The 55,777-nt window shown below is 69.4% G+C and carries 56 protein-coding genes and 2 pseudogenes; 32 read left to right on the top strand and 26 right to left on the bottom strand.

Going from position 1 to position 55,777, the window contains the following annotated elements; translation table 11 throughout:
• The first annotated feature begins 20 nt into the window (after positions 1–20).
• The 3 genes from ACIRL2_RS41480 to ACIRL2_RS41470 all read left to right on the top strand — a co-directional run bounded on the left by ACIRL2_RS41480 (position 21) and on the right by ACIRL2_RS41470 (position 2,317).
• Entirely contained in the window at positions 21–404 is a 384-nt protein-coding gene (locus ACIRL2_RS41480) for a DUF6009 family protein (protein WP_402239423.1), read from the top strand.
• 566 nt (positions 405–970) lie between these two features.
• A complete protein-coding gene (locus tag ACIRL2_RS41475; protein ID WP_402239420.1) occupies positions 971–1,648 on the top strand; it encodes a flavoprotein in 678 nt (225 codons plus the stop codon).
• Between the two features lie 75 nt (positions 1,649–1,723).
• Positions 1,724–2,317 (top strand): uridine kinase, encoded by a 594-nt coding sequence (locus ACIRL2_RS41470; protein WP_402239417.1) that lies wholly within the window; start codon positions 1,724–1,726, stop codon positions 2,315–2,317.
• A gap of 66 nt (positions 2,318–2,383) precedes the next feature.
• Here ACIRL2_RS41470 and ACIRL2_RS41465 read toward each other — a convergent pair whose 3' ends face one another.
• Complete coding sequence (locus ACIRL2_RS41465; RefSeq protein WP_402239416.1) at positions 2,384–2,518, bottom strand: hypothetical protein; 135 nt, start codon at positions 2,516–2,518, stop codon at positions 2,384–2,386.
• A gap of 327 nt (positions 2,519–2,845) precedes the next feature.
• Complete coding sequence (locus tag ACIRL2_RS41460) at positions 2,846–3,919, bottom strand: hypothetical protein (protein WP_402239413.1); 1,074 nt, start codon at positions 3,917–3,919, stop codon at positions 2,846–2,848.
• A gap of 360 nt (positions 3,920–4,279) precedes the next feature.
• Here ACIRL2_RS41460 and ACIRL2_RS41455 point away from each other — a divergent pair, with 360 nt between their 5' ends.
• Complete coding sequence (locus ACIRL2_RS41455) at positions 4,280–5,821, top strand: UvrD-helicase domain-containing protein (RefSeq protein WP_402239410.1); 1,542 nt, start codon at positions 4,280–4,282, stop codon at positions 5,819–5,821.
• Positions 5,822–5,978: 157 nt separating this feature from the next.
• Here ACIRL2_RS41455 and ACIRL2_RS41450 read toward each other — a convergent pair whose 3' ends face one another.
• On the bottom strand, positions 5,979–6,101 hold the full coding sequence (locus tag ACIRL2_RS41450; RefSeq protein ID WP_402239409.1) for a hypothetical protein: 123 nt from the start codon (positions 6,099–6,101) through the stop codon (positions 5,979–5,981).
• A gap of 198 nt (positions 6,102–6,299) precedes the next feature.
• Between ACIRL2_RS41450 and ACIRL2_RS41445 the strand changes: the two genes are divergently transcribed.
• On the top strand, positions 6,300–6,983 hold the full coding sequence (locus ACIRL2_RS41445; RefSeq protein WP_402239406.1) for a hypothetical protein: 684 nt from the start codon (positions 6,300–6,302) through the stop codon (positions 6,981–6,983).
• Between the two features lie 130 nt (positions 6,984–7,113).
• Here ACIRL2_RS41445 and ACIRL2_RS41440 read toward each other — a convergent pair whose 3' ends face one another.
• Entirely contained in the window at positions 7,114–7,932 is an 819-nt protein-coding gene (locus tag ACIRL2_RS41440; RefSeq protein ID WP_402239404.1) for a hypothetical protein, read from the bottom strand.
• A gap of 558 nt (positions 7,933–8,490) precedes the next feature.
• On the opposite strand from ACIRL2_RS41440, the gene ACIRL2_RS41435 reads away from it, so the two are divergent.
• The 3 genes from ACIRL2_RS41435 to ACIRL2_RS41425 all read left to right on the top strand — a co-directional run bounded on the left by ACIRL2_RS41435 (position 8,491) and on the right by ACIRL2_RS41425 (position 11,079).
• Complete coding sequence (locus tag ACIRL2_RS41435) at positions 8,491–8,709, top strand: hypothetical protein (protein WP_402239402.1); 219 nt, start codon at positions 8,491–8,493, stop codon at positions 8,707–8,709.
• A gap of 15 nt (positions 8,710–8,724) precedes the next feature.
• On the top strand, positions 8,725–9,735 hold the full coding sequence (locus ACIRL2_RS41430; protein WP_402239400.1) for a helix-turn-helix domain-containing protein: 1,011 nt from the start codon (positions 8,725–8,727) through the stop codon (positions 9,733–9,735).
• 153 nt (positions 9,736–9,888) lie between these two features.
• Entirely contained in the window at positions 9,889–11,079 is a 1,191-nt protein-coding gene (locus ACIRL2_RS41425; RefSeq protein ID WP_402239398.1) for a tyrosine-type recombinase/integrase, read from the top strand.
• Here ACIRL2_RS41425 and ACIRL2_RS41420 read toward each other — a convergent pair.
• From ACIRL2_RS41420 to ACIRL2_RS41410, 3 genes are all read right to left on the bottom strand, one after another.
• Positions 11,022–11,969 carry a PIN domain-containing protein gene (locus ACIRL2_RS41420; RefSeq protein WP_402239395.1) on the bottom strand — a complete coding sequence of 316 codons (948 nt, stop codon included), beginning with the start codon at positions 11,967–11,969 and terminating at the stop codon, positions 11,022–11,024. The genes ACIRL2_RS41425 and ACIRL2_RS41420 overlap by 58 nt on opposite strands.
• Positions 11,970–12,082: 113 nt before the next feature.
• Positions 12,083–12,430: a hypothetical protein gene (locus ACIRL2_RS41415; RefSeq protein ID WP_402239394.1), complete on the bottom strand. Its 348-nt coding sequence runs from the start codon at positions 12,428–12,430 to the stop codon at positions 12,083–12,085.
• 640 nt (positions 12,431–13,070) lie between these two features.
• A complete protein-coding gene (locus ACIRL2_RS41410; RefSeq protein ID WP_402239392.1) occupies positions 13,071–13,412 on the bottom strand; it encodes a hypothetical protein in 342 nt (113 codons plus the stop codon).
• A gap of 330 nt (positions 13,413–13,742) precedes the next feature.
• Between ACIRL2_RS41410 and ACIRL2_RS41405 the strand changes: the two genes are divergently transcribed.
• Both ACIRL2_RS41405 and ACIRL2_RS41400 read left to right on the top strand, forming a co-directional pair.
• The gene (locus ACIRL2_RS41405) at positions 13,743–14,864 is read left to right on the top strand and encodes a PP2C family protein-serine/threonine phosphatase (RefSeq protein WP_402239389.1); all 1,122 of its coding nucleotides are present in this window, start codon (positions 13,743–13,745) and stop codon (positions 14,862–14,864) included.
• Between the two features lie 555 nt (positions 14,865–15,419).
• Positions 15,420–15,617, top strand: coding sequence for a hypothetical protein (locus ACIRL2_RS41400; RefSeq protein ID WP_402239386.1), 198 nt, complete (start codon positions 15,420–15,422; stop codon positions 15,615–15,617).
• Between the two features lie 265 nt (positions 15,618–15,882).
• Here the strand turns inward: ACIRL2_RS41400 and ACIRL2_RS41395 are convergent, their stop codons facing one another.
• On the bottom strand, positions 15,883–16,812 hold the full coding sequence (locus tag ACIRL2_RS41395) for a hypothetical protein (RefSeq protein WP_402239383.1): 930 nt from the start codon (positions 16,810–16,812) through the stop codon (positions 15,883–15,885).
• A gap of 228 nt (positions 16,813–17,040) precedes the next feature.
• Between ACIRL2_RS41395 and ACIRL2_RS41390 the strand changes: the two genes are divergently transcribed.
• The 3 genes from ACIRL2_RS41390 to ACIRL2_RS41380 all read left to right on the top strand — a co-directional run bounded on the left by ACIRL2_RS41390 (position 17,041) and on the right by ACIRL2_RS41380 (position 18,397).
• Positions 17,041–17,199 (top strand): hypothetical protein, encoded by a 159-nt coding sequence (locus ACIRL2_RS41390; protein ID WP_402239381.1) that lies wholly within the window; start codon positions 17,041–17,043, stop codon positions 17,197–17,199.
• Positions 17,200–17,295: 96 nt separating this feature from the next.
• On the top strand, positions 17,296–17,481 hold the full coding sequence (locus tag ACIRL2_RS41385; RefSeq protein WP_402239379.1) for a hypothetical protein: 186 nt from the start codon (positions 17,296–17,298) through the stop codon (positions 17,479–17,481).
• A 718-nt stretch (positions 17,482–18,199) separates the two neighbouring features.
• Entirely contained in the window at positions 18,200–18,397 is a 198-nt protein-coding gene (locus ACIRL2_RS41380) for a hypothetical protein (RefSeq protein WP_402239377.1), read from the top strand.
• Positions 18,398–18,713: 316 nt separating this feature from the next.
• Here the strand turns inward: ACIRL2_RS41380 and ACIRL2_RS41375 are convergent, their stop codons facing one another.
• Both ACIRL2_RS41375 and ACIRL2_RS41370 read right to left on the bottom strand, forming a co-directional pair.
• A complete protein-coding gene (locus ACIRL2_RS41375; RefSeq protein WP_402239376.1) occupies positions 18,714–18,956 on the bottom strand; it encodes a hypothetical protein in 243 nt (80 codons plus the stop codon).
• Between the two features lie 7 nt (positions 18,957–18,963).
• Positions 18,964–19,239: a hypothetical protein gene (locus ACIRL2_RS41370; RefSeq protein ID WP_402239374.1), complete on the bottom strand. Its 276-nt coding sequence runs from the start codon at positions 19,237–19,239 to the stop codon at positions 18,964–18,966.
• 387 nt (positions 19,240–19,626) lie between these two features.
• Between ACIRL2_RS41370 and ACIRL2_RS41365 the strand changes: the two genes are divergently transcribed.
• Complete coding sequence (locus ACIRL2_RS41365; protein WP_402239372.1) at positions 19,627–19,941, top strand: hypothetical protein; 315 nt, start codon at positions 19,627–19,629, stop codon at positions 19,939–19,941.
• Between the two features lie 541 nt (positions 19,942–20,482).
• Entirely contained in the window at positions 20,483–20,677 is a 195-nt protein-coding gene (locus tag ACIRL2_RS41360) for a hypothetical protein (RefSeq protein WP_402239369.1), read from the top strand.
• 723 nt (positions 20,678–21,400) lie between these two features.
• Here the strand turns inward: ACIRL2_RS41360 and ACIRL2_RS41355 are convergent.
• Both ACIRL2_RS41355 and mobF read right to left on the bottom strand, forming a co-directional pair.
• Complete coding sequence (locus tag ACIRL2_RS41355; RefSeq protein WP_402239516.1) at positions 21,401–22,927, bottom strand: AAA family ATPase; 1,527 nt, start codon at positions 22,925–22,927, stop codon at positions 21,401–21,403.
• 408 nt (positions 22,928–23,335) lie between these two features.
• Positions 23,336–24,508, bottom strand: a pseudogene (gene mobF / locus ACIRL2_RS41350) (MobF family relaxase); the annotation flags it as partial.
• 348 nt (positions 24,509–24,856) lie between these two features.
• On the opposite strand from mobF, the gene ACIRL2_RS41345 reads away from it, so the two are divergent.
• From ACIRL2_RS41345 to ACIRL2_RS41330, 4 genes are all read left to right on the top strand, one after another.
• Positions 24,857–26,425, top strand: a complete 1,569-nt coding sequence (locus ACIRL2_RS41345; RefSeq protein ID WP_402239367.1) for a pentapeptide repeat-containing protein — start codon at positions 24,857–24,859, stop codon at positions 26,423–26,425.
• A 339-nt stretch (positions 26,426–26,764) separates the two neighbouring features.
• Positions 26,765–27,568 carry a hypothetical protein gene (locus ACIRL2_RS41340; protein WP_402239364.1) on the top strand — a complete coding sequence of 268 codons (804 nt, stop codon included), beginning with the start codon at positions 26,765–26,767 and terminating at the stop codon, positions 27,566–27,568.
• 507 nt (positions 27,569–28,075) lie between these two features.
• On the top strand, positions 28,076–28,777 hold the full coding sequence (locus ACIRL2_RS41335; protein WP_402239362.1) for a pentapeptide repeat-containing protein: 702 nt from the start codon (positions 28,076–28,078) through the stop codon (positions 28,775–28,777).
• 581 nt (positions 28,778–29,358) lie between these two features.
• Positions 29,359–29,646 (top strand): hypothetical protein, encoded by a 288-nt coding sequence (locus tag ACIRL2_RS41330; RefSeq protein WP_402239360.1) that lies wholly within the window; start codon positions 29,359–29,361, stop codon positions 29,644–29,646.
• 79 nt (positions 29,647–29,725) lie between these two features.
• Here ACIRL2_RS41330 and ACIRL2_RS41325 read toward each other — a convergent pair whose 3' ends face one another.
• The 6 genes from ACIRL2_RS41325 to ACIRL2_RS41300 all read right to left on the bottom strand — a co-directional run bounded on the left by ACIRL2_RS41325 (position 29,726) and on the right by ACIRL2_RS41300 (position 36,742).
• Positions 29,726–30,118: a hypothetical protein gene (locus ACIRL2_RS41325; protein ID WP_402239359.1), complete on the bottom strand. Its 393-nt coding sequence runs from the start codon at positions 30,116–30,118 to the stop codon at positions 29,726–29,728.
• Positions 30,115–30,639 carry a MarR family transcriptional regulator gene (locus ACIRL2_RS41320; RefSeq protein WP_402239357.1) on the bottom strand — a complete coding sequence of 175 codons (525 nt, stop codon included), beginning with the start codon at positions 30,637–30,639 and terminating at the stop codon, positions 30,115–30,117. The genes ACIRL2_RS41325 and ACIRL2_RS41320 overlap by 4 nt, the downstream gene beginning before the upstream one ends.
• Before the next feature lie 850 nt (positions 30,640–31,489).
• Positions 31,490–31,894 (bottom strand): ankyrin repeat domain-containing protein, encoded by a 405-nt coding sequence (locus ACIRL2_RS41315; RefSeq protein ID WP_402239355.1) that lies wholly within the window; start codon positions 31,892–31,894, stop codon positions 31,490–31,492.
• A gap of 227 nt (positions 31,895–32,121) precedes the next feature.
• On the bottom strand, positions 32,122–32,673 hold the full coding sequence (locus tag ACIRL2_RS41310; protein WP_402239353.1) for a hypothetical protein: 552 nt from the start codon (positions 32,671–32,673) through the stop codon (positions 32,122–32,124).
• A gap of 153 nt (positions 32,674–32,826) precedes the next feature.
• Entirely contained in the window at positions 32,827–35,910 is a 3,084-nt protein-coding gene (locus ACIRL2_RS41305) for a Tn3 family transposase (RefSeq protein ID WP_402239350.1), read from the bottom strand.
• 637 nt (positions 35,911–36,547) lie between these two features.
• The gene (locus ACIRL2_RS41300) at positions 36,548–36,742 is read right to left on the bottom strand and encodes a hypothetical protein (protein ID WP_402239347.1); all 195 of its coding nucleotides are present in this window, start codon (positions 36,740–36,742) and stop codon (positions 36,548–36,550) included.
• Between the two features lie 9 nt (positions 36,743–36,751).
• Here ACIRL2_RS41300 and ACIRL2_RS41295 point away from each other — a divergent pair, with 9 nt between their 5' ends.
• Positions 36,752–36,976 carry a hypothetical protein gene (locus tag ACIRL2_RS41295; protein WP_402239344.1) on the top strand — a complete coding sequence of 75 codons (225 nt, stop codon included), beginning with the start codon at positions 36,752–36,754 and terminating at the stop codon, positions 36,974–36,976.
• A gap of 63 nt (positions 36,977–37,039) precedes the next feature.
• Here the strand turns inward: ACIRL2_RS41295 and ACIRL2_RS41290 are convergent, their stop codons facing one another.
• Together ACIRL2_RS41290 and ACIRL2_RS41285 are read right to left on the bottom strand one after the other, a co-directional pair.
• On the bottom strand, positions 37,040–37,249 hold the full coding sequence (locus ACIRL2_RS41290; protein ID WP_402239342.1) for a hypothetical protein: 210 nt from the start codon (positions 37,247–37,249) through the stop codon (positions 37,040–37,042).
• 116 nt (positions 37,250–37,365) lie between these two features.
• Positions 37,366–38,127 carry a hypothetical protein gene (locus tag ACIRL2_RS41285; RefSeq protein ID WP_402239339.1) on the bottom strand — a complete coding sequence of 254 codons (762 nt, stop codon included), beginning with the start codon at positions 38,125–38,127 and terminating at the stop codon, positions 37,366–37,368.
• A 186-nt stretch (positions 38,128–38,313) separates the two neighbouring features.
• On the opposite strand from ACIRL2_RS41285, the gene ACIRL2_RS41280 reads away from it, so the two are divergent.
• The gene (locus tag ACIRL2_RS41280) at positions 38,314–38,535 is read left to right on the top strand and encodes a hypothetical protein (RefSeq protein WP_402239336.1); all 222 of its coding nucleotides are present in this window, start codon (positions 38,314–38,316) and stop codon (positions 38,533–38,535) included.
• A gap of 82 nt (positions 38,536–38,617) precedes the next feature.
• Here the strand turns inward: ACIRL2_RS41280 and ACIRL2_RS41275 are convergent, their stop codons facing one another.
• Positions 38,618–38,887 carry a hypothetical protein gene (locus tag ACIRL2_RS41275; protein ID WP_402239334.1) on the bottom strand — a complete coding sequence of 90 codons (270 nt, stop codon included), beginning with the start codon at positions 38,885–38,887 and terminating at the stop codon, positions 38,618–38,620.
• Positions 38,888–39,584: 697 nt separating this feature from the next.
• Here ACIRL2_RS41275 and ACIRL2_RS41270 point away from each other — a divergent pair.
• The 3 genes from ACIRL2_RS41270 to ACIRL2_RS41260 all read left to right on the top strand — a co-directional run bounded on the left by ACIRL2_RS41270 (position 39,585) and on the right by ACIRL2_RS41260 (position 41,604).
• Positions 39,585–40,469 carry an RNA polymerase sigma factor gene (locus ACIRL2_RS41270; RefSeq protein ID WP_402239333.1) on the top strand — a complete coding sequence of 295 codons (885 nt, stop codon included), beginning with the start codon at positions 39,585–39,587 and terminating at the stop codon, positions 40,467–40,469.
• Positions 40,466–41,173, top strand: a complete 708-nt coding sequence (locus ACIRL2_RS41265) for a hypothetical protein (protein WP_402239330.1) — start codon at positions 40,466–40,468, stop codon at positions 41,171–41,173. The genes ACIRL2_RS41270 and ACIRL2_RS41265 overlap by 4 nt, the downstream gene beginning before the upstream one ends.
• Before the next feature lie 143 nt (positions 41,174–41,316).
• Positions 41,317–41,604 (top strand): STAS domain-containing protein, encoded by a 288-nt coding sequence (locus tag ACIRL2_RS41260; RefSeq protein WP_402239328.1) that lies wholly within the window; start codon positions 41,317–41,319, stop codon positions 41,602–41,604.
• A 1,937-nt stretch (positions 41,605–43,541) separates the two neighbouring features.
• Here ACIRL2_RS41260 and ACIRL2_RS41255 read toward each other — a convergent pair.
• Together ACIRL2_RS41255 and ACIRL2_RS41250 are read right to left on the bottom strand one after the other, a co-directional pair.
• Positions 43,542–43,985 carry a hypothetical protein gene (locus ACIRL2_RS41255; RefSeq protein WP_402239327.1) on the bottom strand — a complete coding sequence of 148 codons (444 nt, stop codon included), beginning with the start codon at positions 43,983–43,985 and terminating at the stop codon, positions 43,542–43,544.
• A complete protein-coding gene (locus tag ACIRL2_RS41250) occupies positions 43,982–44,875 on the bottom strand; it encodes a DUF6192 family protein (RefSeq protein WP_402239324.1) in 894 nt (297 codons plus the stop codon). Before ACIRL2_RS41250 ends, ACIRL2_RS41255 begins: the two co-directional genes overlap by 4 nt.
• Positions 44,876–45,263: 388 nt before the next feature.
• On the opposite strand from ACIRL2_RS41250, the gene ACIRL2_RS41245 reads away from it, so the two are divergent.
• A complete protein-coding gene (locus ACIRL2_RS41245) occupies positions 45,264–45,881 on the top strand; it encodes a hypothetical protein (protein WP_402239322.1) in 618 nt (205 codons plus the stop codon).
• Positions 45,882–45,962: 81 nt separating this feature from the next.
• Positions 45,963–46,841, top strand: coding sequence for a hypothetical protein (locus ACIRL2_RS41240; RefSeq protein ID WP_402239320.1), 879 nt, complete (start codon positions 45,963–45,965; stop codon positions 46,839–46,841).
• A 911-nt stretch (positions 46,842–47,752) separates the two neighbouring features.
• Here the strand turns inward: ACIRL2_RS41240 and ACIRL2_RS41235 are convergent.
• Positions 47,753–48,088 carry a hypothetical protein gene (locus ACIRL2_RS41235; protein WP_402239319.1) on the bottom strand — a complete coding sequence of 112 codons (336 nt, stop codon included), beginning with the start codon at positions 48,086–48,088 and terminating at the stop codon, positions 47,753–47,755.
• Here ACIRL2_RS41235 and ACIRL2_RS41230 point away from each other — a divergent pair.
• From ACIRL2_RS41230 to ACIRL2_RS41220, 3 genes are all read left to right on the top strand, one after another.
• Entirely contained in the window at positions 48,087–49,217 is a 1,131-nt protein-coding gene (locus ACIRL2_RS41230; protein WP_402239316.1) for a hypothetical protein, read from the top strand. The genes ACIRL2_RS41235 and ACIRL2_RS41230 overlap by 2 nt on opposite strands.
• 14 nt (positions 49,218–49,231) lie before the next feature.
• Positions 49,232–49,870, top strand: coding sequence for a hypothetical protein (locus tag ACIRL2_RS41225; protein ID WP_402239315.1), 639 nt, complete (start codon positions 49,232–49,234; stop codon positions 49,868–49,870).
• 964 nt (positions 49,871–50,834) lie between these two features.
• Entirely contained in the window at positions 50,835–52,214 is a 1,380-nt protein-coding gene (locus tag ACIRL2_RS41220; RefSeq protein WP_402239313.1) for a hypothetical protein, read from the top strand.
• Between the two features lie 96 nt (positions 52,215–52,310).
• On the opposite strand, the gene ACIRL2_RS41215 is transcribed toward ACIRL2_RS41220, so the two are convergent.
• The gene (locus tag ACIRL2_RS41215) at positions 52,311–52,817 is read right to left on the bottom strand and encodes a hypothetical protein (protein WP_402239312.1); all 507 of its coding nucleotides are present in this window, start codon (positions 52,815–52,817) and stop codon (positions 52,311–52,313) included.
• Positions 52,818–53,498: 681 nt separating this feature from the next.
• Between ACIRL2_RS41215 and ACIRL2_RS41210 the strand changes: the two genes are divergently transcribed.
• Positions 53,499–54,071, top strand: coding sequence for an RNA polymerase sigma factor (locus ACIRL2_RS41210; RefSeq protein ID WP_402239310.1), 573 nt, complete (start codon positions 53,499–53,501; stop codon positions 54,069–54,071).
• Positions 54,072–54,077: 6 nt separating this feature from the next.
• Entirely contained in the window at positions 54,078–54,794 is a 717-nt protein-coding gene (locus ACIRL2_RS41205; protein WP_402239308.1) for a hypothetical protein, read from the top strand.
• Between the two features lie 213 nt (positions 54,795–55,007).
• Here the strand turns inward: ACIRL2_RS41205 and ACIRL2_RS41200 are convergent, their stop codons facing one another.
• Positions 55,008–55,613, bottom strand: a complete 606-nt coding sequence (locus ACIRL2_RS41200; protein ID WP_402239305.1) for a prenyltransferase/squalene oxidase repeat-containing protein — start codon at positions 55,611–55,613, stop codon at positions 55,008–55,010.
• A 69-nt stretch (positions 55,614–55,682) separates the two neighbouring features.
• On the opposite strand from ACIRL2_RS41200, the pseudogene ACIRL2_RS41195 reads away from it, so the two are divergent.
• Positions 55,683–55,777 (top strand): annotated as a pseudogene (locus ACIRL2_RS41195) (IS5/IS1182 family transposase); the annotation flags it as partial.

Here is a 55,777-nt window from a genome sequence, read left to right as displayed (position 1 = left end):
TCAAGAAAGTGGGGCCGGCCATGAGTTCGCTACTGAACGAGGGCGATCTCCTCCACGAGGACTCCGTGGTGTGGCTGGAAAGTCCCGACCGCCTCGACTACGTGCGCCAGGCCCTCGACAAGACGATGCGCCGCCGCGGGAAGCCCCGCTACGAACGCGACGGCCGCCTGGTCGGGTACACCGAACTCGACAAGACCGCAGAAGCCGACCCCGACAGCGGCCTGCAACTGCGCAGGGTCTTCTTCCTCCTCCCGCACGACCGGGACAGCGAGCCAGAGGGCCCCTACCAGGCGGGCGCGCCCGGCGAGGCGGTCGACCCGCGCACCATCGCCCCCAGGCGCGTCGGCGAGAAGACCCCCCGCTCCCAGCGCGGCTCCGCCGCGATAACGCCGGCCAGCCGCTGAATCCCGAACCATATGCCGCGGGAAGGCACCGGCGGCAGAGGTTCGTTCGACGAGATCGCGACGGCGGCGGCTGGTCCCGGCGCGGAAGGCAACTGTGTCCATGACGAGTTCGGCTGCCCTGCTTGCACGCATTGGCCTTGCTGGACGAACCCTGCTGGGCCATGGGCCTGGAATTCCGCGACGACGGCCCCACCCCGCTCTCGAACCCCACACAAGGCCCCGCCGGGCCGCGAGCCGCCCAGTGATGGCGGGTCGCCTTCCGGCGCAACGACCGGGAGTGAGTGTGCGGTCCATTCGCAAGCAGGCTCTTCCGACTCGGATAAGACCCTCCGAGGGAGTTACGGGCTCGGACGATCATCGTTCCGGTCCGGGAGGGGAAACCGCCGATGCCCACCACGCAACACGAGCACCTGCGCGCGGCGATCACCCGCGCCCGGGACGCGTCCCAACGCACCGACGGCGCTGGCCCTGGTCGCGTTGATCGTGGCCGCCGAGCCGTTCGCCAACCTCACCCAGGCCGTGCCGCCCCCGGACCGGCGCCCCGCGCAGCCCCTGGCCGAGCTCCGGTGAACCGGGCGAGCGGCGCCGCGTACAACACGTCGACGCCGAGGATCGACCCCAAGCGCGCGGTCGCCGAACCGGTCGTCGTGGCCGAGCTGGTGCCGCTCGACGCGTCGGTGCCCGGCCCGGTCGCGATGCCGGACCCGGCCGGCGCCGCGGTGCTCGCCGCGCTGGACGAGGCCGCCTACGCGCAGCTGGACGACGTCCCCCTCGAGGACGCCCTGCGGTACGCGGACACCGTGTCCGTCGTCGCCACCCCCACGGCCGTCGCCCTCTTCCTCCCCGCGCTGCGCGTCCCGGTCCACACCGACGACGACTGGACACGGGACCGAGCACGTCCCCTGCACGTGGAACTGTTGGCGGACACGGACCTGTTGCTCGTCGCCCCGGCAACCGCCACCACGATGGCCAAGGCAGCCCAGGGACTCGCCGACACCCTGCTGACCGCGCTCGTCCTCGCCCACGGGCCCGGCGTCTACTTCCGGCCCTCCATGAACCACCGCATGTGGGAGAGCCCCGCCGTCCGGCGCAACACCGCCACACTCCGCGCCGACGGGCACCACGTCCTGGCCCCCGAACCCACCTCATCCCTCACCGACGACACGCCCGGCGCCGCCGTGGGCCCCATCCCCGGCGACACCCTGGCCGAGGTGGCCGCGCACGCCACCCGCCGCACCGGCTGACCGGGGCTTCCCCGAGCCACGGGGCCGCGCGCATAGACTCGTGGCCCCGGCACCGCGGTGGATCGAGGTTGGCGCGTGGCACGTGAGTCGACACCCGTGCTCGCCCTGGCCGGCGGCGCCGGCTCCGGCAAGACGACCATCGCCCGCGAACTCGCCCGGGCGATTCCCGGATCCGTCGCGGTCCACCTCGACCTCTGCTACCACTGCGACCCCGCGATCGCCCCGACGGTGCCAGCGTTCGACGGCACCGGCCCCATCGTTGACTTTGGCAATCCGCGCTCCATCGACATAGGTCGCGTCGACACCGAGATCAGCCGCCACCACGGGGCCGCGCTGGTGATCGTCGAGGGCACGTTCGCCCTCGCCCTGCCCCGCATCCGGGACATCGCCCGCTGGAGCGCGTACGTCGACGCGCCCGCCGACATCCGCCTCGCCCGTAAGACCCTCCGCAAGATCGAGGCCGGCAAGGACCCCAGCACCACCCTGCGCGGCTACCTCGAACGAGGCCGCGCCGCCCACGAGCACCACGTGGCCCCCACCCGCGACCTCGCGGACCTGGTCCTCGACGGAACCCGCCCCGTCGACACCCTCGTGCGACACCTCCTGGACCTCGTTGCCCCCGATCAACTCCCCGGCATCGAACGCCCCGCGCGACGGGCCTGCATATAGCCGTCGCCCGCTTGGCAGAGGGGCGGCAGCGCGCGACACCGTCCGCGTTCGCAGCAGGCTGCCGGGTCAACCCAGCAACGTGGCGATCAGCGCGACGACGGCAACGACCAGAAGGCTTCCGACGACGTTCACTGCGACGTCGCGCGCGAACCCGCGCCAGTGGTGGCGGTGTTGCGGACTCTCGGGGGCAGCATCGTTCACGGCGGCTCTCTCGGGTCGGCGACGAGTCAGGTGCGAAGGCGAATCGGCCCGTGTGGGCTTGGCACTTGATCCTGCGCGACCGGAGGCCGGGAAACCATACACAGGCTGTATACATGCCGCGCGTGGCTGCGCAGCCCGCAGCTCCGATCCAGCGGGCGGCGGCCGCCCGGACGGGCCATCAAAGGCGTTGCGTGAATGCGGCCGGGGTAGCGGGCCGACACGTCCGGGTCGCGGCGAGGCCTTCGCGCGCACGCCGCCCATCACGCGCGCGAGCGGGTGGCCCACCCCGACCCGAACCTCTCGATCCCGCCGCGACCTGACGGCGCATCATCCCCGTGAGCCACGGCCGAGCCGCAGGTCACGGCGCTGACCGTTCACCACCGCGATCCGCTGCCCGGGGGCCGCATGGCCGGCCAGGACGTCGACGTCCTTGTCCGCCGGCACGTAGAGCACGACCGACGCCAGCCGATCCAGCACTGCGGGGACCGCAGCGGGATCCGGGCAGATCACCGCCCGCACCCGACCACCGATGGAGACTGGCACGCCCCCCGCCCACCGTGCGTGCGGACGGTCGAACACCGCAGGCTCCCCGGTCTGCCGAGGCGCCTCCTCGGCAACCAGTTGCGCGATCGCCGCCTGATGGAGTCGGCGGCGCCGCACCTCCGGTGGAGGAGGCACCGGGGGAAGATTGCGCCGGTACGCCGCAAGCGCCGCGACATGCGCGGCCTCGGCCGCCTCCGTCGCCGCCACCTGTTCGGCCTCCAGCGCGGCGTACGCGGCGGTCGTCCACCGCACCGCCTGGTCTCGCTCCCGCCACGCGTGGTGGACACCGCTGCGCAGGCGTAGAGGCCGGGTCGCGTCGTCGCGTATCGCGGCCGCGAAGCGCACCAGCGGCAACGGCTCCACCGGCTCCCAATGCCCGTGCCCCGGACACGGGCCGACCGCGGCCAGGCGGCTGCACTTGTGCCGCTTCGGACACCAGCTCGGCACGAACCGGGCCAGCCCGTCGACGACCATCAAGGCGCCGTCGTCCGCCCGTTCGACGCGGACCGACGGGGCCTGACCCAGCCACGGCGGGCTGCGGTCGGTCACCCAGCACACCTCGACGCCGTCCGCACGCATTCGGCGGCTGCGCTCCTCGACATCCTCGATGGTGATCGCCGCCAACTGTGCCTCCCACGCCAGCGCGCGCCCCTCCGTGGGGTGGGTGGAGAGTACGTCGGCCCGCCAGCGGTTGCCGGCGACCTCCAGCGCGCACACCCATCCCGCCTCGCGGGCGGCGCCGGCGAGTTCGGCCTTGAGCAGGTGGTGGGCCAGGCTCTCGCCGTTGTGCGGGCAGTCGGGCGTGACCGCGTCGTGGGCGAAGAACCGCAGGCCCTTGGGCGACCGCTTCGCGCGCACCGGCCCCGAACACCCCGGGCACGTCAGCGGAGCCCGCGGCCGCACCCGGTGGACGTCCTCCCACCGCGCGCCGCACCCCAAGTCCCCCAATGTCGCGTCCACCGGCCCCAGATCGGCGTGCACCGCCGTCAACGGCATGGACCGCCCACCTCCCTCTACACGGCAGGACACCCGCCTGGATTCTCGCCCGGACTCCGCACGCGTCAACCCACCGACCGGAAGATGCCGCCCCACCACCACGTCCGGACCGGCCCGTTCCGAACCGGACCGAGTGCCGGAAACCCGAGACGTGCCGCGCCCATGACTGCAACCGTTCGGGTGCGCCTTCGAGGCGCACCCACCCCAGCGAGGAGTGTGATCATGCCGAGGCCCACGGTCGAACAAGCAGCCGCCGTCGACGCGTTCCGCACCCGGGACGACCTCGTCTTACAGGCCGGCGCCGGAACCGGGAAGACGACCACGCTCGCCATGCTCGCCGCCGGCGACCAGCGGACCGGCAAGTACCTGGCGTTCAACCGGTCGATCGCGCACGCGGCCAAGCGCGTCTTCCCACGACAGGTCGACTGCCGCACCGCGCACTCCCTGGCGTTCGCCGGAGTCGGCCGCCGCTTCGCCCACCGCCTCGGCGGTGCCCGCGTCCCGAGCTGGAAGATCGGCGAAAGGCTCGGCATGCGGCCGATGAGCATCGCCATGGGTGCCCGCAAGGTGACCCACAAGGCGGTCTCCTACACCGCGCTGCAGACCGTCATCCGGTTCTGCCAGTCCAGCGCCGACGAGATCGGGCGCCACCACGTCCCCCACCTGCGCGGCCTCGACCCCGACTGGCACCAACACCTCGTCGACCTCGCCCTGCCGTACGCGCACCGGGCCTGGGCCGACGTCCAGAACCCCGACAGCGACATCGTGAAGTTCACCCACGACCACTACCTGAAGATCTGGGCCCTGACCCGCCCGCACATCACCGGCGATTTCCTCCTCCTGGACGAGGCCCAGGACACCAACCCCGTCGTCGAACGCGTCTTTCTCGAACAACGCGACCACGCCCAACTCGTCATGGTCGGCGACTCCGCCCAGGCCATCTACGGCTGGCGCGGCGCCCGCGACGTCATGACCGACTTCGACGGCAACCAGCTCACCCTGTCCCGGTCCTTCCGTTTCGGGCCGGCCCTCGCCGCCGAGGCCAACCGCTGGCTGCGGATCGTCGACGCGCCACTGCGGCTGACCGGCACCACCACGCTCAATACCGAACTCGGCCGTGTGGAACAGCCCGACGCCATTCTGTGCCGGACCAACGCGGGCTCCATCCTTGAGATCATGCGGCTGCTCGAACAGGGCAGGCGGGTCGGGCTCGTCGGCGGCGGCGGGCCGCTCAAGTCCCTCGCCCTCGCCGCCCAGGACCTCAAGGCCGGCCGACGCACCAGCCACCACGAGCTGTTCCTGTTCGAGTCCTGGGGCGAGGTCCAGGAGTACGCCGAGGAAGACCCCGGCGGCCGGGACCTCAAACCCTTCGTCGACCTCATCGACGACGTGGGTCCCGAAGCCGTTCTCGCCGCCGTCGACGCGCTCACCGACGAACAGTGGGCCGAGATCCTCGTGTCCACGGCCCACAAAGCCAAGGGCCGCGAATGGGACACCGTCCGCATCGGGGACGACTTCGCCGACTGCGAACCCGACGACGTCGAAGGCGACGACGGCCGGGTCTACGCCGGCTACATCCCCGACACCGAGGCCCGCCTCGCGTACGTCGCCGTCACCCGCGCCCGCCACCGCCTCGACATCGGCGGCCTGAACTGGATCAACGAACACCCCAACGGCCAACCCGACGACAGCGAATCCGGCCCCGGCCACCAACCGCCGAAGGAAGCATCTCCCTGGGACTCCCTCGGACATCCACCCGCCTGATCGGCCGACCCAGGGAAGCTGCGTCGCCGGGGCCGAAACACGCGGCCGACCGAGCAATGCGGCCGCCGGGCCCCGCGACTCAGTCATGTGACAGGTCGTAATCGATGACTACGGATTGCTACATAGGACTTCGCCGTTGCTATACGAGCAGGGGCCGTCACCGGTGGATGTGGGCGAGGAACCAGTCCAGCGCGGTGCGGACCAGAGCCGAGACGAACCCGGACACGATGGCGCGATGCCAGCTCTGGCGTTCGACGATCGGAGTTTCGGTGCGGCGCATGGCGTTGTCCTTCGGGGAAGTGGGGTTGCGGTACATCCACCACCCTGGGCGGGCGCCGCGTGTGCCGGTCGTGCCTCGGGAAGCTCGCGCACGAAGCAAGGCGAGGTCGGTACGTGCATCGGCCTGCGCCCGGACGTGCGGCACACGAGACTGGGCGGCACCTGGCCCGAACGGGCCGTGTGTGAAGGGGGATTCGCGATGGCCATTCCGATGCCCGACGAACAGGCGTTACCGCCCGGCCCGCGCCGGGACCTGGTCGATGGGTTCCACGTGCTCTACCGCAACGCCGGTCGGCCGGGAACGCGGAAGATGGCCGACGCCATCCGCCGTGACGGCAGTCTGCCCTCGACGGTGGCGCACGAGACGCTGGCCGGCCTGCTGCACGGCCGGTCGGTCCCGGACTGGCCCCGGCTGGAGAGCGCGGTGCGCTACCTGGCGTCCGTCTCCGTCCGCGGTCACGACCCTGAGGACATCGACGTCGCCGTGATCGCCTTCCACGTGTTGTGGAACGCCGAGCGCGACGCGGCACCCGCACCGCAGGCCGCCGACACCATGACCGCCGCCGAGTGGTTCGAGATCGCGCTGGCGGATCGGCGGTACGACGAGTTCGGCGACGCGACCAGCCCGGCCGTCCTGGAGCAGGCCGGCCTCGACCCCGACGAGCCCCTGACGTTGCGGACGGCGTTGTTGATGCTCGCCCATCTCGAACGACACAGAAACGCGCCGGCCCACCGCCCATCCCCGTGGGAATCAGTGCGCCGGGTGTCGGGCGGCACCCCACGACCGCAAAGCGATCACGGGACGGGACGCCTGCGGTCCGAGTTCTTCAACGACATCGTGAACGGGCCCGTCGTCGGGCCGGACGCTTTCGATCCCGACTGACCGACCTCCGATCCCGAGAACGTCGAGCACCCTCTCGCTCGGGATCGCCGGACTCGGTTTCGGTGGCCCGTCGTTCCGCGTCCGCGTTCTGACCTCGGATAAGACCCGGATATCCGAGGCCAGAGGCGAGCTACGGCAGACGCGTGATCGCGCCGGAGACGAACCACTGCACGAGGGTGGCGGCTGTGTGGACTGCGACGCGGGCCTCGTTCAGGGTCTCAGGGCGGGTGGGGGTCTGCTTGCCGTGGCGGGAGGTCTGGCCGTCCCACAGCAGTTGCATCATCGCCCGCGGTACGGCGATCTGGTCGGGTCCGGTCGCGACGGTGAACGCGAACTTGTGCGGCACGCTCTTGAGTTCGCCGAGCATAGTGCCGAGCGTGGCCTTCGTGTGGTTGGGCTGGACGACGGCGTGGGCCGCGCACTCCACGGCCTTGATGGAGTTGCTGTACGACACGGACGGGTCGGGGTCGAGGCCGTAGACGGCCGTCCATGCCGCGGTGAGGTGTTCGGCGGCGGAGCCGGCGGTGGTGGTGTTCGCGGCCTCGGTGACCGTCTCGCGCACGGCGGAGGTGACCGTCGGGTCCACCCGCATCTCCAGCCCGTCTCGCATCGCGTTGATGTGGTAAGCGGATCCGGCGACTTCGAGGTACGTGTCGAGGGCTTGGCGTGCGTAGTGATCGACGGTATGGGGCTCGGACAGAGCCGCGTCGATGACGTCCAGGAGTGCGAAGTCGTTCAGGGACGTCAGGACGTACAAGTCGTTCATCTGGGGGTGGGCGGGGATCCGCAGCCGCATGCGGATGATTTCGGCGCGGGCGGCGTTGACGGTGTCGTGCACCCACCTCTCCAGGACGTCCCGGAGGTGGTCGGGGACGCCCTCGTACAGCGTGTCGTCGAAGTCGGCGTGTCCGAGGCGGACGGACAGCGGGTGCCAGGGGGTGCTCGTCATGGCTCGGGACGCTACTCGTGATCTTCCTGTGTCCGGAGGGGTTTTCGGCGGTGCGGCTTCCGCTGCGGGTGTTCTGACCTCGGATAACACCCTGGCTGTTCGGGTCGGGAACTGACGAGACCCTGCCCGGAGGGCAGGGTCTCGATCTCTACCGTGCCCTCGCAAGGCGAGGGCGTGGGCGTCTCGCGGCAACGAGATAAGCCCGAACTACCCCTAAATGATTCTGACGCATCGAAATGAGGGGACTCGTCGGAACGAGGTGTCCCTAGGTTCGCTCGAAGAACCTGTCACGACAAGCGGAGCCCGGACGACGGCGGACGAAAATGCACCAAGGTGTTCGCGCGACGGTCTTGACCTGTGGCTTCGTCGGTTGCATTGAACATCGGTCTTTTGGGCGTGCTTTGGTTGGTGCCGGACGAACGCGCACCAACCAGTTCGCCTATTTCGAGGTCTGGGCGGAGCCGGAGAAAATGTGTGCGGCCCTTGGTTCGAGCGCGACGGCAATCGCGTTCGGATCGCGCCGGGCCAAAACGACGCATCGAATCGAAGGGTATAGACATGCGGAATACGAGCACGCGGCCGCCGTACGGGGGCCTTCCCCCTGGCCCGGCCGTCGTCGTCGTGGTGGTTGTCGTGGTGATCGCGGGGGCTCTCGCCGCGGGCGGGTACCCGATCGCGACGATCGGCGGCGTCCTGGCGACCGCCGGCCTGATCGCAGTGGAGATCGTGGGGCGGCTCAACACCGCCGGCACCTTCTCCCGCCGCCCTCGCGGCTAGCCGCAGGAGCCCGCGATGGGACGCACCGAGCGATCCCTCGAATCGGCGGGCAGCCCGATCACGACGCTTGCGCAGCAGCTCCGGCTGCTGCGCAAGCAGGCCGGGTTGACCTTCCGCGAGATGGCCGAGAACTCGACGATCGGATACACGCACACCACCTTCAGTCGCGTGGGGGGCGGGAAGCTCCTCACCGAGAAAGCGGTCCGTGAGTTCACCGAAATCTGCGGCGGCGACTACCGCCGCATTGCCCCACTTCTTAGGCAGGCCCGGAAACACAAGCACGTCGCCGGTCGCTCGGGAACGCCAAGGGCAGGGCGCACCGCCATGCACCCGCCGAACGTCAGCGATGAACACGACCTCCTGCTGGCCATGAAGACGATCAGGTTGGCCGCCGGCCAACCCTCGCTCCGAGAGATCGAATACATGGCCGAGGATCTGCCGGGCGGTACTCGACTTGCGCGAAGCACCGTGGGAGAGGTTCTGCAGGGCAAGCAGTTCCCGACCAGGGCCTTCGTCGAGACGTTCGCCACGGTCTGTGGCGCATCGCGGTCCGATATCCGAGCGTGGAAGCGGGCTTGGACCATAGCCAAGGCTGTTCGTGACGACCTGCCGAGACCCGATTCGAAGCTCGCCACGTCCAGGCTCGAGAAGTCCAACATCGAGGAGTTGTTCAACTCGGTCTTGCAGATCAAGATCTTCGAAGGCGAGTGGATGCCCAGTGAGAGGGAGCGAAAGGTCGCCGTTGCGGACCTGTTCGGGCGGGATGCCTTCGGCGATGGCGTCGGAGCGAGCAGTGCCCAGACGTTGATGCAAACCAGCGGATTCGCTCCCATCGTGAAATTTCCGGGGCGCAACCGTCCGTGGAAGAGCAAGTGCCTTCGCTGCGACAGCATCGTGCACCCTCGACTCCTCGATGTGGTGCAACGGCGGTTCGCCTGCGAGCACTGCGTCCAACTGGCGGTTCGTCACCCGCGGAGGAAGAACACCGAGATGCGGGTGGTCCTCGGCGAGACCGTGGCGGGCTAGGGGCGAACACGCTGCCGCCCGCCTCCCGTTGCCGGTGTTCTCGCCTCCTTCCGGAGGCGCATGGTTCCGTTTCCTGCTAACCGCCTCGGATAATGTGCCATATCCGAGCCGGTTAGCAGGGGTGGACGATCTTGTCCGCCGGACGGGGGACACGTGAACGACACGACCGCGGCGATCGAGACGGGCCGCGGGTACAGCACCTCGACGTCTCGCCTCGACCCCAAGCGTGTGAGCGAGTTCCGGGCCGCCCACGGCGCCGACCCGCCCGAGGTGGTCAATGCCGAAATCGTGCCCGGGGACGGCGACCCCGCCGCACCGGTCGCCGTGCCGGACGCGTCCGCGGCCGTGCTCGCCGCGTTGGACGAGGCCGCCTATGAGCACCTGGACGACGTTCGCCCGGCCAAGACCGTCACCGGCTACGCGCGCGACTGGGCGCTGTGGACCCAGTACCACGGCTGGCTGGCCGAACGCACCGGCCACACCCTGCCGTTGACGACGGTCACCCCCGGCACACTGGTCGGGTTCGTGCGCTGGCTCGACCAGGTCGCGGCGGCCGCGCCGAACTCGATCGAGCGGCGCGTCACCGGGGTGACCGTCACCGCCCGCCGGCTCGGCGCCGAGGTGCCCAAGGCCGCCACCCTGGCCGCCCGGGCCGCGCTCAAGCCGCTGCTGGTCGACCCGGTCCGCATGGCCCGGGGCCGGGGCAAGGCCGTCGCCGCCACCCCTGAGCACCTGCGCGCGATGGCCCTGGCCGACCCGGTCCTGCGGCCCGGACCCGACGCCAAGCGCCGCAAGCCGCGCGAACTCCCCGAGATCACCCGGATCCGCGACCGCGCGCTGGCCACGATGGCGTTCTCCATCGCCGGGCGCTCCTCCGAGGTCTCCGCGCTCACCGTGGAGGGCATCACCGTCGTCGCCGAGAGCCTGGAGGTCCACGTGTCCTCGGTGAAGGGCAGGCCCGCCCGCACCGTGCCGGTCCACCGCGGCGACAACCCGGAGACCTGCCCGGTTCGCTGCTGGCTCGCCTGGAAGGACGCCGCCGCGCTCGTCGACGGGCCCGCGTTCCGCCCGGTCGACCAGGTCGGCCGCGTCGGCGCCGCGCGGCTGTCCCCGGACGGCTGCCGGATCGCCATCACCCGCGCCGCCGAACGCGCCGGGCTGGACGTGCGGTTGACCGGCCACTCCGCGCGCCGCGGACTGGTCACCACCGGCCGCAAGAAGGGCAAGAAGCCGGAGAAGCTGCGCAAGCAGTCCGGGCACAGCGCGAACAGCCCGGTGCTCTGGTCCTACGTCGAGGACGGCGAGATGTGGGAGGACGCCGCCACCGAGGGCCTGGGGCTGTAGGTCTCCGCAGGAAGCGACGGGACCGGACTCTGCTTGCCGGGCTTAGGTGTCGGTTCGGGCCAGTCGAGCCTGGTCACGCCGAGGTTGGTGAGGCGCGCCCGCATGGACATGCCGATGTCGCCGGTCACCAGCGTGACGCGGTGTCCGGCCAGGTCCTGGAGGGCTAGGGCCCGGTCGATGATCTCGTCGTCGCTCCGGGACAGGGGTACGTGGCCCAGGGAATCGGGAAGCAGTTCCACCGTGAACCGGCCCCGCGGCACCGCGACTTCCTCGGAGTCGTCGGCGGGGCGGATCTCACAGATGAGATCGGGGTGCTTGAGGTAGGTGTCGAGGAGCTTGATCGTTGTGCGAGCGTTCGTCTTGGCGCGCCCCTGTCCACGGTCCTTCTGCTTGTCCAGTTCGTCCAGCACGGCCATCGGAACAGCGAGGTGGACGGGCTGTGCGCCGACCCCAAGCTCCATCGCCAGGTCCAGGGTGTCCAACCGGTTCTCGTGCTGCAGGAAGACGTTCGTGTCGGCGACGACGAACGTCGCGTCGGTGACCTGCGTCCAGCGTTCGGCGAGGGCGTCCAGTTCCTCGTAGCCAGCCTTCAGGTCGGCTGCCCGCGCGGCGAGTTCCATGTTGATCGCTTCGGCGACCGGCGCGGCGGTCGCCACCGCCACGGAGTACAACGCCCAGTACCGCGGGGTCAGGACGAGCCGGGTGACGTCAGGTGCGCTGACGACGTTCTGCAGCCTGCCAGCGGTCCGATGCGCCCAGGCGAAGTAGGCGTTCAACCGGTCGCTGCTCTGGTGCTGCGCGGTGTAGACGTTGTACGTGTCGGTGTACGCCTCGGCCAGAGCCGTGCGGACGTAGCTGCACTGCATACCCGGGAGCGGTCGGATCATCATGCGCCGAGGGTGCCACCACGCCGAACGGCACGTGCACCTTCCCAAGCCTCCACAGGCCGTGGACATCGCAGTTTCGCACGCCCGCGTTCGGCCGATCCGCCCACGATCAGGCGTCAGGGCGGCGGCGATGAGGGAGGAGCGGGCAGCGGCGACGGGCTTGGTGGTATCGCAGGCTCGGGGGCGTGCAGGATGCGCAACACCTCTGTCATCGCATCGACGCGTTCCTGTGCCCCGAGGGCACCGGCCGCAACGTCGAGCACGGCGAAGTGCCGTTCCCGCTCCGCCAGACGACGTCGATCCTGCCCCCGTGCCGACAGAGCCGAAACGATCGACGGCACGATCATGCTCGCGACCGCGCAGAAGGCCAAGCCGAGCACGGCCCAGGTGGGTGCGCCGGTCAACAGCGCACCCACCGAACCGAGTCCGAGGCCGGCGGGGGGAACAGAGACGGGAAGTTGCACGACGGGCCGCCTTTCGGGCATGGCGGCCTGGCCGCCGGAACTGGTCGGCCGGTGGTTCGGCACGGGCAGAGGGGCGGCTTCGGTTGGTGGGCCGAAGACGAAACGGCGTCGTACGGGCGGGGGTTGGGCCCTGCACGACGAAACCCGCAGGCGGTCTCCCGACTGCGGGCATGAAAAAGGCCCTCGACCTAGGAAGGGAGGGCTCGTGTTCTCAGGACGTGGACGTCCCAAGAGAAGTGCGATGCGGACCGCACCGACACGCCGCAGGACATACCTGTGGCACTAAGAAGATGTTTACATAAACGCCCAGCAATGGCGGGCGACACGCCCATTCTTCACAAAGAGGGCTGTGGATAACTCTTCCGCAGGAGGCACTTCGTCCGATGCAGCAGAGGCGACCGATGCCCGACGTGAACTTGCGAACGAGCAGGTCAGCGCGTAGAGGGCAGCAAAAAGCCCGAACCGTAGGAGAGTTCGGGCCTCATAGTTTTCGGGTACGCCAAAAGCACCGGGGACATGGTCGCAGGTGATCCATCACGGGTACAAGCCCTCGCCGCAGAGCAGTGGACACTTGATCGTGCCGAGGCTCGCCCGTCCGAATCACGCCCAAGCTTCATCCTCACCTGCATGACCGGGTGAGTCATGTCGCCCGCCGCTCAGCCCGCTTGATTCGTTGCCATCCGGCGATGCACGGGTTGGCGCGGTCGGGGGCGCGGAGCCGCGTGGCGAGCTCGGCGGCCTCCAAGTCGGCGGTGGCGTAGATCGGCGTCGGGCGTCGACCGGACCGACTGGGGCGCTCGGCGATCGGCTCGACATGGACGCGGGTGCCGTCGAGGGCGATGTAGCCACGTGTCCGCCAGGCATTGACGCGGCTGCGATGGAGGCCAGCGCGGCGGCAGAACTCGGCTGCGGTGGTGACGTCGGCGCGGCTGCGGATGCCGTGCGCGTCGAGGACTTCTTGAAGTTCGCTGACGTCGGGCACGATCCCCTCAGGATGCGAAGAACCCCCTCACGCGGAGGGGGTCGAGTCTGTAGACGCACCTATGGCACAACCTCGATGTTGCCACCTGATGTACTCGTCCTGCAATTCGACTCGCACCTGTCCGGTTTGTCGCGTCGGATAAGGGGAGCTTATCCGACGCGATGCCAACCCTGTTGGCCTTATTCACGAGGAATAAGGTCCGGCGCCGTCCAGAAGTGTCCGATGTCCGACTCCCGTACCCAAGACTCTCCTTCGACGCCACCACGACGACAGGGGGAACACGTGGGCAACCCGGGTAGGTTCGGACGCCCGAACCTTCCAGAGGGTCCATTGAAGGACCTGAACGAGGCACTGCACCATCTGCATCTGTGGGCGGGCCTGCCCTCGCTCGACCAGATGAGCGGGCTCTGCGGGTGGCGGATATCGCGCAGCACGCTCCACACCGCCTTCACCCAGGCGCGCCTGCCCAGATGGGACACGGTCGAGACGTTGGTCGAGATCCTGGGAACACGGGCTCGAAGCACCACACCGGAGCAGGAGATCCCACGGTTCCTCGAACTGTGGACCGCCGCATCCGACACAAAGCCTGGCGACAGCGCCGCCCGGGAAGAAACGCCAACCTCGTCGACGGACACGGACCATGTGTTGATCAGGTTCGTGGCCGCGGCTCAGGAACGAAACGCGCGGGAACAGGAGGATCGAGAGGCCCTCCTCCATCTGCAGTGGGCAATGCTGCACGCCGACGTGGTCGAGACTCCGGGAATCACCATCGCCACCCGCTACCGCCCCGCCATCTACTGGTGCATGGGCGGAGACTTCTACGACGTCATCCCCCTGCCCGACGGTCGAACCGGCGTCGCCGTGGGAGACGTCATGGGCAGCGGACCGAGCGCGGTCGCCCTGATGGGGCAACTGCGCGCGGGCATGCGGGCCTTCGCGTCGATGGGCCTGCCGCCCCAAGAGGTGATGGAACGCTCGAACAACCTCATGCTCGGCATCTCGGGGTCCTCGTGGATCGCGACCGGCGTGTACGGAATCGTCGACCCGGGCACCCGACGGTTCACCTTCACCTCGGCCGGGCACCCTCCGCTGCTCCTCCGCGCGCCGGGCGGCGCGAGCGGAGTCGCGTGGGGCAACACCGGCCTGGCCTTCGGAGTGGCGGACAACCCGAACTATCAGGCTACGGAAATGTCGTTGCCGCCGGACGCCATGTGTCTGCTGTACACCGACGGCCTCATCGCCCGGCGCCAGGAGAACTTCGACGCAGGACTCGCACACCTCCTGAATCGCTTCTCCGCGTCCACCGGCCCGCCCCCGGCCGTCTGCGACGCGCTACTGGCGCACCAGGCCCCCGGGTCCGACGAGGACGATCGGGTCCTCCTCGCCTTCACCCTGGACAACGCCTCCGAATCCGTCGGGATGTCGCCGAGTTCGACCACACCATCCGGGTGATCGCCTCCACCGGCGACCTGGAGAGCGTCCCCCTTCACGCCTCCGACCCGACCTCCCGGACACCCCGGCGGACAACCGGAGGACAGCGTGTCCGGACAGTGTCCGCGCAGGTCCGGGACGTCGCGGACGAGTGGACAGGACAACCGGGACAACGGTGTCCGCCCCACCCGGGACACCTTTTTGTCCGTTTTCACTTGCTCTCGTTCTCACCGCGCGAGTTTCGGAAATCTCAAGATTTTTTCGGGGCCTCCTGGGCGGAGGCCGCGGACAACTGCAGGACAACGTGTCCCCCGCTTGTCCCCCCGTGTCCGCGCAGGTCCGAAGGTGTCCCGGACACTCCGGCAGGACAGCGCGGACAAGGGTGTCCCCCGTGTCCGCACACCCTTGTCCGCGTTGTCCCCCCACCGTTCGCGCAGGTCAGAGCGTCAACAGCCTCCGTGGAACGTGGCTAGTCTGCTGTTGCCGCTCAACGGGCCGCCGCCGGAAAAACGGCGACGGCCCCCGGTGCCAGCCGGGAGCCGCCATCTCTCACATCGGTCCGAGAAGGAGACACTCATGCCCACCGACGAACCATTTCCATGCTGTCACGCCGATCCGGCACCGGCTGTTCCGGCCCCGCGCTCGCGGTGGCGGCGACGTGCGTTCACCGCGCTCGGCACCCTCGTACTCGCCGTGCTGGTGGGCGTCGGTCAGGAGACCGGACGCCATCTGGTCACCGATACCGCATCCGCCGTCGCAAGCATCACCGAGTAACACACACCCTGGGCCCGCCTCGCGTTCTCCTCGGAACGCCGGGCGGGCCCGGCCGCTCGACTAAGCGCACGTGCTTCCCCGTCGGTCACCCCGTGGTCCCTTGCGTCTCGGACGATGCCGGGGATCAGGCGCATGCGCAGGGCCAGGAGAATCAAGGCGCTCACCTGGAAGATCAAGGTGTGGTGACGCACCCACATCGGTACCCCGCTCACGGGCCACGTCCCCACCACAGCAACGGCAGTGACCAATCCCGTGGGAACGAACCTCAATCCCGCCGCGGGCTCGGCTTCGGCGCCGGGGCCGAGCCCAGCATGATGTCCTCCCACTCGCGCGATCCCCGCCGCAGGCTCGGTTCCGGCGCCGGGGCCGAGCGCAGGATGAGCTCTTCCCACTCGCGCGATCCCCGCCGCCGGACTTCCTCCCCAGGGGTGCGCGGGGCTGGATCGGGGTGTGTTGCCGGGGTGGGAACACATGCGACGGCGGGCGTCTCCGCCGGGGTGGCCTCCCGCGCGAGGGTGTGGACTTGGCCGCGCAGGACCTCGACCTCGCGGCGCAGGTGTTCGGCGATGGTGCGTTGTTCGGTGAGCTCGTGTTCGAGGTTGCGGGTGTGGGACGCGGCGGCGGCGAGCTGGCCGTCTTGCCGCTCGACGCGGGTGCGGAGCTCGTCGCGTTCGTGTTCGGTGGTGGTCTTCTCCGCCTGCAGGCGGGTGTTGTCGGCCAGCGCGCAGTCGAGGTCCTCGCGAAGTTCGGCGAGATCGAGGCCGAGGACGTTGAGGGCCCGGGTGGTCTCGCATCGTTCGCGGTCGCCGCGGTTCTGCTGTTCGCGCAGGAGCGCGGCGAGTTCGTCCTTGTCGCGGGCGAGACGTTCGGCGCGTTCGCGCCACGCCTGGGCCTGGTGGTGCGGGCGGGCACTCGCGTCCAGCGCCGCGCGTCGCAACTCGTCCAACCGTTCCGCCTCCTGCAGCGCCAGCGGCGCGCCGCGTTCGGCGAGGAACGCCGCGAGCGTATTCAGGAACGAGGCGGGTGCAACGCGCCGGCCCTGGAAGTAGCGGGTGACGACGGAGGCGTTGGTGGGGATGGACGCGGCGAACTCCCGGCGCGAGGCGCCGCACCGCTCGAAACACTCCTCCATCGCAGCCCCGTAGACCGCCGCCCCCGGCTCGACACCGTCCCGCTCGGGCGTCTCCTCGATCATGCCTGCCCCCTTCGACACCGTTCCCGTTCCCGATTCAAGCGGGACTGTAAGCCGTGCCGTGCGAGAACCCGAAGGTTTCCGCACCGGGAACACCCCGCCTGCCGAACGATGCCTTGCCAATCCACCGGGAACACCCCGTTCCCCCTGCCGCAGCACCCCACAAACGCCGGACGCTCGTCCCGTGCCCGGTGACCACCCGGCACACGACGAACGAACGGAGAACCCGACATGCCCCGACCCCGCACCTCCACCGCACGCAGCACGCGACCCTTCCTCGAACTGCGCGTCGGCGGCCTGCGCCTGACTGTCCAGCACATCCCCCACCGGATCATCGCCGTCGCCGCCGCCGTCCTCGGATCGGCAGGGACGTTCTGGCTCGGGCGGTGACCCTTCCGGAACCCGGCCCCGCAAAGCCCGCCTCCATGGGGCACAACCCGGCGACGCGAGAACGGCAGGTCGCCCACAGGGGTCCCGGCCTCCTACGTGGACGCGTTGTGGGAGGAGACCAAGGCGGCCGGGCTGAACCCCACCACCGGCCGCAAGCGCGGCAAGAAGCCGGAGAAGCTGCGCAAGCAGTCCGGACACTCGGCGAACTCGCCGGTGTTCTGGTCCTACGTCGAGGACGGCGAGATGTGGGAGGACGCCGCCACCGAGGGCCTGGGGCTGTAGACCTCGCCTCGGATTTCGGGCGCCCCGACGAACTGCCGTGTCACCCGTTTGAGTGAAGTCGCAGGGGGTCGAGGCGACGAAGATCGAACGCTCGCGGGGGCGCCTCGGTGGACGGGCGGGCGTTGTGTCGAACCGACATCGACACCTTCGACACCGTGTCCGCACCACTCGCGGACATGTCCGCAGATGTGTCCGCCCGACACCTTGCCCGTACAGGTGTCGCGACAAGGCGCGGACATGTCCGCCTTTTGTCCGCCGCGTGTCCGCGCTGGTCAGCGATGTGCCCGCTCGCCGACGGGCGTGCCCGCCTCACAACCGGGGCGGACAGTGTCCGCCCCGGTTGTCCCGACACTGTCGGCGCTGGTCAGCGGCGTGCACGACCGCCGACGAGCGTTGTCGGGCGGACAACCGGCGCGGACACGCGGACTTGTCCGCGTGTGTGTCCCGACATGTGTCCGGCAGCCTGTCCGCGCCGGTCGAAGCGGCGTGTCGGCGGTACCGGTCCGAGACCGTGTCGGGATAAATCGAAGGGATCTCCGATCGGCCGAATCAGCCGGTTCCACCGCAGGTCAGAGTCACGCGGAGGCCCCGAGCGCGCGGCTCGGTGTGCTTAGGGTTGTGCCTGTCGAGCTCACCGGGCCGCCGCCAAAAAGGGCGACGGCCCCCGGTTGCCGCCGGGAGCCGTCATCTCCAATCGGTACGACAGGAAGGCACACACATGCCCACCGACGAACCACTTCAATGCTGTCACGCCGCCCCGGAACCGACCGGGACGCCCCCGCGGTCGCGGTGGGGAAGGCGGGCGTACGCCGCGCTGGCCCTGCTCCTGCCGGCTCTGCTCAGCGGCATCGGTGAGGAGGCCGGTCATCACCTGGTGTCCGGCACCGTCTCCACCGTCGTGAGCATCACCGAGTAGTTCCTCGACACCGGGCTCGTCCCGCGTTCCCCCTCGGATCGCCGGGCGGGCCCGGCCGCGTTCGGCGGCATGGTCGACGACACCTTCGGCCCCACGACTCCGCGCGTCGGCCGACCGGCCGGGGAGGGGCGTCGTCCGGCGACCTCGGGGGATGGGTCGCCGGACGCACAGCCCCGACCACGGGGGACGGTCGGCGCACACACGCACAACGAGCCGCCGTGCGCCCGGTGACGCACGCACAGCCGTGCGTCGGGCTGTGCGCCGCACTGCGCACAGGTTGTGCGTCACGCACGGGCCGGGCGCACAACTGTGTGGCCTACGCGACGCGTTCGGGTTCGTCGTCGTTCTCGGGCGCACAGGACGGCAGGGGGCAGGTGCCCTCTTCCTCTCCGCAGCGGCCCAGGGCGTTCAGGATCTCGTGGGCGAACGCGTGTGCGTCGATCCGGCCGTTGCACGCGCCGGTCTCCGGATCGTACGTCGGCAGATAGAAGCCCTCCCGGTTGATGACGCCGGTGCCGCGAAAGACCGCGAAGAGAGTCGAGTAATCCCCACCGTGCATGTTTCGCCTACCTCTTGGTGGTGAACGGTGGAACCGAGACCGGCGGGGCCTTCTCGTGCCACTCCGGCCGCACGATCTCGAAGAGCTTGCGGGTGCCCTCCTTCGGAGCGAAGAAGGGTGACGACAGGCACGCCGCCGCATGCTCCGGGGACTGGACCGGCAGGACGATCGAACGCCCCGCCTGATCCATGTGGCACACCAACAGCCATGGGGTGTCCTGGGCCTCGGCGAGAACGGTGTCGAACGTCCGCTCGCTCGCCTTCGGGTCCGTCTTCCTCGACATCGTTGCCGAATCTCCTGGGTCGACTTGAATGCGTCGACCTCGACAACGAGCCCGCCCCTGCGGGCGGCACGCGGCCTTCCGGGTGACATCGCGGCCCGCCCGCGTCTTCCCCGGCCGCCGGCCGCACCCCTTGATCGGACCGGGCACGTGGGCCCGATCACGTGCGTGGGCTGCGGCTTGGCGAGGTCGGGCCTGTAGGGGCGTCGGCCGGGGTGAACCTACAGCCGGACCTACACGTCGAAGCGGGCCCGCCGGGCGACAACCCGACGTTGTCACCCGCCCGACGGCCTCGCGCACGTGCGCGTATGGGAACAGTCCGAACATTCCGAAGACCCCTCACCGAGAACGGGTCGCCCCGGCGGCGGGGCCGGCCGTAGCGTGCCCGGCATGACTGTCACGGGCACCAACGAGACCAAGGACTTCCCCGACGCGCAGCACGCGGCGATGGCGTTGAGCGACGCGTTCCGCGAGCGTGACCGGGCGCGCTTTCTGACGCTGACCGCCGACGAGCGCGGCGCGCAGCTGCTCGCGCGGCACGAACTGGTCACCTACGTGACCGCGTTGTGGGAGGACGCCAAAGCGGCCGGGCTGAACCCGGCGCTGAATCCCGAGTGGAAGGGCGTGGCCGGCATGCTCGACGTCCTGCAGGAGCTCGGCAGCACCGCCACGTTCCTGCTGCACGAAGGCCTCGACGACGAGTAGCGGCGCCAGCGCGAGACGAAGAAACGCACACGTCGCGACCGTCGCTTAGTCAAGTCCCGGGACTTGACTAAGCGAGTGGCCGATCGGGCGTCCGGGCTGCTCAGGGCGGGGATTCGAGGCCTCGCGCGCGTGCCCGCGCGCGAGGGTGGTCTTACAAGTCTCACAACCCGGCCGGCCCGGGGTCGCCATGGTCGGACTCCCATCGGGCCCGGGCCTGTTCGTACAGCCGCTGCAGGATCGGGTCCAAGGCGTCGGCGACCGGCTGCAGCATCTCGGCGGCCCGGCGTCGATGCCGGCCAGGACCGCCAGGAGGTCGCGCACGGCGGCGCCGGTTGTCTCGGTGACGTCCGGTCCCCAGTCCCGGTTCGGCCCGTCCGCCACCGTCTGCAGGCGCTCGACGGCCTCGCCCACCTGGCAGGCGACCGCGGGGGGCGGGGGATACGGCGCCGCGCCCCGGTTTTCGTCACAGTTCGTCACAGGCTGCGGGAGTGGCGAGCGTCCTCGCCGTGCGGAGTACGGGCCGGCGGGATGTCCTGAAGGCATGGACGAGCATCCGATCGTGACCCTGACCCACCGCGTGATGGCGGTGACCGGCCTGGACCAGGCCGCCGCCGAGCAGCTCGTGCGTCAGGTGTGGGAGGCGGGAGTCGCCGAGGGCACGCGACGGATGGCCGCCGATCTCGCGGCCGCGCACCGCGAGATCGCCGAGCTGCGCGCCGAAGCGGGCCTCGACTGAGCCGACGGTCCCACCTCGGAACCACCGTCTCGGGCACCCGCGACACCGTGACGCAGGCATACGCGCAGGTCGACGCCTCGTGTCGAGGCGTCCGTTCAGGGCGAGACACAAGATGTCGGGACCTGGCACGCGCCCGCGCGCCCGCGATGGACGGTCCCATTGGTCCCACCATCGCGACGGGGGCGGCCGTGGGCGAGCACAGTCGCAGGCCTGGACCGGCGTCGCCCGACGGTGCCCACCGACGCGGGCGAGACGGTAGGCGAGGGCCCGCCGGGGATCGGGGCCGGCGGGAGAGGCCCCGATGCCGCCGCAGGTGGCATGGCGCCGACAGGCGATACGAGACGGCGGCCGCCGCAGGCGTGCCTACCTCGGCGACGCGCCAACGTCAGGCGGCCCAGCGGGGAGGGTCATCGGCGTCGGATCCTGCGAATCGCCCGATGCCCTGATCGTCACCGGATCGGGGCGTGACGATTAGGGCGTCGCCTGCCCCGTCGCCGGGGGCCTCGCGTGGCCCGTCGTCCTTGGATACGACGCCCGGTGTCGGGCATTGCCGCAGGTGGGCGGGCTTTGTACACCCTGTCGGACGCGCAGTCTGTATATGGGATTTGTCGTGAGCAATCCCAATCCACCCACGCTGCGGCGGCCGGGCCCCAGTGGTTTCGCCATGGCGTTCTCGTCGGTCGTCGACGGTCTCCTGTTCCCGTGGCCCGGTGCCGTGCGTGCCTACATCGAGAACCCGCGGCCGCCGTGTCCGGGTCCCTGGTGGGCCGGCAGCCTCGGGCGCCGGGTCTGCTGCAGCTGTTGCTCCTGGCGGCGTTCGCGGGCGCGTTGCTCGCGGCGGTCGCGTTCGATGTCGACGCGGATCGCGTCCTCGGCGGCGAGCCGGTCCGCGGGCAGCGCGGCGCGGATGCTCGCCTCCTCGCGCAGGCCTCGGGCGCGTTCGACGCGGTCGGCGTAGGCGGTCACCGCGCGGTCCAGGCGCTCGGCGCGGTCGGCAACCGGCCCCAGGCGGATCCGGGTGGTGTCGTCCTCCAGCGCGTCCAGCGGCAGCCAGGTGTCGGTGCGCCGGCGGGCGCGGGTGATGCCGGGGTAGATGGTGTAGGCGTCGGCGCCGGCCGCGTACACCAGCGCGACGTCGCTGGTCAGTCCCTGCGCGGAGGCGATCGTCATCGCGTAGCCGTGGGTGAGCTCCCCTTCGGCGATCGCCGAAGGGCTCATCCACGCCTGCGTGAGCTCGGGCCCGTCCGGGCCCGGGGCGCGCCAGGCGATCCGGGCGCCCAGCTCGGGATCCTGCTCGGTGACGACGGCCCGGTAGCCGTTGAGGACGTCCGCGCCGGCGCCGCGCCGGGAGCGGTAGTCGTTGGCCCGCACCCGCACGACGTCGCCGACCGCGAGGGCGATCCCGGGACCGTAGTCGACGTCGTCGCCGACGAGTTCGCCGCCGGCCCGGGCCTGCGCGCGGGCACCGGCGTTGAGCATGTCCACGTCCGCGTTGCGCCCGGCGAGCAACAGCACGTCGTCGATGCGGTCGTGCGGGTCGGGGATGTCGGCGCGGGCCTGGGCCCAGGCGGTGAGCATCTGTTCGTGGGCCTGGGCGGGGCTGTCGGTGGCGTGGACGTGCCCGGCCGCCGCCAACGCGCGCAGCGCGCCCCGGCGGTCGCCGTCGCGCCAGGTCTGCAGCGCGTCGCGTTCGGCCGCGTCGACCTGGCGCCGGTTCTCGCCCAACGTGAGGCCGTGAGTGAGGCGGTGGACCTCGGCGAACATGCCGCCGACGCCGATCGCGCGCAGCTGCTCGGGGTCACCGATCGACACCACCTTGGTGCCGGTGCGGGCGGCCTCGACGACCAGGCGGGCCATCGCGCGGTCGTCGACCATCGCGGCCTCGTCCACGACCAGGACGTCCACGCCTGCGAGTCCCTGGCCGCGGTCGATGCGGGCGAGCCACGAGGCGATCGAGTGGGAGGGGATCGCCGCCTCGTTGAAGAGGTTCTCGGCCGCCACCGATGCGGTGGATGCGCTGGCGACGACCAGCTCTTGGGCTTCCCAGCCGGTGCGCGCGGCCGCCATCAACGACGTCTTGCCCGCGCCGGCGACGCCGACGACCGCCTCGATGCCGTTCCCGCCGGTCAACAGCCTTTCGAGGACGTCGAGTTGTTCGGGGCTGAACCGCCACTGCTGGGAGGTCTCGCGGATCTGGACGGCGGCGGCCGCGACCTCGATCGGGACGGCGGCGAACCTGCGGCCGCGCATGCCGTCGATCGCGTGCGCGGCGATGGTCGCCTCGGCCGCGACGATGTCGACGGTGGTGTAGCGGGCGGCGTCGGACATGTGGCGTTGGCCGCCGCCCGGCAACGCGACGACCCACTCCTGCAGTTCGAGGACCTGGTCGGCGAGTTCCTCGGCCTGGGCGATGTCGGTGACGCCCTCGCCGCACTCCTCCAGCACCGCGGCGAGGACGTCGACGCGGGTGACGACCTTGCGGTGGCTGGTCAGGCCGGTCTCGGGATCCCAGATCCGCGCGGCGACGTCGGCCGGCGAGGGCAACCGCGGCGGGCCTGCGGGTGGTGTGCCGGGGCCGGTGGGGTGGTGGCCGTCCCAGTCGGGGGCGGCCTCGGCCACGACCAGGTCGACGTCGCGGCCCGCCAGCTCGGTACCGCGCTCGCGCCACACCACCCGCGTCTCGTCCTCGCCCACCGCGAGCTTCGCCCGGCGGGTCGCGGAACCCACGCTCTTCCCGGCGCCCGGGCCCAGGCCCTGTTCGGCGACGCTCGCCCGGATCGCCGTCGAACGGCGGCTGAACCCCAGCCGCATCGACTCGGGGATGCCGACGACCTCCCACGCCCCGCCGGGCACCCGACGCTCCCACCGCACCCCGAACCGCTGGGCGGTCAGGGCGCGCATGCGGGCCTCGGTGTACGCGTCGGCGACGCGGGCGTGACGGTGCAGGTCTCGGCCGCCGGCCGCGATGGTGCGCCATTTCCCGTCGTCGGCGTGGGCCATGTTCATCACGGTCAGGTGCACGTGGAGATGCGGGTCACCGGGCGAGTGCCGGGGCGTCTCCTTGGCGGTCGCGCTCTCCTCGGCGTCCTGCCCCTCGGTCCGTACTTCGGTGGGGGCGTCGGGGACGGGGCGGGCCGCCTGGTGAAGCATCGCCCAACCCAGCAGGCCGGAGGTGTCGCGGCGTTCCGCGCGGCGGCCGCCGCCGTGGTGGCCAGCCATCGCGTACGCGCAGGCGTCCTCGAGGTAGGCGGCGCTCTCGCGGACCGCCTCCATGTACGTCTCGCGCAGCTCCGCGCCCAGCTCCGCCGGCGCCGTGCCGAACAGCACCGACAACGACTTCGGGCATTCGAGGGTGACGTCGAACCCGAGGTTGCCGACGGTCACCTTCGCCCCGGCCCACTGGTGCGCCTCGGCCACCGAGTCCGCCCCGTACACCGCGTCCAGGTCGATGCCGGCCGCCCGCGCGAGCACGCCCAGCTCCTTCACCGGCACCTTGTGCGCGTCGCCCTCGTTGACGAGTCCGCGTTCGAGTTGGGCGTATCGGCGCAGGCGTTTGGTGGGGGCGGTGCCGTGGTCGAGCAGCCCGGCCGGGGTGGTGCCGGCCGCCTCGGCGGCCGCGCGCATCGCGTCGACGAACGCCCGCGCGGGGAGTTTGCCGCGCGGGTCCAGTTCCTGTTTGCGGGCCACGAGCTGCTCGCCGGTGCGTGGGTCGCACCCGGCGGCCAGGGCCCGGGCCTTGTCCCGGTCGGCGTCGGTGAGCAGCAGCGTTCCGGGCTCGATGCCGACGTCGCGCAGGCCTTCGCCGAACCACTCAAGGGGCTGCTCGGCGGCGAGCCGGTAGTCGACCGCGCAGCCGCAGGCCGAGGAATGATCTTGGTCTTTGGCGTGTCATGGTGGGCGGTGTTGTCGTCTGCCGTGGAACTGCCAGCGGGTTTCGACAGTCGCTGTCAGCGGGTTGGCCACGCAAAATGTCAGTGAACCTGATGGACATCAGGTAACCGGAACCGGGTTCATCGCTCCGCAACCGCAGGATCACTCCGGGTCGTCCCCGGTGGCATGACGTCGCCTCCCGGTCCTTCGCCCACACCGCCGCCCTGGCCGCACTGTGCAGAGGGCACCGACCCGGTCCTCGACCCCGTCGGCTGCCGAGGCGTGCACGTCGCCGGACACACACGGTGCTTGACCCACCTCGATCCCACCGATCGGGCCGCGTATTTGGCAACCCTGACCCCCGGGTCCGACGTCGACCACCGCAGCACCACCTTCGACAGCTTTCTCCTGACCGCGCTCCTGGACGCACTTCGCGACCCCGCCACCACCCATCCCCATCTCGGCAACGCCAACTTCCGGGGCGCGACGTTCACCGCCGGCGCCTACTTCCAGGACGCGACCTTCACCGCCGACACCGAATTCCGGGACGCGACCTTCACCGCCGACGCCTACTTCCGGGGCGCGACCTTCACCGCCGACGCCTACTTCCAGGGCGCGACCTTCACCGCCGGCGCCTACTTCCGGGACGCGACCTTCACCGTCGGCGCCTACTTCCACGGCGCGATGTTCACCGCCGGCGCCTACTTCCACGGCGCGACGTTCACCGCCGACGCCTACTTCAACGGTGTCGTGGTCGGTGGCAACGCCAGCTTCACCGGTGTGAGGTTCGAGTCCCTGGCGGTGTTGGGACCATTGTGGTGCTGGGAGGAGTTGGACCTGTCAGGAGCGGTGTTCGGCGCGCCGGTGGTGATCGAGGCCGCGGCCGGGGAATTGCGGTGCGGGCGGACCCGGTGGGAGGCGACCGCGACGCTGCGGCTGTGGCACGCCGATCTCGACATGAGCGGAGCGGTCCTCAACTTCCCCTTGGCAGTGGTCTCGGCCGCCGCGGGCACCGATCCGGTACGGGTGTTGAGCGTGGACGGGGTCGACGCCGCGCACCTGGTGCTGACCGACACCGACCTCACCGTGTGCCGGTTCCTCGGCGCGTTCCACCTCGACCAACTCCGTCTGGAAGGCGACACCCGGTTCGCCCGCACACCGCCGGGAACGGATCTGCTCCGCGGCATACCCCTGCGGTGGACCGACCGCTTGGCGCTGGCCGAGGAACACCACTGGCGGGCCCTGCCCACGCATCGTCCCCGCCTGCGCGCCGGGTGGACACCCGCACCGCCATCGCCCTCCGGCTCCCCGTCCACCGTGCCCGGGCCGGCCGCGCTCGCCGCGCTGTACCGCCAACTCCGCAAAGCCTTCGAGGACGGCAAGGACGAACCCGGCGCCGCCGACTTCTACATGGGCGAGACGGAGATGCGCCGCCTCGACCGGCGCCCCGGCCGCAACCGTGCCGAGCGCGGACTCCTCACCGCCTACTGGGCCCTGTCCGGCTACGGCCTCCGCGCCTCCCGCGCCATCACCTGGCTGCTCCTCGCCATGACCGCCACGGTGCTCGCGATGATGCTCTGGGGCCTGCCCACCGACGACCCCAAACCCCAGGTCGTCGGGAAACAGGTCACTCCCGGACAGGATGTGCGACTCACCGTCGACACCCCCGACCCGGAGCTGACCGGCTCACCCCAGGAACGACTGACCGGCAAACGCGCCGAGAAGGCCACCCGAGTCGTTCTGAACTCCGTGGTCTTCCGCTCCTCCGGCCAAAACCTGACCACCACGGGCACCTACGTCGAGATGGGGTCCCGCCTCCTCGAACCCGTCCTCCTTGCCCTCGCCGTCCTCGCGATCCGAGGTCGCGTCAAACGCTGAACTCGCTGACATTTGGTCGTGGCGAGAAGCGCTGTCACTGTCGCGACGGCCGACAGGTGTTCGGTGTCGTCCGCCACGAAAGTGTCGGACGACAAGTAGATGTCAGTGCGAACGGCGGAGTCCTGTCAGTGCGTCGGCAGAGTTCGTGTCAGTAGGTGTCGGCGAGGTTCTTGCGGTCGGCACCGACGATGTATCGGGTGTCTCATCGACAAGGCGGAGGCTGTACGCGACGCCGGGCGCGAGCGTGTCGACCGTCGGGCCGCGGTCGACGAGTCGGGCCGTGGCGGCCACAACCGCCAAGAGCGCGCCCGCAGTCGGCGATTAGGACATCCTTGATGCATGCCGAACCTCTCATCCCTCGCTGTCGGGGTAGCCGCCGAACTCGCCGTGGGTGCCTTCAGCAAGCCCGATCTGAAGATCCTGTTCATGAAGGCCGGTCTGGACGGCCACATGCCGGACAACCCCTACGGCAAGGGCGAACTGGTGACGGACACCGTCGAGGCTGCGCGTCGAAAGCGCGCGCATGACGAACTGCACGAGTTCGTACGGCTCGTCGGTGAGAAGCTCGCCCCGAAGGAACCGGAGGTGATCGAGGACACCCCCTTCTGGAAGCTGCGGGAAGCGGTCCGCGCGGGTGGGTTCGACCTGGTCGCCGAGTATGCAACGGCCCCTGGTCCAGGCAGTGGGGAATCCCTCAAGAAGGTGCGTCTTCTGCCATTGGACGAACCCCACGCGCCCCTCAGTGAAGTCATCACCGCCGTGCAGGCCGACTTCAACCGGCTCAGCATGACCAATGCGGCCGAGGCATACGAGGAAGCCGTCGACTGCCTGATCAGGAAGAACTACCGCGCGGCCAACGGTCAGATGCGCGCGATGTTCGAAGCCGCCCTGACCCACTTCGCGGACTCGAAGGGATTCGGTTCCACCGCCCAGGGCGTGGGCGGGTCGTCAATCACGTACCTGATTGATCAAGGCCATCTTCCTCTGGACGATGGGGGCATGTACCTCCGGGGCCTCTGGAAGATCACGCACACCAACGGCCCGCACCCTGGCACCACGGACACGGGCGAAGCGTACTTCCGGGCCCAAGCCCTCACCAGCGCGGTGCGATACCTGATCGACCGGTTCGCCCCCGCGCCCTGACAACGAGAAGCGCCACCAACCCCGCTGACAACAACCTCACCGTCGCGCTGACATTTTCTCCGCGTCCGACAACAGTGAACTTGGCAGCGGGCTTGGCCGCTATGTGTCAGTGGGTTGGCTGTGAAAGTTGTCAGTGCGGGTTGGCAGGGGTTTCACGGTCGGGACTGTTGCCGGGTCGGGTAGCTCGTCCATGAGGCGGAGGCTGTACGCAACCCCGGGCGCGACGGTGTCCGCAGTCGGACCGCGTTGGATCAGCCAGACCTCGGCCAGCGAGTCGAGTGCGAACTGCTGCCGCACCGTCGGAGCGGGAGGGGGCGTCCGGCTCGAATAGGCCGAGGTTGCATTGGACGTCCCCGCTGCCGCAGGTCGGTACAGGACGAAACCGTTGCCTGGGGCGTGATCGTCTCCGGCGGTATGACGTCGCCGCCCGCACCGTTACCGAGACCTCCGTCGTGGCCGCACTGTGCCGAGGGGGCGAGTGCGGCCGACCCGGTGGGATGCCGGGGTGTGCACGTCGCCGGGCACACCCTGTGCCTGGCGCACCTCAACCCGGGCAGTCGTGCCGCGTACCTCGCGGCCCTGTCACCCGGCTCCGACGTGGACCACCGCGGCACTACCTTCGACGGCCTGCTGCTGACCGAACTCCTCCACGCACTCCGAGACCCGACCACCGGCCGCCCACACCTCGGCACTGCGCAGTTCAACGGCGCGACGTTCTCCGCCGACGCCCAGTTCGACAGCGCGACGTTCTCCGCCGACGCCCGGTTGAACGGCGCGACGTTCTCCGCCGACGCCCGGTTCCGCGGCGCGACGTTCTCCGCCGAGGCCCAGTTCCGCAGCGCGACGTTCTCCGCCGACGCCCGGTTGAACGGCGCGACGTTCTCCGCCGACGCCCAGTTCGACCGCGCGACGTTCTCCGCCGACGCCCGGTTGAACGGCGCGACGTTCTCCGCCGACGCCCGGTTCCGCGGCGCGACGTTCTCCGCCGACGCCCGGTTCCGCGGCGCGACGTTCTCCGCCGACGCCTGGTTCGACAGGGCGACGTTCTCCGCCAACGCCTGGTTCGACAGGGCGACGTTCTCCGCCAACGCCCGGTTCGAAAGGGCGACGGTGACGGACCCGAACGAACTGACCTACGAGGGAACCGTGTCCGGACGCGACCGCCTGCTCCGACTCGACCTGCCCCACCTCCCCCTCCCCCGGACCTGACACGCCACCCGCACCATGCGGTCGAGGTCGAAGCGCTCAGCCCTGGGGCGCTCCGCGCCGCCTGGATACCGCCATCGAGGGCCTGGTCGAGGACGTGCACCAGCGGAACGTCCTCACCCGCGCCGAAGAACACGACCGGCGCATCCTGCTCAGCCTCCATGAAGCCCTCGACGACCACACCCACCGCGGGCCCGCCCCCGATACCGAAGGCGGGTCAGAAGTCTGCTCGAACTTGCCTCACAACTAGCGGATACGAGTGAGGCAAGTCCCAGAAACGGCACATGCCTCACCGGTTTTCACGGCTCAAGATAAGCATGGTCGACGACACCTTCGGCGACACGACTCCGCGCGCCGGCCGGCCGGCCGGGGAGGGGGTCGTCCGGCGACCTCGGGGGATGGGTCGCCGGACGCACAGCCCCGACCACGGGGGACGGTCGCCGCACACACGCACAACGAGCCGCCGTGCGCCCGGTGACGCACCCGCCCGACGGCCTCGCGCCGAGCTTCCACGAGGTCGTCGGCCCCCGAGAACGCGGCTCGGTGCACGTGATGTGTCGGTGGGCAGCTGTAGCGTCCGTCGGATGAGTATCGAAGCAACTCGTGCCAGTGGGGCCGAGGTCCGGGTCAGCCTGTCCCCGGAAGCAGTGGAACGCGTACGGGCGTTGATCGGGCTCGGGCTCGCCGCGTCGCTTGAGGACTACGTGGCCGACTCGGTCCGCAACAGGCTTGCCGGATTCCAGGACTTTGCCGCCGGATCAACCGGGCGGCCCGACGGCGACCCGAGGGAATGGGTCGTACCCGGCCGCAGTGCACAGCCGGCCCGGCTGCGCGGGGATGCACCCATGCACATGGCCCGGGACAAGCAGTAGCCCTCGATCCCGCCTGTGCGAGGGATTGCCCCGGGTCCTGAATCGGGGTGCCACCGGGAACCTTCGGCGGCATCCCGATTCAACTGACCGCGGACAGCGGCGGAGCGTGCCCCACCCTCGGCGGGGGTTGTACGTACAAAGGCACGGTGATGTCGGGGATGTCGTCGCGGCGGACGGCCTCGATCGCGGCGTGCTCGTAGTCCTCGCTGGACGCGTAGCCCGCGATCAACGGGTGCAGGCGCTTGGCGCCGCGAGCGCCGATGACGAGATTGCATTCGCGCAGGGTGCGCATGCTGCGGGAGACGGTGACCTGGCTGATTCCGAGCGCCGCGGCCATGTCGACCTGGCTCTCGAGGATCGACCCTCCGGGCTGCTGGACGGACTGGAGCCGGGCGAGGACGCGCATGGCCGCCGGGGGGAGGTCGAGGTCGGGCAGTATCGACCACAGCGCCGTCGACGAGTACAGCATCACGTCGTCCCCTTCTTCCTGCTCCTCGGCGCCGGCATCTCCGGGACGCAGACCTCGTCCGGGAACCCCGACGCCAACGCCAGCGCCCGCGCATCCGCCAACGTGGCCCTCTGCGCGTTCCCGTTGCCCATGTAGGCGAGCAACGGATTCACCTGGTATACCCCGCGCTTCACCTTCCGCACCCAGTTCAGGGCGCTCAGGCCGGTGAGCTCGGTCGACACGGTCGACCGCGGGATGCCCAACGCGTCGGCGATCGCCTGCTGGTTCATCCCGACCAGCGACTCCTGCTGCCGTCCGATCATGTACAGCATGATCGCGCACTGCCGCGGCGAGACGACCCTCGCGGCCACGGATTTCGCCAGGACGTTCGCGAGGTAGTCGTTGCTGACCAACGAGAAGCCCTCGTCGCCCAGCATGTGATGCGGGGACCGGTAGTGCAGGTCGACCGAGACCCGGTCCACCGAGCGGGGAACCCGGGGGGCCTTCGTGACGATCGCCTCGGTGATCGCCTGACCCAGGCTCACCCGCCGCGGCGGCTGACCGGGGCCCGGCGACGGGGACGGATCCGTCCGCGACCTCGACGGTGATACGGGGATCGGGCGTGCAGGCTCGGTCACTCGGGTCCTCCCAGGGATCTCACCCCGGCGACGATAGCGATCTTTACCCCCGCGGTTATGGAACTTGCCCCCCGCCGTTAAGTCGTGTCGCGATGTGTCGGCCCAGGGCCGACACATCTCCGACTGATGTGTCGCACGCGGCCGGCGCCGGCCGGCCCGTCACCGTTCGCCGCCGGCGAGTGATGCGCGGCCGTCCGCACCGCAAGTCGGCACAACAATCGGGGAGTTAACCATGAGGGTTAAGTCACGCGGAGATATGTAAGCCCAGCACGACACATCCATCAGAGATATGTCGTAGCTGTCACGACATACCGTTTCGCAAAGCCGCAGGTCAGCCCCCGAATTCGCCGGTTCGCCTCTCAAAGAACCCGACCCGGGCGCGACGCAACCTCCGCGTTCGGCCGACAACCCAGGTTCCTCGAAACGGCCACGACGCCGTCAACCGGACCGGCTCGCCGTCCTCGGCGACCGTTCCGTCCATGCTCACCAGCGCCTGCGGCGGCCGCTGTTCCGTATCGCCTGCCGGCGCCATGGCACGCGGGGCGCGCCATCGGGGGGCGTTCCGCCGCCCCCCGATCCCCCCAGGCGGTTCGTGCCGTCCCACAGGACCCCCGTTCGTACCCGGGTCGTGTGCCGCCGGTCGAGGCTTGCGATTTGCGAGCCCACGTTCGGTCGAGTAGGGGTTACGAGGTGTTACGCCCGAAGGGCGCCCCCCGGGGGGCGCCCTTCGGGCGTAACACCTCGTAACCCCTGGGGCCTAACTTTTCTTTACTGTCAGTGACGTCGATCTTCGGGGCAGTCGATGTCTACGGTACTGGTCAGCGGTTTTCAGAAGGATGGCCGCTGCTTCGGTGTGGCCGAGTTCCCGGGCGATGGTCAGGGGTGTGTGTGATGTGGGCCTGCGGGGCAGTTGCCGGGGGTCTTCCATGTGCGCGTGGGGGTTTTCCCCCGCTTCGACGAGCATTCGCAGGGCTTCGAGTGTGTTCTCGTCGACGCGGACGGCCGCGTCGTGGAGCGGTGTGCGGCCGTGCTCGTCGGCCGCGTTGGGGTCGGCTCCCGCGGCGAGGAGGGTCTCGACGACGTCGGGCGCGATGTCGGGTCCGGGTATGACGCGGAGGCCGGGGACGAAAGCCAGGTGCAGGGGTGTGGCGCCGGAGTTCACGTGTGCGAAGTCGGGATGGTGCTGTTTCGGGTGGCGGTATGTCCAGGGGAATAAATCCGGGACTCCATCAAACCGGGAACGACTCACACTGGCCGTCCCGGCGGATCGTCTCGCGCCGGTAGGGCCGGGTCACGAATTTACGCCTTCGGGACGCCTCCGATCCCGTCATCTTTGGTGGCGCGGCTGGCCTCGGAGCTGGGCCGGCCGAAGCACCCGACTGATTTTGATCAGCCGGCCGATGTGCAGGTCGCCGCCCAATCGAGGCGGTGCGCTTTGAATGTCGGTTCGCACAAGGCTTTGACAGCCAACGGACCGCTCACATCAGCGATATTCTCACCCATCACGTGAATCCACTGCACAGGTGGTGCCGGTTTGAGGATTTCCGAGGCGTACTGTGCGATGATTTTCGGCCGCCCTTTGATTTCCTTCACGAAGAGCTTCGAATCGTAGACGCCAGTAGTTGTGATACTTGCTCCACTCACGTATCCGGCGAAGAGATGGCCCCATTCGGGATGCTCGAATTCAGCAACAATAAACAGGACTCGGCGGGCTATCTGACCTACGGTCTGTGCGTACTCTGCCAACTCCTCGGCAGAGTATCCAGGCCTTCGTCCGATGACGGAAAACATGGGAAACCCAGGTGTTGAATGAAAGAAGCTCTCGCTGGTCCTTCGTCGCTCGTCCAGTACTTCGTCGAACTCTGTGCGTGACGCCAACCTTTCCGCGTATTCTGCATCCAGGTAGGAGTCGATAAATTCTGAACTGTACTCAAGGTCCATTGCTCGTCGCCTCACGTGTGATAGGCAGGGGAAATTGTCCAGGGTCGATCTTGTCATCGTCGGATACGAATTCGTCATCGATCCGAACATGGTCAACCAGAATTCTTTCTCCATCATCCTCCTGGCCGGCCGAACAGCTTTTGATCATCCTCCTCATCTCCTTCCGTGATGGCGGTCGGGTGTCTTTCGGCGGATTGGTATGTCGAGGTGGGGGTCGACGGGTGCGGGTGGGATGTGGAGTTTGTCGGTGTTGTAGTCGCCGAAGCGGCGGATGGTCTCGCGCCGGTAGGGGCTGAGGACCGCGAGGTCGGCGGGGTCGACGGTCCGGCCCGCGCGGGCCATGTCCCGCAGGACCCGGGTCATGTCGACGGCGGTGGAGAAGATCACCGAACCGGCGACGAGGTCGAGGAACTTCACGGCCTTTTCCTGGCGTTCGGGGTCGCGGCTGCCGAGGATGCCGTGGTTGCCGAACGCGAGCCACTTGGTGAAGCCGTTGTATGCCTCGGCCTTGTTGGTGGCCTTCGCGATCTGGTCGCGCAGCGCCGGATCCGAGAGGTAACGCAACAGCGTGATCGTGCGAACCGCGCGCCCCAATTCCCGGTAGGCACGGTAGATGCTGTTCTTTCGGGAGTGGTTGCCCAGCCGTCGCAGCAGCGTCACCGAGGAGACGGTGCCCTCCTTGACGGAGATTGCCACCTGCATGAGGTCCCGGAAATGACGCTCGATCAGGCCCCAGTCGACCGCGGTCCTGGGGTCGGTGCTGAACAACGCATCGATGTGCGTGTACTTCGTCTTCGCGTCCGGACGGTGGAAGGTCAGGTCCTGCCAGTTGCGGATGCGCGGGAGGAGATCGATGCCCAGGACGTGCGCCAGACCGAAGACAGGGAAACTCTGGCCTTGCGTATCGGCGTGTACTCGTTCGGGCTTGACCTGCGAGGTGTTCGCGAGCAGGGAGTCGATCAGATAGACCGCCTCCCAGACCCCGCAAGGTATGAATCTGGAGAAGAGAGCAATATAGGTATCGGCCACCAGATGGTAGGCAATGCCTCCATATCCGCCATAGCGAATGCTGGTCTCCGCGAGGAGATTGTCGATCGCCGTGTCCATCATCGTGCCGTCCACCGCGACCGCGGACCCGTCACCCCACGCGATGGTGATGTCCAGGTTCATGAAGTTGTCCACGATGTCCGCGCCGGCCCGACCCAGGTTCGCCGCCGTGGTGTGCCGCTGCGCGATCGCGGCCAACTCGTGCGCCGTCACCGTCCCGCGCAGATGCCGAGCGGCCTGCGCCGGGCCCAGATTGCAACCGTAGGTGAAGGCCGTCAGGACGTATCTGGGCAGTGGGTGCTTCAACTTCGGGTCGCTGCCCGACAACGGCCCCAGTCGGCGCCACCAGCCGCTCCAGTGCGCGGAGCGGGCCAGCGCCTCCAGGATCGAGCGTTCCGGGAGCCGGCGGGAGACCTCCGCCTCCAACGCGATCGCGGAGGCGGTGCGCTCGATACCCTGGCGCTGCTTGAGCGAGGGAACACCGGTGAAGGGGTCGATCACCAGGTCGGCGTTGTCCGGATATCCGGCCTCGACCCGCTCGGCCGCCTCGGTCAACCGCGCCTTGACCTGTTCGGTGAACGCCTTCGCGTCCGCGGGCAGCCCAGCCTCCGCGCAGAACTCGTCCAACAGCCGCTCGCAGTCTTCCCACGGCAGCAGCATCTTCGTCCAGTCGCCGTACTCCTGCCCGCCGACCACCGCGACGTCCCCGCAACGCAGTTCCTCGACGAGGTGGCAGAACACCATCGCCTCGAAGTGCCGGCGCACCATCATCCCGGGCCGGTCCTTGGCGTAGACCGTCCGCAACCAGTTCTTCGAGGCGAACGACAGGTCCAGCCGCTCGACCTCCCCGTCCTCGCCGGCGTCCTGCGAGGTCAGCGGGATGTCGGAGATGTGATCGCGGGTCAGGTTCCAGTGCGCGACCGCGTGATCCAGGGCCTTCAACACCGCGCGATCGGCGGAGGTCGCGGTGAAGGTGAGCTTCGTGGCGAGCTTGAGCATCGTCGGCCGGTCGACCCGGAAGAACCGCTCCACCAACGCCGTGTGGTTCCCGCCCGCGTGGGCCGCGACCGCCTCGATGTCCGCGAGCTGGGCGTCGAAGCCGCCCGCCCGCTCGACCACCGCACGGGCCTCGGCCAGGGTGAACGCGTCGTCGAGCGTGCCCGCCTCGCCGCCGCCGTCCGGGGAACTCCGCAGCACGTCGAGCACGTCACGGTAGGACCGGATCAACTGCTCGGTCAGCGACCTGTGTTGCGCCTGGAGCTCCTCCAACCGCTCCCGCGCGCGCTTTTGGTGCCGGGCGACGCGCTTGCAGAGCATCACCACGAGATCGTCCTTTCCCCGCGCCCGTGCCTCCGCGGCCAGGCAGGCGACCATCGCGGTCCGCTTGGGCTCGACGATGTCCAACATCTCGCCGACCGACAACACCCGGGCCTGCGCGGCGAACGCCGCGGCCTTGGCCGGCGCGACCCCGGCCGTCCAGGCGACCGTGTCACCGAGCCCGTCCAACCACTCCACCCGCTCGGCGAGTTCGCGAAACCGCGACCAGGTCGCCTTGTGGGCCGGCGTCTTCAACGCGTCGAAACCACTGGTGCGCTCACCGGCCGCGACCGTCAGCAACAAGGCCGAACGCGCCCGCGCCTCGCCGCTCATGGCCGCGACGATCCGCGCGTGCAGGCCGTTGTCGGTCCGGGTGCGGATCGTGCCCGCCATCCGGTCCAACGTGGAGAACCCCGGCAACTCCAACCCCGCCCGGACGATCTCCTCCAACGCGACGTTGACCAGGTCCGCGCCGTGGCTCTTGACCACCGCCGCCCGCTCCATCGCCCCGGCCGCCAACAACCGGCCCTTCTCCGGATCGAACGCCAACCCCAACCGGGAACGGACCGCCTCCCGATAGCGCTTCGCCGTCCGCGTCGAGTCCAGCCCCGCCACCGTGCCCACCGGCAACCCCGCGCACTCCCGAACGTGCTCGACCACGACGGCCGGCACCTTCTCCAGACGCGGGAACCACCCCAGACGAGCACAGGACTTCAACATCACCAACAACGCCAACAGGTGGTGCGGCCGGTTGCGGGTGCGCTCGCGGGCCCACAGGGCCTCGTCCACCGAGGGGGTGTAGAACTCCGCCAGTTCCCGGGTCGAGATCAACCGCTTGAAACGCGGGTACGCGGTCCGCTCGATCGTCGTCAACGCCCACGCCCCCACCACCACAACGCGGGCCGAACCCACAGGCCCCCGACGGCCCGGTGTCACACACGCGGAAGAATCATGATCGTATCGCCGCGCCGAGTCTCACACTGCGTGAGATACACCCGCGATCGTCCGATGACTCTCCATCGACGAATGGCCCCTTCCGTACGTATCTCCTCCGCCCTCCGAGTAGACGACGACGATGGAGCAGCGGCGGCGGAATCGGCGACGAATCGGGCAGGAGCGGAGGCCTGTTCGTTTCAGCGACTGAGGTAACGCTCGGGTTCGCGATCCGACCGTGATCGGTTGACCCGCCGTGCTGCGACTGCTGCGGCGAAAGTGACACCACCTCGAACCCCCGGAGTACTTTCATTGATCCATTCGGTGACCGTCCAACGCCCCGGCCAGTCCCCCCACTGCTCGACCGCCGTACTCGTGCACCCGATCGTCAGTCCGTGAATGGCGTGACCGCATGTTCGCAGCGAGGACCAGGCCACGCCTGGAACGGCACCGCCACCACGGGGAACAGCCCCGGGGTTCCGCAGCGAGCACAGGCCGCTGCAGGAACCCATCGACGAGATCGGCAGCGGGAGTTACCAACCGGGATGCCACCGGGAGCCTTCGGCGGCATCCCGATTCAACTGACCGCGGACAGCGGCGGAGCGTGCCCCACCCTCGGTGGGGGTTGTACGTACAGCGGCACGGTGATGTTGGGGATGTCGTCGCGGCGGACGGCTTCGATCGCGGTGTGCTCGTAGTCCTCGCTGGATGCGTAGCCCGCGATCAACGAGTGCAGGCGCTCGGCGCCGCGAGCGCCGATGACAGGCAGCACACTGGTCCGATGGCAGACGCATCCGAACGACGCAACGCGACGTTCTCGGCTCCGGTCGGCTCGATCGACCTGCCGGCCGAGACCGCGGACGGCACACCGTACGAGATCTGGCCCTGCCACGACTGTCTTCCGTGGCACGCAGAGGTCATCGTCGCTGGCGACGAGGTCGTGGTGCGCGAATGGCATGCGATCGACTGCCCGCAGTACCGGGAACTGCTGTCGAACGAAGACTGAACTCCCACGACCGGCCCGCCCCTCGGCCATCGTTCCCTGCCGGGCACCCGGCTGTCGACGGCTTCATTCGTCCAGCCGGAGCCGGCCCCGCTCGTCGATGTACGCGTCGTAGATCTCGTCGCCTAGGACCACGCCGTCGATGACGACCTCGACGTCCTCGTCCACGTCGAGGAACACCACGCCGTCGTCGTCGGTGTACGCGGGCCAGATCACGCCCTCGCCGACGACCTCCTCGAAGTAGAAGTCGCCCCTGTACCGCCCGAACCAGCCCATCACGGCCCCCTCGCCCCGCTCCCCGCACCAGCGTGACGCACCACCGGACCCGAGCGACAGACCGCCGACACCCGAACCTCGGCACCCACCGGGCGGGTCGCCGACCGCGCGTCGGGTCAGGGCGCGGGGCGGGGGCGGCGTACCGGCGCGTGGTAGTAGTCGAGTTCCCACCCGGCGCGCTCGAGCGGGACCCGGTGGGGCACGGTGCGCACGCCGGAGGCGACGGTGACGTCGCGATCGCCCATCAGGGCGAACACGATCCACGTCTGGCGGTCCGTCTCCCCGTCGCGGGCGGCGTAGTACCACTTGGCGACCACGCCCTGGTCCTCGCCCAGGAACGGTTGTTGGAGGAACTCCTGCACTCGCGCGGGCAGATTCCCCAACACACCGGAGTCCCGATCGTCCAAGCCCAGATCGGCCGGCACCGCCGGAGTCGACGACGAATCCCGCACCGGGGTGTCGCCAACAGGACGGCGGGGTCGGAAGAACCGGGATGTCCTGCCCCGAGGGTCCGGCGCGTCCCGGTGGAAGGACCGCCGTATCAGGGCGTCGGGCTCGAACCGCACCCGCTCCACCAGATACACGCGTCGACCCTCCCGCACGACGGATGCCGCCCGGCACATGCCCAGCGGCCCGAACACGAACACTTCCGGGTACTCGTCCTCGTCCAGCTCGCCCCACCACGCCCACCGCCCACCGGCCTGCGCCTCCAGGCGCTCCCGCGTCCTGGGACCGAGCAGGTCCCAGCACCCCTCCCGATTGGTCCCCGACGGGTCGGTGGGCAACACCCCGGCCGCGTGCACCTGCGCAACCTCTTGAACCGCGCCGCGATCCGGCGTCCGGTCGGTGACCTCACCGTCGGTCCTGACCGCGGGCAACGATCCCTCGGGCGAGGGGACCGGCGGCCGCGGATACCGCCCGGTGCCCCCATCGCCACGCCATGCGCCAGCCATGCCGACCTCCCCCTTCGTCGGACCACCCCGATGGTCCAGTCTGGGCGAAGTCCCGCACGCCGCGCGAGGGTTCGACAACATGGGGTGACCATCGGTCGAAGGGGGACGGTCATGGGCAGTTGCCCGAGGTCGACGAAGGGCAGCCGGGGCGGGAAGAGCTGCGGCAACAACGCCCGGCCCGGCGAGCGCTACTGCGCCAAGCACTCCAGCGGTAAACGACCGAGTGGATCGAGGCGCTCGCGGAAGAGGGCCGGCTCCGGCGACGGGTGCGGCGGCCTGTTCATCCTGACCCTCACCACCCTCGTGATCCTCGCTCTCGGCATCTGGACGTGACCGCACCACACCCACGGCACCGGTCGACGACGGACAGGCTTTTTCAAGAACCCGACCTCATACGGGGTCGGTGCGGCCGACCTCAGTCGACCAGGGCGTCGTGGCGGTACTGCTGCACAAGGGCCTCGTCGGTGGCGAGTCGGAACGGCCGGATCTCGGGCGGGGTGACATCGACGCCGTCGTGGGTGGCGCAGTGTTGGGCGAGCCAGCGCTCTTGCTCTTTGCGGTTGGGAGCGAAGGCCATGTACGCGTAGACGTATCCCGCGTCGCCCCGCTGCACCTCCATCGGGTTCAGGACCTGCCCGTACTCCAACGGGTTCCGGCACTGTCGGCCGGCGGTCGTCCGAGCCACACACGTCAGGACGGGCGGGTCAATCGGGGCGATCCACCGTCGTCTGCGAAGAACAACCAATTCCGTCGTGTCCGGCCCTTCTGGGTGCAGTTGCGGGTGTCGGGGCAGGTGGCGCAGCCCCTGGCGTCGACATGCACGCCCGGGACGAACGCGATCTCGGCGCCGTCTATCCGCGCATCCGAGCAGCGGATCACCGTCGTGGACCGACCACTTTTGTGGGATGTACTCCGACTGTACGCGTTTTCGGTCCGATTCGGTCGTGAGGGGGAGTGGTTCGTGCGTTCGGTGTTCGATCGGGGTGTGAACGTGGCCTGTGAGAGGTCGAATTCGACTATTGCTCGTATTCCACCCGTATCCGGGCTGGTGAAACAAGAACGTGTTGCCGATTGCGTGATCGGCCGAAGATTTTGCGTGACCGACTTTGACAGACGGGGGTCCTTGAACGAAGTACCGAGCGAGGGCGCCTGTGCCCGGCGGCGCTTTTCGTGTGGCGCGTCGGCGAGCGGGAGCCGATCGGACGACGGGAGAGGAGAGGAAGTGTGTTGAGCGACATGCTCGGGTCGAGTGGCAGGCGGGCGTGGGGGGTCATAGGCCGGTCGGTGGGGTGTTCGGGCGGGCACGTGATCGCGTGCGGGCGATCTTGCGGTCCCTGCGAGGGGGACGTGTCGTGGCGGACGCCGGCGAGGAACGGTCGCCGGTGAACGATCACCCCGAACAGGCCGTCGAGATCGACCTGACGAATCGCCTCCCGCAGGACTATGTGGCGTTCTGCCGCACGGTGGAACCGCTTCTCGCGCGCTACGCCCTGGAGTTCGGCGAGAGCGCCGCGGAGGCGGACGACGTCGTCACCGACGTCCTGGTGGACCTGTTCCACGACTGGACGCTGATCGCCCCCGACGTCCGGGCCGAGCGCACGTTCCGGATGCTGGGCGCGACGCTGGTGGACCGGCGCCGGCGGCGACGGGTGCCGCGTCGGACGCCGGGGGCCCGCCCCCGGCCGGACGAGACGCCCGTCGGTGCTCCCGAGGACTTCGTGCTGTTCTGGGGCGCGAACAAACGTCACCTGACGCGGTACGCACGCCGGCTCCTGCGTTCCGATCACGACGCCGAGGACGTGGTGTCCGAGGCGTTGTTCGAGCTTTATCGATGCTGGGACGCCTGCGGTCGGGAGATGCCACACGCGGTCGTCTACCGGATCGCCAGGAGCCGCGCGGCCGATCTGCTGCGCCGCCGCGCGAGGGCCGGGGAGGTCCCCACCGACTTCGCCGCCCCCGACGCGCGGGAGTTCGTCTCCACCATGGCCGCCCCCGACGATCCCGACGCCGGCGTCCCCGACGGCGAGCTCCTGGACCTCCTCGATCGGGCCGTCGAGGGCATGCCCGAGAGAAGAGGCGCCTGCGTCCGGCTGCATCTGCAGATGCGGCTGCCCCTCCAGGACGTCTCCGTACTCCTGGGAGTGAGCGCGTCCACCGTCCGCACCCACATCCACATCGCGCGCCAGGAGCTGCGTCGCGCGCTGGGCCCCCGGATGCCGAAACCCACCCGGACCACACGGATCGCCGCCCGGAAAGGGAACACATGAGCCGCCAGAGTCCCCTCGAGCGGGTGCTGCGGGAGCGCCGTCGCGTCATGGACCGCGCCTTCGCTCCCCACGACACCGACGCGGCCATGCGGCGGTTGACCTCTCGCATCGTCCAGGACGAACTCCTGGCCGACCTCGCGGCGCACCGCCGCGAACGGCCCTCGCGGTTGGCCGCCTTCGCCGACGCCCACGCCGCGCGGCTGTGCGCCGCGGCGACACTGGAAAACGTCTGCCGCGGCGTCGTCTCCGGGCCCGCCACCCGGGGGATCCTCGAGGACTTCGTGAAGCTCCCCATGCCCGCAGGCGCCTTCGTGTTCGCCTGCCTGCTGTACCTGGCGGGCCGCCCCGACGGCGCGGTGTTCTGGTGGCAGTACGCCGCGGGCGCGGAGGAGGCCGGGGCCGTGCGCTGCCTGATCCTGTTCAACCACGTCGAGGGCGAGCCCGGGACCGCCGCCCACTGGGATCGCTTCCACGACAACCCGGCGCCACCCGCGGCCCCGGCGACGATCGCCGATGACGACGCGACGTCGGCGGCCCGTGCCGCCGTCGGCATCGAGATCGTCGAGCACCCGGAGTTCGGGGAGATCTGCCTTCCCAACATGGCCGGTGCCGAATCCGGTATCGAGGTCGTCGAACACCCGGAACTGGGCGAGATCTGCGTACCGAAGGTCCGCCTGCCGCGCCTGCTGTGCCCGAGCACGTGAGCGGCGCGTGCGGCGAACGCCGACGACGGATCCGCCGGACCCGGCCGGCCTCGACGGGGGCGCGCCACCGCGTTTCGCGGGGCGTGTGCGGGGCCGGAGGCCAACGGTCGCCGGCCTCGACCCAAACCCTCGACGCCGGGGTCGTGGTGACCCTGTGCGGCGAGATCGACATCGCCAACATCTCCCCGGTGGAGCACGAACTCGCGCGTTTGGAGGGCGTTCGCGCCGGCGACGTGTACGTCGACCTGCGCGCGGTGACCTTCCTCGACGTCCGCGCGGTCGGCGCCCTCGTACGCGCACGCGAGCACGCCGGCCGCCGCGGAACCCGCATGCGCCTGGTGTGCCTGCGCCCGTTCACGCTGCGGATGCTCGAGATGGTCGGCGGGTTTGCCGTCGTCGACGAGCTGCCGTTGCCGACCGACGTGCCGTGAGCCTCGCCCGGTGCGGTGGACGCCCCGGACCGTGCCCGGAGACGGGTCGGGGCGTTCGCCGCACGGATCGACGCGAGCGGCGCCTCGGTCGTCGCCACGCGGGCCGGGCGAAGGCGCGAAAACAGCGGGTGGGCGGCTGATCAACCCGAGAAACCACGCAAGCCGCTTCGTATGAACCATTTCGCATTTTTTGGGCGATACGAAGCGCCGTCGAGGTGCGAAGCGGGGACTGTATTTCCGTCGAATGTGGAGTGGGTCACATTGTGAACATGCAGCTCAAGCGGATTGCCCGTAATCAAGTTTCACCTGTACGAGTGAACCAAGTGTGATCATTCAGGCGCTTTCCGTGAGTTGCGCCTTGTACATTCAGTGCGCCGACCTGTAACCCCGGGCAGTCCGATGCTCCCGCGGGGTCGCGGACACGTCCGGAACGATCCGGCACGCGATCCGGGAAGGCAGGTGATTCCGAGTTGACACCTCGTTGGAGGCGACGACTGAGGAGTCTCGGCAGGGTCGCGCGCAGGACCGCCCGGGGCACAAGAGACTGGGCACCGACGGTGATTGCCGTCGTCGGGGAACTGCGACGCCTCCTCTGAGGGATGGGTCGGGGGTCCGGTTCGACGAAACCGGACCCCCGAAACCCATCGCTCTGCCGAACCGGTAGGTGGGAGGCCCCTGTGGAACTCGAGACCCGGGGGCCTTCCGCTCACGCACTTCCCCGGCCCGCCCGCCGAACCCAAAAATCCGAGCCGACGGCGTCCCCATCTTGCTGACTGCGCCATGTTATCGCCAGCCCATGAAAAGACGATATGTACAGCCATAGAGCGATTTGCTTTGGAACGTGACGATGACCATTCCAGTGTGGCGCATGAAAATCGCAGTTTTTGCATGGAATCGCCTCCGGGGGTTACGAGAGAAGCCCGAAAGCTGGCATAAGCTCGGCATTTGCTTTTGCACGGACTTCACCCGAAAGAGTGAGCCCGCCACTTTTAGAACCATCGAAACCAGTTGGAATCGGACCCAAAGGTGCCGTGGCGCCACGAGCAGACGACCGCTCCGCGCTCCACACTCGACTCTCAAGAACGTGCAGTCGCGCCGGCCCCGGCGCAACGTCAACGCCCTGGCCCTTCCCGATCGTTGATCACACCCGTCATGTTGAGCGAGGCGATCACTGCCCGAACTCGCCGGTCATCACGCACGGGTCTCCCCATCGTGAGTGCACCCCCACCGACCCGACTGCTTCATTCGTCCAGTCGGAAGTGGCCTCGTTCATCGATGTACGCGTGTAGGCAAAGTGGACCAGGACGGTCGCCGGGACGGTACGCGTCGGCGCCGAGGCCGACCTCGACCTCTGTGCCGTCGACGCGTTTGCATGAAGCACGCGGGCCGTAGCCACGACCGCATGCACCTGGTGGGTCTGAGTCTGTTACATCGCAGGCTGCTTGGGATGGTCGTCGGATGCTCCGTAGTCGACGAACGCCGTGACTCGCCGCCCAGCCATTCGGCAGCGGCCGGGTGATCACTCAAAGTCGTGGATGTGTTGCCATCCGTGGCCGAGGGCAGATGTCCTTTGGTGCCGGCCTCCCCCGTGGTCGACGCTTGTGCGGTCCGACGCCCGTTCACCCCCGTCCGGCCGTCGGGCCGCGCCCTTTTGGGCGAGAGGATTCGGCTGGTGGTATGGCGCGCGATCGACCGACTCCGGGCGCCTCCTTGGCGACGACTTGCTTCGAATACCGAGCCCCCGGCTCGGCCACCCGCCCGAGCTTCGGTTTCCTGGGTGCTTGCGGCCCGACAAAGGTTCGAGCGATTCGGTTTTGTCCGAGGCCGGGGCCGGTTCTGTGGCGGCCTGCCCTGCGGGATCCGATTGCCGCGTTGTGTCCGCGGGTGGTGAAGGTCCGGCGTGAGGGGTCCGTCGGGCCTTCACCGCTTCGGGGCCTTCAGGCGGGGGTGTGGGTGAGGTGTGGGGGTGTGGGTTCGGGGGCGAGGACGTATTCGAAGGTGCTGATCATGCCGGTGAGTTGGCTGGAGAGCATGCGGGCGAAGGTGTCCTGGGGTGCGCGTTGGAGGTGGGGGTCGAGGGTGCCGCGGGTGAGGCGGATCAGGGTGGTGAGGCAGCGGCGCATCTCCTGGCGTTCGTAGACGGCCCATTCGTCGGGGTCGTCGGAGAAGCGGTAGCCGATGCCTCGGGTGGAGGTGAAGGGCAGGCCTTCGCGGGCGGCGCCGACCTCGCGGACCCACACCACGCCGTTGCCGATCTGGCCGGGGGTCAGGTCGAGGTCGGAGTCCTGGGCCATGTCGACGCGGCGGATGCCGTCGGGGTGGTCCTTGATGGTGGCCAGGACGGCTTCGCCGCTTTCCTGGCGTGTCTTTCGGGCGGTCATGGTTCCTCTCCTCGGAGGATTCGTTCGAGTTGTTCGTCCATGCTGGTGTCGCCGGTGGCCAGGACGCTGCGGCAGAAGGTGGAGGCGGCGTCGACGCGGTCGAGCTGCTGCTCGACAACGGTGCGCTCGCGGGCGTTGAGGGGGTTGCCGGCGATGTCGTCGAGGGTCTTGTTGATGCTGGCGACGAAGCGTTGGCAGTACCCGACGAGGTCCATCACGAGCACGCCGTGTTCCATGCCGCGCAGGGCGGGGTTGCGATCGCGGACGGCCTGTTCGAGTTGGGCCTCGCGTTCGGCGTCGGCGCGGCGCAGGGATTTGCGGACCTGGGGGTCGGCGGCCATGCGGTGGGCGACCTCGGGGCGGGTCATGGCCGCGCGGGCCGCGTTGGTGGCGATGTGGTCGTCGTGCATCACGCGCCGCACGACCTTGTCGTCGCGCAGGTACTTCATGGCGGCGGTCGCGCGTTCGTCCACCGTGGATGGACGTCCCGCGCTTTTGCCCAGGGCCCGCCGTGCGCCGTCGCAGGTCCACCGGCGTTCGCCGGTGCGCTTGTAGACGGGGGGCGTGCGGATGAGTTCGTAGCGGTCGTCCCGCAGACTGAACAGTTCGTGCACGGTCCAACAAGCGTGGGAGTCGCGCCGACTCTTGGGCCAGGCCGCGGACACGCGGCGGTAGAGCTCCAGCTGTTCGGCGTCGACACCGACGTCCTCGGCGTAGGTGTGCAGGATGCGGAACGGCGCTTTCGCCGTCGTCCCTCGCGGGACGATCTCCAGGGCGATGTCCCCGAGCCCGAACTGCGCGCCGGACTCCTCGTGGGCGAAGGCACGGCCCTCCTTGACGTAGCGCTTCCACAGTCGGGAATCCATCGCGACGTCGGGCGCTTCGGCCATGACGAACACCTCCGAGCCTGGGGAACGGGCCTGTTTCCATGCTCTGCCCGGGCGGGTTCGATGAGAAGACCATCCGAGTAAAAAGGTGCAAGTAGTGCAAAGTGTTGTGCTTGCACTCCGAGAGCGCGGCGGCGGGGCAGTCGAAAGCCCCGCGTCGAACGCGACCTCACCCAGGCCCGCGCCCTCGCCAGGCTGCAGGAAGCCGACCAGGAACGATGGGCACAGGCCGCCGCCGACACCACCGCCGCCCTAGCCGCACTCGACACGGACACCACCCCCACGTACGACGCACCCGACCCCCTGCTCCGCCGCATCGAGAAGCTGCGCCACGACGGCCACCACGAAGACGTCCCCCCTCCTGCACGCCGCCGCGGCGGAACGCGACATCATGGAACTACCCCTCCTGGCTGCGAGTCTCGAGGCCGGCACCACCGCCGAACGCCACGAGGACGTACTCGAACTGCTCCACCACACCGGACGACTCCAACCGATAACGGACCTCGCCTACCTCATCGCGGTGGCACACAACCGCGCCACCGGCTCCCCGGACCTCGCCCACTCCCCGGCAGACCTGGCACTGCGACGCATCAATAAGAATTGGGCTGCTCCTTTGCTGGCTGGCGTTGCGGTGCGCACCCCCGCAGAGATCGTCGACCTAGCCGAACTGCTCATCGGCAAGCGCCTCGGCGCAACCGCCCAAGCGCTGTTCATCGCATGCAAGGCGCGGTCTTCGGACGAGCGACTGCGTGACCTGTTGATGGAGACGCGCGGCCGCCAGCGCAACCAACGCCTACGACGAGTCCCCCCTGTTCAACGCGCTGAAATCCGCGTCAACGGAATCTCCCGATCGCACGACTTGGGAACGGTGGAACAAGCTGCTCAAAGCTACGGAGACACTGCCGGCGGACACGGGCCGGGCAGGCATCGAACCGTCACCCGCGGCGCCGACGGTTCCTCGGTCGCCGCTGACGCGCCGTCTGCTCATCAAGAAGCCAGCGACAGATGAAGCAGCGAGATGCGTGATCGTTCTCGACCCCCGCGTTGAAGGGCCTGAAAACTGTGGAGGGTGCTGCGTACCGTCGATTCCATGACGAGGAGTACACCGAGTCGCGCCGACCGTGACCTGATCAACCAGGCCGCCGAGCGCGGCTCGACCATCAGCGCCGCCCAACTCGAACGCTGGCGCCGCGTCGAACTCTTGCCCCGGCCCGTCGTACGGCGCCTGGGATACGCAGGCAGCGAAACCGTGTATCCGCCGGGGACCGTGGAGATCGTTCGGGCCTTGGCCCGGCACAGCCGTCGCGGACGCGGCACGCACGACTTGGCGTTGCTCTTGTTCTTCGACCGGGCACCGGTTCCCGACCATGTCCTGACCACCGCCGTTCACGAGGCGTGTCTCGTATTCCATCGCAGCCTGGTCGCACGGATCGCGCCACACCGCCATTCGGGCGGCGATGACTGGCTGTTGGATGCCGAATTCGAGGAAGCCGAAGCGATGGCGCGCTCGATCGTCGCCACCGAGCGTTCCTTCATCCGTGACATGCGGCACAACCTGCGCAGCGTCCGTCCTCGAGCGAGCATGCGCCAACTCGACGATGTCCTGGTCGGTGTCCTCACCGCGATCGCCCATCCGCCTGTCGATCCGGACGAGGAACTCGTTCGCGACATCGTCGGTGCCATGGGGTTGTCCGGCCCGCCCGGACCCATGCACCTCGGTGCGTCGGTCGGTCTGGCGTTCGGGGCGGGCCTCAACGTCGCCAGTAGCGGACCGTTGCCGTCCCGCGTCCACGTCCCGCCCGACCGGCTCGACGTGTCCGCCGCCGAACTGATCGCTGCCCGGGACGACCTCCACGACATCGGTGATGTCCTGGGGGCTACCGCAGGGGAGGAGTTCGAGACGATCACCGACCCGATGTTCGTCCGCGGCCGCGCGTTGATGTGCGTCCTGTGGTGCCAGATACGTTGACAGTTGCCCCCTGGGTGCGACATACGACAACTGATGGCTCTGGGGCGCACCTTGCTGGATGGCCAGCAGCAATCAGGGCGGGACCCTCATGTTGCGTAGGGCATCAACCATCGGGCGCGCCCCCGAAGCCGGGGAAGAGGAGTTCGAACCGATCACCGTTCCCCGGCGTTGTCGTCGCATCCGGGCGTTGGCCAAAACGGGCGCACACGGGCTGGTCCACGGTGTGAGCACCGCTGGAGGGGGAGCACTGGTTGCCGGCGTGTTGTGGTGGTTCCAAAGGCGCTAGGTGAGGCCCCACCCGGTCCCGCCTTGAGCTGGCTGAACCTCGCCCGGCTGGGAAAGCCCGACCCGCTCGATTCGCTCGTGCGGAGCCTGCGCGAGGCGCCCTCGTCGAAGGCGCGGCGACCCTAGCGCTGTGTGTCGACCGGTACACGACACGGTCGCCAACGATCGTGCCTGCGTAGCGCCCGTCCGGGTCGGAACGTGCGGGATGACGAGTGGCCGCGCGTCGTGTACGTCAGTCCGGAACCACCGCGCGCTTCGCTTCCTCCCGGGTGAACGAACCACGAGGCCGCAGGTCATGGCACACCCCGGGCCCGGCGGCGGTGGGGTCCCGCCTTGCGGACGACTCGGTCGACCGCAATTGGTGCGCGCCGAAACGGACGGTGCGCCCAGTCGCCGGCCTTGCCGAGATGGCGAAGATCCACTGACAAGTTCACGTTGTTCGACAGCCGGTTGCCCGGTCGGCCGGTGCGGCACCCGGCGATCGAACGTTGGTCGGGCGCCGAACGCTCGTTTTCCGGTCGCGGGTGCGTAGGACGTGCCGACTACGTGCATCGGCGAAAGCCCTTGAGGGGCTCGACGAACCGGCTTCCGTATCGACCGATGCGAGTGGGAATCGGGTAATCGAATCACGCAATCCAACCGTCTGGAATGCCGGCTCGAAACTCACTGTCCCGTGCGTGCTCGGAGCCTCTAGGTTCGAACGGCTTGTTCGAACCGATCAAGAATGCGGGGGCTTGAGTGCGAAGAATGAGAAGGACGGGAATTTCGGCATTCGCGGCGGCGGCACTGCTGGCGCTGACGGGAGTGAGTGCCCAGGGGAGTCCGGTCGACACCGAACCGGCGTCGGTGTCGATGCCGGCGTCGTCGCAACGGTCGTTGCCCAAACCGCCACCCATGCCGAAGCCGGACACGGGTCCGGTGTCGGTGCCCGGGCCCGCCGAGACCGACTCTTGCGCGAACATGGCGGAGGCCGTGTCCCAGGCGAAAGCCGCCGGTAGTGGGCAATTGGCGTGTATTCGCGTCCGGGCACCCCTCGACGCGGAGGCGAAGGCCGGTCTGCAGCGGCAGGTGTCGTCGATGGCGCAGGGCTCGGGCGACGCAAGCGTGAAGGCCGAGCTGCCTCTTCCGTCGTGGTGCGCGAACACCGATCACATGGACGGGGCTTGGTGGTTCACGCGGCGCGACGCGTGCCGCATGACCACGGCGACGTACACGGTGGTGGATGCGCAGACCGGGGCATTGCTTGGGTCGATGGAGTACTACCAGGTGGAATATGCGAATATTCCGACGTCGGGCCTCGATACCGGATATCAGATCACGATCACGCCGTTTCGGGTGAAGGACCTGGGATTGCCGACAACCCTGGCGGCCTACGGGACTTGCACTCAACTCTGCAACCTGTCGCCCAATCCCGTTCCCAAGGCCCTGGTGCTCCACCAGGGAACCACGGTCGACTACCGCGTGACCGCGACGACCAGTGCTCCGGGGGCGCGAGGGGTGGCCTGGGCCGAGGTCGACGTGCGCATGTACCCGCCGGGAGGCGTGGGGGTCAGGAGCAGCATCGAGAAGTCCCTGGGTATCCGTTGCGATAACCAGTTGATCGGGATCACCGGCGCCGGCTGCGTGTTCGGCGGCTATGAGCCGTTGTTCTACCTGGACACGGATCAAGCGGACAATCCCACCTACTGGCTGAACGCCCTGAACGTGAACTGGGCTCTCTACACGGGTCTGCCGAGCAAACTGACGCGGCACGGCGACACCGCCAAGTCCAAACAAAACGGTGACCGGGCCTGCCCCGGCGGTGACCCCTACATCCGACCGCCCGGCTACGAATGCGACGAGTATCCGTTCCGTTCCACGGAGGAGGGCGCGGCGACGAGCGGTACACCGTTTGCCCCGCGCACGTGGAACTGGTGCCAGCTCAACTGGCCGAACACCCCGATCGTCAACAGTTATGTGGGCCCCGAGGGGTGGGCCCGCTGCAACATTCCGGAAGGCCAGAACGACGAGGGCGGCGCTGCCCTCAAGACCTTCTACGGCAACGAACGCGTCCTCGCGGGGGATAAGTTCAACGTCGCAGCAGGTCCTTGAGGAGGCGAGGCGGTATGGCCGACAGGACACAGGGCACCGTCTTCACGGAATACGGGAGCTTCTACCTCGTGCCCGGCTTCGAGTTCCCTCAAGGGGACTGGCCGCGGTCCTTGACGACGGGGTTGGTCTCGGCCCGTGGGGAGGAGGTGCGCATCGCCACGGGTACACGCACGGGGGAGGTGCCGCTGGCCATCGAGACTCTCGACCGGGAGCCGCCTCTGGAGCCCGGTTGGGAGGACGTTGCGGAGGTTTCCGTCGCGGTTGCCTCGGGTGGACTGCGGGTGCTCGAGTCCCGGCATCCGTTCCTGTTCGGCGACCTCGCCGTGTTCGGGCCCGGGGACTACCGGGTGCGGGTGTACGCGAACAACCGCGGCGACGAACGCGCAGGCCGCGGAAGCGGGGACTCCTATCTCCTCCAGCTCTGGCAGGCCCCCATGGCCGAGGAGAAACTCATCCGCCTGTGCGAGGAATCACGACACGGACTCGACGCCGCGAGGAGGCTCGCTGGCGAACCCCTCCCCGACCTTCCGCGACCGCCCCGAAGCGACCCCCGACCCGAACCCCGACCCATGTCCGCACCCGTCGCCCCCCGCGTCGCGCACCCCCAAGGCGCGCTGCCGCACCCCACCGCCTCCCCGACCGAGGACGACTGACCACGACTCACACCACCGGTGAACGTCACCGACACACCAGGCGGGCCCGGCCGGGAGGCCGGGCCCGCCTTCGAACCACCGCCCGGAAATCGAACGCCTCGCCAGCGCGTCACCGCAGGTCTCGGGCCCTGTGCGCACCCCGGAGGCCCGTACCGGATACCGCTGTCGGAAACGCGATCCCGCGCCGTTGAACGCGGCGGGGAGGTCGTAGCGGGGGACGAGGTACCCTGCGTTCGTCGTTGTGGCCGGCCGCTCCGGCCGCGACCAGGCGCCGGGCGGCGTTGAGGACCCGGTCGACGTCGGTTGGTGCGGTGTCCTCGCCGGGCAGCGGGATCGGCCGCTGCTCCAGGCACAGCAACACGACTGCGGCCATGGTGAGTTCACCGTCGCGTGCGAACGCGCGCCAACGGTGGGGGCGTCGGGGATTGTCGGGGTTGACATCATTCACGGCGGCCCTCCGGGATCGGCAGTGGAGCAGGTGCGAGGGCAGACCGCCCGCGCGGGGCCTGTCTGTTCCGATCCTGCGCCGTCGACGGCCGGCATCCCATACAGCGGCTGTATACAAGGTGTATGGCCCTATGCGGCTGTGGCCCGGCATCACCGGTGCGGGTGGGTGTCCCGGGCCGAAAAGCGAAGGAGCCCCCGATATCGGGGGCTCCTTCGTTGCGTGCGCGGGTTCGGCCGTGTCACTCGTCGTCGCGTCGGCGGTGGCGCAGTCGGCGCAGCGCGGGCAGCGCGAGGGTGGCGAGCAGTGCCGAGGGCAGGTCGGTGAGCAGTCCGGTGAGGAGTTGGGCGAGCAGGTTCATGGCTTCCACAAGGTCCCCGATCGAGGTGGTGGTGGCCGGGCCGACCGCGTGTCTGCCCGGGTGTCCAGACCACCGGACGCGGCGATCTTGCGCTAAACGCAAGGACGTTGTTGCGCCACGGGCGGCAAAATGCAGACACGCAATCGGGAGGGGCTGTCGTGAGCGAGATCGAGGAACGGCCGGATCCGGTGCGGCGTGCGGGCCGGAATCGGGGACCGATCCCCGCCGACGCCGTCTACCCCGAACTGGCCGGGTACTTCCGTGTCCTGGTCGACCGCGTCCTGACCTCGCCCCGCAGCAGGTCCGCCACCGACGGGGACGCCGCGTCGGGGCTGGGCATCAGCGCAAGCACGCTGTCGCGCTACCTCGCCGGCCATTCCCGTCCCGAGCGCGCCGGGATGCGCGCCTTCCAGCGGTGGGTCGCCGAGGAGACCACGACGCCGCTCACGGCCGAGGAGACCGAGCGCGGACTGACGCTGGTGTACGCCACGTACGACACCGCCCGCGACCACCTCCTCATCCGCACGTTCGAACTCGACGTCCTCCAAGAGCGGTACCGGGCCGAACAGGCGGCCACCACCCGCCGCATCGCCGACCTGTCCGAGGAACTCGCACAGGCACACCGCGCCCGCGAGCAAGCCGAACTCCACCAGGCCGAGGCCGACACCGCCTGGGCCTCACGCCTGGCCCAGGCCGAGCAGCGCATCCGCGAACTCGAACGCGACCTGACCCAGGCCCAAGCCCTCGAAAGGCTGCAGGAAGCCGACCAACAACGATGGGCACAAGCCGCCGCCGACACCACCGCCGCCCTGGCCACCCTCGACACCGACACCCCACCCGAACACCCCAGCGAAAACGCACAGGACCCGCTGCTGCGCCGCATCGAGAAGCTGCGCCACGACGGCCACCACGAGGACGCCCCCGCCCTCCTGCACGCCGCCGCGGCCGAACGCGACATCATGGAACTACCCCTCCTTGCCCTGGCCCTCGAACGCGGCACCACCGTCGAACGCCACGCGGACGTATCCGAACTGCTCCAGTACGCAGGACGGCTCCAACCCATCCCTGACATCGCCCGCCTCATCGCGGTCGCGCACAACCGCGCCACCAGTTCGCCGGCTTTCGACCACTCCCCAGCGGACGGGGCGTTGCGCCGCATCAGCAAGGAATGGGCCGATCCTCTGCTGCGCGGTGTTGCCATGCGCACCCCCGCCGACGTCATCGACTTGGCCGAACTGCTCATCGGCAAGCGCCTTGTCCAAAACGTCCGGTCGATGTTCACCGCATGCAACGTGCAGTCCTCGGAGGTGCGACTGCGCGAGCTACTGGTCGAGGCGCGCAGCCGTCTCCGCGACGCCGACGACACCGATTCCCCCTTGTTCGCCGTGCTGGAATCCGCATCCCTCAGGCTTCCCGACGGCACGGCACAGGAACGGTGGAACAAGGTGTTCGAGGACACGGGAGGACGCCCGCCGGCCACGGGCCCGGCTGCCGTCGAGCCGCCGCCACGACGCCGACGTTTCCTCGGTCGCGGCTGACGCGTCGTCAACCCGGGACCACGACTTCTCCGTACCAGGGGGCGACGCTGCCGTCAGGGCGCGGCGCGGGTGCGCCGCCGTCGGTCCTGGGTGCGCTCAGGTCGTGGCTCGTGGCGTCCGGTTGATCCAACGCCTGCGCAGTTGCCACCATCTGCCTCGATAGGACAGATCCGTGCGGCATGCGTCGATGAGGGCCTCCTGGGTCTTGGCGGCGTTCGCGCTGGCGCTCGTGTACCCGTTCGTTCCCAGGGTTGCCCCGAGTTCGGCGATCGCCTCCGCGGCGGTCTCGGCGGCGGAGATCACGGGCACCGATCCCACGGGGCGGACGCCGGCCAGGGTCCGCACCACGTCGTTGCCGGCCTGCAGAAGCTCGCTCAGGTGCTGTTCGGTACGGCTTTCCTTCATGCGGTGGGCCGCGAGTCCGTTGACGAACCCGGTGGCCGTCATCGCGTCCATCAGCGCGTCGAGCAGCCGCATGTAGGCCTCGCGGCGTTCCTCGCGCAGGCCCACCTTGATGACGGTGGTGGGGGCGAAGTGGCTGCCGACCATCGGGCCGAGAACGCTCCGGGACATCCGGGTGGCGCTCATGGTCATGGGGTCCATGGCTGCTCATTCGACACCGGGGAGCGGGCGGGGGCCGACGCTTGGACGAAGCACGCCCGGTTTCGGAGCGAGTCGGTTCGCCTCGGATCTCTCCCCGGCGTCGTCACCGACGTGATCCCTCGGCCGATCCGGTGGCGGATCCCGAGCGGACACGAACGGTCGTACGCGCCGCCGGAATTGCTCGCCCCGTTCCCGCCGGCGCGAGGCGATCGGGTCTATTCCTGCCGAAGGCGGACGAACCTCCCGAGGTGGAGCGGTACGACCCACTACCAGTGATCGGGCTCCGTGCGAGGGTGATGCGAGAAATCGATCGACGAGGTGCCCGAAGTAGTCAATATGTCCAACACTTAGAGCTATTTATTTCCCACAAAGAGTAAGCATGGGTGTTGCACAATCAGGCGTTCGAGGCGGTTTGCTTTCCCTGGGACCGAGGGGTCCCGCTCCCGTGCCGGCACCTGCGAAAGGCGCCCGCGCGGTGACGACGAGAAATGAGGAACCTGTGGCAACGATCAATGTTGTCGTGGTGGTGCTCTGGGTGCTGGCGATACACGCCCCCGCCCGGAACACCCCTGTGCGGGCACAGCGTTCGACCCCGGCCTGCGCCACCACCGCCCCGACCGGGCGGCGGACAGCCCTTCCGGCCCGGGGCGCGGCGGCCCGGGCCGTGGGGGTGGGTGGCCCGTGACCGAGGAGGAGACGACCGGCCCGGGCAACGGGTCGTCGGTGGACGACGCGCAGCGGCGCCTGGCCGCGATGTCGTTCCTGGCGTTCCACGACGCCCACAGTCGGCCCTGGCACGAGTTCGCGCACCTGGAGCTGGGTCGGCGCGACCTCGCCGAGGACGCGGTGCGCGCGGCGTTCCGTGAACTGGAGTATTCGTGGTCGCGGGTCCTGGAGTGCGCGTCGGTCGACGCCCACGCGTGGGCGCTGCTCAAGGAGCACGTCGCCCGCCGCCGTCGGTCCGGCCGTACCGCGTTGGTGGAGACGGCGGCGTTCGCGCTCGCCCTGGGCCGGTCCGTGTTGGAGGAACTGGGTGAACTCGAGCACTCGATCGGGTTGTTCGCCGCGATCGCGCGCCTGCCCGAGCGACAGTACGACGCGATCATGTTGCGGTACGTCCTGGGCTTCCCCGACGACAAGGTCGCGCAACTGATGGGAGTCCCCCAGACGACGGTCCGTTCCACCGTACGGTGGGCCAGACGCAGACTCGCACGCGAACTGGGCCTGGAATACACGGAGCCCGAAGGAGGGTGACCCACGGTGCGCAGCAGGCAGGGCCACGGCAAAACGGTCGAGGAAGTACTCAGGAACGCGAGGGTACTCGCCCACGAGTACGACGACCTGGACGTGGCCGCCGCCCGCGAGCAACTCACCCGCGAACGCGCCGACGCCCCCACCGGGATCGAGGCCGGCCGCCTCGGCCGAGGGTTGACCCTGTCGCGGCACGAACGCGCCGCGCGTGAACTCGGCTCGACCGACGCGATGGTCCTGGCCTCCCCCTACGCGGCACACCGCCTGTCACGGCTGGTCAACGACCGCCGGATCGAGCCGCGGGGAGCCCTGGTGTTCGCCTGCCTGCTGCACATCACCGGCCACGACGAGGCGGCCGGCTTCTGGTGGCGCTTCGCCGCCGGAGCCGGCAGCCACACCGCCGCCTACTGCCTCTACCTCGACCACCGCACCCGCGGCGAGATCCGCGACGCCCACCACTGGCTCGCCCAATCCCACCACCTCGCCCGCACCCCCGTCGCCCTCGACCCACACGACGCCCGCGACCTGCCACTGTTACCCGAGAGCGTTCGCGCGGCGATCCTCGAACAGTGCCGCCGCGGCGACCTGCCCCGCCTGCCCCACGCCCTCGAGGCCGTCGTCCACCGACTGCGCGTGGAGGACGACGACGAGGACTACGGCGAGATCCCCCAACCCGGCGAAGGCCTGCCCAACGCCCTCGCCGCTGCCGGCAGTTCCGGCACCTGACCCGTCCGGCTTGGACGAGGCCGTCGGGTGTCGCCGGTTGCTCCGGACCCCGCAGCGGGTTCCGGACGAGGTGGGCGTGGGTGTGGCCGGCCCTGCCGGCGTTTGTGGAGCTCGCCGAGGCGACCGCTGGCCCGGTGCCGTCACGAGGAGAGCGTGGGCCGGGGCAACGCGCTGGGCCGAGTCGCGGCTTCATGGACGCGGTGCTCTCGTGGTTCAGGCGTGCGTTCGGGCGAGGTGTGCGGGTGGTCCCGGCGGGGTCGGCCGACCGGTGCGGTTGTCGGCCGCGAGTTCCCTGGAGGTGGGTCGATGGGTGAGGTGGCCGAGGGCCAGGAGAGCGAAGGCATCGGCGAGAAGGGGGACGGTGAAACCGAAGGGGCGGGGTCCGATGGAGTCGGAGATGCCGTCGTTGATCGACCCGTTCGGATGCTGCCGCCCGAGTAGGTAGGCGGCGCCCCCGCAGGCGGCCTCGTGCGCCTGGTGGCCGCCAACGGCCGTCAGGGTGATCAGGGCGTACGCGGTGCTCGAGGTGTCGCTGGACGACCCGTCTTGTTGGCCCCAGCCTCCGTCGTCGTTCTGGCTGCTCAGGACCAGGCGCCGGCAGCGCGCGGTGATCCGCTGCGCGGAGCTTTCGGGAGCGTCGGCGTCCTCGGCGGCGGCGAGGGCCGCGCGAAAGACCGTGTGGTGGCGGCTGCTGCTCCAGTCCGGAGAAAACGTGCCGTCCTCGTGCTGTCGGGACGCGAGGAAGTCCAACGCCGCGGCGACCGTGCCGCGTTGTGCCGAACCCTGCGTGGTGAGGGCGTTCGCGGCGGCTGCGGTCATGCACGCCTCCGACGGGGCGCCGGCCACATACGTGGGGAAGCCGCCTCCCGGCCGCGCACCGCGTGCAGGGCAAAGAAGATCGTGGGCCGGAAGCGAGGCATCCTCACCGACACGATCGGCCTCGTCCTCGCCGTGACCGTCACCGCCGCGAGCCTCTCCGAAAA

The sequence above is a fragment of the Embleya sp. NPDC127516 genome, assembly GCF_044765325.1.
Lineage (GTDB): Bacteria > Actinomycetota > Actinomycetes > Streptomycetales > Streptomycetaceae > Embleya.
The sequence above is the reverse complement of the archived record's forward strand: the minus strand, read 5'-3'. Positions and strand labels throughout refer to the sequence as shown.

Coding starts and splice junctions, on each gene's coding strand:
- ACIRL2_RS41480 (WP_402239423.1), top strand. CDS start 21: ATGAGTTCGCTACTGAACGAGGGCGATCTCCTCCACGAGGACTCCGTG.
- ACIRL2_RS41455 (WP_402239410.1), top strand. CDS start 4,280: ATGCCGAGGCCCACGGTCGAACAAGCAGCCGCCGTCGACGCGTTCCGC.
- ACIRL2_RS41450 (WP_402239409.1), bottom strand. CDS start 6,101: ATGCGCCGCACCGAAACTCCGATCGTCGAACGCCAGAGCTGGCATCGC.
- ACIRL2_RS41445 (WP_402239406.1), top strand. CDS start 6,300: ATGGCCATTCCGATGCCCGACGAACAGGCGTTACCGCCCGGCCCGCGC.
- ACIRL2_RS41440 (WP_402239404.1), bottom strand. CDS start 7,932: ATGACGAGCACCCCCTGGCACCCGCTGTCCGTCCGCCTCGGACACGCC.
- ACIRL2_RS41435 (WP_402239402.1), top strand. CDS start 8,491: ATGCGGAATACGAGCACGCGGCCGCCGTACGGGGGCCTTCCCCCTGGC.
- ACIRL2_RS41430 (WP_402239400.1), top strand. CDS start 8,725: ATGGGACGCACCGAGCGATCCCTCGAATCGGCGGGCAGCCCGATCACG.
- ACIRL2_RS41420 (WP_402239395.1), bottom strand. CDS start 11,969: ATGATGATCCGACCGCTCCCGGGTATGCAGTGCAGCTACGTCCGCACG.
- ACIRL2_RS41400 (WP_402239386.1), top strand. CDS start 15,420: ATGCCCACCGACGAACCATTTCCATGCTGTCACGCCGATCCGGCACCG.
- ACIRL2_RS41395 (WP_402239383.1), bottom strand. CDS start 16,812: ATGATCGAGGAGACGCCCGAGCGGGACGGTGTCGAGCCGGGGGCGGCG.
- ACIRL2_RS41390 (WP_402239381.1), top strand. CDS start 17,041: ATGCCCCGACCCCGCACCTCCACCGCACGCAGCACGCGACCCTTCCTC.
- ACIRL2_RS41380 (WP_402239377.1), top strand. CDS start 18,200: ATGCCCACCGACGAACCACTTCAATGCTGTCACGCCGCCCCGGAACCG.
- ACIRL2_RS41375 (WP_402239376.1), bottom strand. CDS start 18,956: ATGCACGGTGGGGATTACTCGACTCTCTTCGCGGTCTTTCGCGGCACC.
- ACIRL2_RS41370 (WP_402239374.1), bottom strand. CDS start 19,239: ATGTCGAGGAAGACGGACCCGAAGGCGAGCGAGCGGACGTTCGACACC.
- ACIRL2_RS41365 (WP_402239372.1), top strand. CDS start 19,627: ATGACTGTCACGGGCACCAACGAGACCAAGGACTTCCCCGACGCGCAG.
- ACIRL2_RS41360 (WP_402239369.1), top strand. CDS start 20,483: ATGGACGAGCATCCGATCGTGACCCTGACCCACCGCGTGATGGCGGTG.
- ACIRL2_RS41355 (WP_402239516.1), bottom strand. CDS start 22,927: ATGCGCGGCCGCAGGTTCGCCGCCGTCCCGATCGAGGTCGCGGCCGCC.
- ACIRL2_RS41340 (WP_402239364.1), top strand. CDS start 26,765: ATGCCGAACCTCTCATCCCTCGCTGTCGGGGTAGCCGCCGAACTCGCC.
- ACIRL2_RS41330 (WP_402239360.1), top strand. CDS start 29,359: ATGAGTATCGAAGCAACTCGTGCCAGTGGGGCCGAGGTCCGGGTCAGC.
- ACIRL2_RS41310 (WP_402239353.1), bottom strand. CDS start 32,673: ATGGACCTTGAGTACAGTTCAGAATTTATCGACTCCTACCTGGATGCA.
- ACIRL2_RS41295 (WP_402239344.1), top strand. CDS start 36,752: ATGGCAGACGCATCCGAACGACGCAACGCGACGTTCTCGGCTCCGGTC.
- ACIRL2_RS41290 (WP_402239342.1), bottom strand. CDS start 37,249: ATGGGCTGGTTCGGGCGGTACAGGGGCGACTTCTACTTCGAGGAGGTC.
- ACIRL2_RS41280 (WP_402239336.1), top strand. CDS start 38,314: ATGGGCAGTTGCCCGAGGTCGACGAAGGGCAGCCGGGGCGGGAAGAGC.
- ACIRL2_RS41265 (WP_402239330.1), top strand. CDS start 40,466: ATGAGCCGCCAGAGTCCCCTCGAGCGGGTGCTGCGGGAGCGCCGTCGC.
- ACIRL2_RS41255 (WP_402239327.1), bottom strand. CDS start 43,985: ATGACCGCCCGAAAGACACGCCAGGAAAGCGGCGAAGCCGTCCTGGCC.
- ACIRL2_RS41250 (WP_402239324.1), bottom strand. CDS start 44,875: ATGGCCGAAGCGCCCGACGTCGCGATGGATTCCCGACTGTGGAAGCGC.
- ACIRL2_RS41245 (WP_402239322.1), top strand. CDS start 45,264: ATGGAACTACCCCTCCTGGCTGCGAGTCTCGAGGCCGGCACCACCGCC.
- ACIRL2_RS41240 (WP_402239320.1), top strand. CDS start 45,963: ATGACGAGGAGTACACCGAGTCGCGCCGACCGTGACCTGATCAACCAG.
- ACIRL2_RS41230 (WP_402239316.1), top strand. CDS start 48,087: ATGGCGGAGGCCGTGTCCCAGGCGAAAGCCGCCGGTAGTGGGCAATTG.
- ACIRL2_RS41235 (WP_402239319.1), bottom strand. CDS start 48,088: ATGTTCGCGCAAGAGTCGGTCTCGGCGGGCCCGGGCACCGACACCGGA.
- ACIRL2_RS41225 (WP_402239315.1), top strand. CDS start 49,232: ATGGCCGACAGGACACAGGGCACCGTCTTCACGGAATACGGGAGCTTC.
- ACIRL2_RS41215 (WP_402239312.1), bottom strand. CDS start 52,817: ATGGACCCCATGACCATGAGCGCCACCCGGATGTCCCGGAGCGTTCTC.
- ACIRL2_RS41200 (WP_402239305.1), bottom strand. CDS start 55,613: ATGACCGCAGCCGCCGCGAACGCCCTCACCACGCAGGGTTCGGCACAA.